Annotated in this window: 33 protein-coding genes and 1 pseudogene; 12 read left to right on the top strand and 22 right to left on the bottom strand. The window is 70.6% G+C overall.

Annotation, left to right across the window (positions count from 1 at the left end; genetic code table 11):
- Positions 1-1,834 precede the first annotated feature (1,834 nt).
- Entirely contained in the window at positions 1,835-2,560 is a 726-nt protein-coding gene (locus tag AB0D48_RS33205; protein ID WP_362405560.1) for a peptidylprolyl isomerase, read from the bottom strand.
- 759 nt (positions 2,561-3,319) lie between these two features.
- On the opposite strand from AB0D48_RS33205, the gene AB0D48_RS33200 reads away from it, so the two are divergent.
- From AB0D48_RS33200 to AB0D48_RS33185, 4 genes are all read left to right on the top strand, one after another.
- Positions 3,320-4,192, top strand: coding sequence for a hypothetical protein (locus tag AB0D48_RS33200; RefSeq protein WP_362405557.1), 873 nt, complete (start codon positions 3,320-3,322; stop codon positions 4,190-4,192).
- Between the two features lie 2,807 nt (positions 4,193-6,999).
- Positions 7,000-7,890 (top strand): hypothetical protein, encoded by an 891-nt coding sequence (locus AB0D48_RS33195; RefSeq protein WP_362405554.1) that lies wholly within the window; start codon positions 7,000-7,002, stop codon positions 7,888-7,890.
- Between the two features lie 683 nt (positions 7,891-8,573).
- Positions 8,574-8,831 (top strand): hypothetical protein, encoded by a 258-nt coding sequence (locus AB0D48_RS33190; protein ID WP_362405552.1) that lies wholly within the window; start codon positions 8,574-8,576, stop codon positions 8,829-8,831.
- A gap of 722 nt (positions 8,832-9,553) precedes the next feature.
- On the top strand, positions 9,554-9,781 hold the full coding sequence (locus AB0D48_RS33185) for a helix-turn-helix transcriptional regulator (RefSeq protein ID WP_362405549.1): 228 nt from the start codon (positions 9,554-9,556) through the stop codon (positions 9,779-9,781).
- 173 nt (positions 9,782-9,954) lie between these two features.
- Here the strand turns inward: AB0D48_RS33185 and AB0D48_RS33180 are convergent, their stop codons facing one another.
- The 7 genes from AB0D48_RS33180 to AB0D48_RS33150 form a co-directional block, all read right to left on the bottom strand.
- Positions 9,955-10,641: a hypothetical protein gene (locus AB0D48_RS33180; RefSeq protein WP_362405546.1), complete on the bottom strand. Its 687-nt coding sequence runs from the start codon at positions 10,639-10,641 to the stop codon at positions 9,955-9,957.
- 152 nt (positions 10,642-10,793) lie between these two features.
- Complete coding sequence (locus AB0D48_RS33175; protein WP_362405543.1) at positions 10,794-11,855, bottom strand: helix-turn-helix transcriptional regulator; 1,062 nt, start codon at positions 11,853-11,855, stop codon at positions 10,794-10,796.
- Between the two features lie 167 nt (positions 11,856-12,022).
- Entirely contained in the window at positions 12,023-12,886 is an 864-nt protein-coding gene (locus AB0D48_RS33170) for a cupin domain-containing protein (RefSeq protein WP_362405539.1), read from the bottom strand.
- A gap of 17 nt (positions 12,887-12,903) precedes the next feature.
- On the bottom strand, positions 12,904-13,773 hold the full coding sequence (locus AB0D48_RS33165) for a cupin domain-containing protein (protein ID WP_362405535.1): 870 nt from the start codon (positions 13,771-13,773) through the stop codon (positions 12,904-12,906).
- 87 nt (positions 13,774-13,860) lie between these two features.
- The gene (locus AB0D48_RS33160; RefSeq protein WP_362405532.1) at positions 13,861-14,055 is read right to left on the bottom strand and encodes a hypothetical protein; all 195 of its coding nucleotides are present in this window, start codon (positions 14,053-14,055) and stop codon (positions 13,861-13,863) included.
- 165 nt (positions 14,056-14,220) lie between these two features.
- Positions 14,221-14,433, bottom strand: a complete 213-nt coding sequence (locus AB0D48_RS33155; protein WP_362405529.1) for a hypothetical protein — start codon at positions 14,431-14,433, stop codon at positions 14,221-14,223.
- A 110-nt stretch (positions 14,434-14,543) separates the two neighbouring features.
- Positions 14,544-15,017, bottom strand: coding sequence for a carboxymuconolactone decarboxylase family protein (locus tag AB0D48_RS33150; protein WP_362405527.1), 474 nt, complete (start codon positions 15,015-15,017; stop codon positions 14,544-14,546).
- A gap of 379 nt (positions 15,018-15,396) precedes the next feature.
- Here AB0D48_RS33150 and AB0D48_RS33145 point away from each other — a divergent pair, with 379 nt between their 5' ends.
- Positions 15,397-16,437, top strand: a complete 1,041-nt coding sequence (locus AB0D48_RS33145; RefSeq protein WP_362405524.1) for a vWA domain-containing protein — start codon at positions 15,397-15,399, stop codon at positions 16,435-16,437.
- 185 nt (positions 16,438-16,622) lie between these two features.
- On the opposite strand, the gene AB0D48_RS33140 is transcribed toward AB0D48_RS33145, so the two are convergent.
- From AB0D48_RS33140 to AB0D48_RS33130, 3 genes are all read right to left on the bottom strand, one after another.
- Complete coding sequence (locus AB0D48_RS33140) at positions 16,623-17,402, bottom strand: class I SAM-dependent methyltransferase (RefSeq protein WP_362405521.1); 780 nt, start codon at positions 17,400-17,402, stop codon at positions 16,623-16,625.
- Between the two features lie 75 nt (positions 17,403-17,477).
- The gene (locus AB0D48_RS33135; protein WP_362405518.1) at positions 17,478-17,855 is read right to left on the bottom strand and encodes a hypothetical protein; all 378 of its coding nucleotides are present in this window, start codon (positions 17,853-17,855) and stop codon (positions 17,478-17,480) included.
- A gap of 295 nt (positions 17,856-18,150) precedes the next feature.
- Positions 18,151-19,056: an MBL fold metallo-hydrolase gene (locus tag AB0D48_RS33130; RefSeq protein WP_362405515.1), complete on the bottom strand. Its 906-nt coding sequence runs from the start codon at positions 19,054-19,056 to the stop codon at positions 18,151-18,153.
- A gap of 86 nt (positions 19,057-19,142) precedes the next feature.
- On the opposite strand from AB0D48_RS33130, the gene AB0D48_RS33125 reads away from it, so the two are divergent.
- Positions 19,143-20,084: an AraC family transcriptional regulator gene (locus AB0D48_RS33125; RefSeq protein ID WP_362405512.1), complete on the top strand. Its 942-nt coding sequence runs from the start codon at positions 19,143-19,145 to the stop codon at positions 20,082-20,084.
- A gap of 26 nt (positions 20,085-20,110) precedes the next feature.
- A pseudogene (locus AB0D48_RS33120) lies at positions 20,111-20,602 on the top strand (ATP-binding cassette domain-containing protein); the annotation flags it as partial.
- Between the two features lie 299 nt (positions 20,603-20,901).
- Here AB0D48_RS33120 and AB0D48_RS33115 read toward each other — a convergent pair.
- Entirely contained in the window at positions 20,902-22,443 is a 1,542-nt protein-coding gene (locus AB0D48_RS33115) for a tryptophan 7-halogenase (RefSeq protein WP_362405509.1), read from the bottom strand.
- A gap of 146 nt (positions 22,444-22,589) precedes the next feature.
- Between AB0D48_RS33115 and AB0D48_RS33110 the strand changes: the two genes are divergently transcribed.
- Positions 22,590-22,817 carry a DUF6269 family protein gene (locus tag AB0D48_RS33110; RefSeq protein ID WP_362405506.1) on the top strand — a complete coding sequence of 76 codons (228 nt, stop codon included), beginning with the start codon at positions 22,590-22,592 and terminating at the stop codon, positions 22,815-22,817.
- A gap of 60 nt (positions 22,818-22,877) precedes the next feature.
- Here the strand turns inward: AB0D48_RS33110 and AB0D48_RS33105 are convergent, their stop codons facing one another.
- A complete protein-coding gene (locus AB0D48_RS33105; protein ID WP_362405503.1) occupies positions 22,878-24,875 on the bottom strand; it encodes a BTAD domain-containing putative transcriptional regulator in 1,998 nt (665 codons plus the stop codon).
- A 206-nt stretch (positions 24,876-25,081) separates the two neighbouring features.
- On the opposite strand from AB0D48_RS33105, the gene AB0D48_RS33100 reads away from it, so the two are divergent.
- The gene (locus AB0D48_RS33100) at positions 25,082-25,285 is read left to right on the top strand and encodes a hypothetical protein (RefSeq protein WP_362405500.1); all 204 of its coding nucleotides are present in this window, start codon (positions 25,082-25,084) and stop codon (positions 25,283-25,285) included.
- Positions 25,286-25,309: 24 nt separating this feature from the next.
- Here AB0D48_RS33100 and AB0D48_RS33095 read toward each other — a convergent pair whose 3' ends face one another.
- The 4 genes from AB0D48_RS33095 to AB0D48_RS33080 form a co-directional block, all read right to left on the bottom strand.
- On the bottom strand, positions 25,310-28,297 hold the full coding sequence (locus tag AB0D48_RS33095) for a BTAD domain-containing putative transcriptional regulator (RefSeq protein ID WP_362405497.1): 2,988 nt from the start codon (positions 28,295-28,297) through the stop codon (positions 25,310-25,312).
- Between the two features lie 122 nt (positions 28,298-28,419).
- Positions 28,420-28,638: an acyl-CoA carboxylase subunit epsilon gene (locus tag AB0D48_RS33090; RefSeq protein WP_362405494.1), complete on the bottom strand. Its 219-nt coding sequence runs from the start codon at positions 28,636-28,638 to the stop codon at positions 28,420-28,422.
- Between the two features lie 12 nt (positions 28,639-28,650).
- A complete protein-coding gene (locus AB0D48_RS33085; RefSeq protein ID WP_362405566.1) occupies positions 28,651-30,192 on the bottom strand; it encodes an acyl-CoA carboxylase subunit beta in 1,542 nt (513 codons plus the stop codon).
- A 43-nt stretch (positions 30,193-30,235) separates the two neighbouring features.
- On the bottom strand, positions 30,236-31,291 hold the full coding sequence (locus AB0D48_RS33080; protein WP_362405491.1) for a polyprenyl synthetase family protein: 1,056 nt from the start codon (positions 31,289-31,291) through the stop codon (positions 30,236-30,238).
- 232 nt (positions 31,292-31,523) lie between these two features.
- On the opposite strand from AB0D48_RS33080, the gene AB0D48_RS33075 reads away from it, so the two are divergent.
- Positions 31,524-32,225, top strand: a complete 702-nt coding sequence (locus AB0D48_RS33075; protein WP_362405488.1) for a hypothetical protein — start codon at positions 31,524-31,526, stop codon at positions 32,223-32,225.
- Positions 32,226-32,558: 333 nt separating this feature from the next.
- Positions 32,559-34,721 carry an MMPL family transporter gene (locus AB0D48_RS33070; protein WP_362405485.1) on the top strand — a complete coding sequence of 721 codons (2,163 nt, stop codon included), beginning with the start codon at positions 32,559-32,561 and terminating at the stop codon, positions 34,719-34,721.
- On the opposite strand, the gene AB0D48_RS33065 is transcribed toward AB0D48_RS33070, so the two are convergent.
- Positions 34,678-35,130, bottom strand: a complete 453-nt coding sequence (locus tag AB0D48_RS33065; protein ID WP_362405563.1) for a polyprenyl synthetase family protein — start codon at positions 35,128-35,130, stop codon at positions 34,678-34,680. The two genes, AB0D48_RS33070 and AB0D48_RS33065, sit on opposite strands and share 44 nt — an antisense overlap.
- 241 nt (positions 35,131-35,371) lie before the next feature.
- Entirely contained in the window at positions 35,372-35,791 is a 420-nt protein-coding gene (locus AB0D48_RS33060) for a hypothetical protein (protein WP_362405482.1), read from the bottom strand.
- A gap of 408 nt (positions 35,792-36,199) precedes the next feature.
- Here AB0D48_RS33060 and AB0D48_RS33055 point away from each other — a divergent pair, with 408 nt between their 5' ends.
- A complete protein-coding gene (locus AB0D48_RS33055; RefSeq protein WP_362405479.1) occupies positions 36,200-38,131 on the top strand; it encodes an AarF/UbiB family protein in 1,932 nt (643 codons plus the stop codon).
- Positions 38,132-38,228: 97 nt separating this feature from the next.
- Here the strand turns inward: AB0D48_RS33055 and AB0D48_RS33050 are convergent, their stop codons facing one another.
- The 3 genes from AB0D48_RS33050 to AB0D48_RS33040 form a co-directional block, all read right to left on the bottom strand.
- Positions 38,229-39,023, bottom strand: a complete 795-nt coding sequence (locus tag AB0D48_RS33050; RefSeq protein ID WP_362405476.1) for an ABC transporter permease — start codon at positions 39,021-39,023, stop codon at positions 38,229-38,231.
- Entirely contained in the window at positions 39,020-40,024 is a 1,005-nt protein-coding gene (locus AB0D48_RS33045; protein WP_362405473.1) for an ATP-binding cassette domain-containing protein, read from the bottom strand. Before AB0D48_RS33045 ends, AB0D48_RS33050 begins: the two co-directional genes overlap by 4 nt.
- 114 nt (positions 40,025-40,138) lie before the next feature.
- On the bottom strand, positions 40,139-43,548 hold a 3,410-nt coding region (locus tag AB0D48_RS33040), incomplete at its 5' end, for an amino acid adenylation domain-containing protein (protein WP_362405470.1).

Here is a 43,548-nt window from a genome sequence, read left to right as displayed (position 1 = left end):
CACCCGGCCCCGCCCGAGCATCGACCACGTCCTGCACTGGTCACACTGGCGCCGCAGACGACAACACCAAGCCCGCACCAGCCACTACAAACGACGCGGCCACACACCACCAGAAGCCAACAAACCATCACAGCAAAAACCGTTGCAGTACTAACACGCCCGCGGCCCGTGCCACGCCAGGCACGGACGTGAAGGGGGATACGTCGTCGTGCGCAAGGTGAGGTGGGCGGCCGCGGCCGCCGGTGCGGTGCTGTTGATCGCGGGGTGCGGCAGTGAAGGCGATTCGGCTCAGGTACATGGCGGTGACGCACCGTCGGCCGGTGGCTCCGCCACGGCGAAGGCGGGTTCGGGCGGCAGCCTGAACGTCGAGGCGGTGAGGAAGGAAATAGACGCCGCCGCCACAACGGCCGGGTTCACCGCGAGGCAGCCCGCGGACGACGTCCCGCCGGGCCTCAAGTCCTGCACGGTCAGGTGGCAGGCGGACGGCGTAAAATTCGCCGACTCGAGGAAGTCCTACGATGCCACGGTCGCCACGCTGGTCAAGGGGGGCTGGAAGGAGAGAGGGAGAGCCGACGAAAAGCAGTCGGTCACCATGGCGATGGACAAGCGGCTGGACCATCATGGCGTGGCACCGCCCCCAGGGCCGGGTGGACGGGACGGACTGGATCAGCTTCATCGCCAACGACACCGGGCCCGCGTGCGAGAAGCCCTTCCAGGAAGACCTGGCCGACAAAACTACGAACAAGAAGTAGTTCCGGCCGCGAACCCGCGGCCGGCCGGGGCTCGCGGGCGTGGGCCGTTGCTCCCGGCGGCTGCTGGCGATCAACCACATTTCACTTCACGTACGCGACCTTGAGCTGCGGCCGGTGCCCTTCCCCAACGCCTCGGCATACCCGTAGCAGCCGAGGGAGGCGTTGTCGGGGCCGAGTGCCACTCCCCCTCCAGCTCGTCGAGTCGAAGATGGAGGTGATGCCGATCCACTTCCCGACGTTCTTGCCCCACGCGATCGTCTGGGACTCGCTGTCGCAGCTGAAAGTGCTGAGGCGGGATGCGGGGCTGTGTACCTTGATGACGGCCTTGCCACCCGAGTCGTAGTACCAGTGCGCGTAGCAGAGGTAGAACTCGCTCCGCGGCGGCCGTCGCGGAAGGCACGGCAGTGCACGGCCAGGCCAGCCACACCGCCCTGGACACGCACCACATACCAACGACCAGTGAAACTGCGCAGTACTCAACCAACCTGGACAACCAGGCCCCAAAGCAAACAACTCCGCAGGTCAGACGGCTCGACGACCCTGCGCTCTGCGCAGAATCAGTGAGCCAACCCAGCCACCAACCCGCTCACTCAACCTGCACAGCTCCAGGTCACAAGCGTGACGACTACGCAGATTCACTGCCCCACGACATGTCGGCGATCAGTGAAACTGCGCAGTGCTTGCGGATGTGAGCAGGCGGATCCACGCCGTTGCCGTGTCTCATGCGACACCGCGTCTCGCTGTCCAGCTCAACTCATCCGGGTGACACCACCGACACCGCACCAGACCGTCCCCGCGAGCCGCCCCTCGCTGGCCTGACCAGCCCAAAACCGAACACCGCCCGGAAGGACACCGGCTGCGGCTTGCTGGACAACCACCCACGATGTCGCAATGGGTGCGATGTCCATGGGCAGCACCGTATGGAGTCCACTGGTTGCGCTTGGGCGCTTCGCGTAGTCCGGGGCACAAGGTCCGGAGCCCTCCGCTTCCGCACCCAGAGCTTCACCCGGCCGGCGTAGTCCGCCTGGCGCGGCCACAGGCTCCAGGCACGCTCATCGAGCACGTGGCCACGCCGCGGTGCGTCAATGCTGGCAGGACGGCCGGACGCGGAGCAGTTCGGTCCGCAGCACGGGTGTGCCGTCGACCGGTGCCGGGTCCTCCGCGGTCGCCTCGATGCCTCCGGCGGCGACTTTGTCGAGTGTCGTCAGGCCGTCGGCGCCGACCGTGCCGAACACCGTGTAGTTCGGTCGCAGCGCGGAGTCGCCGTAAACGACGAAGAACTGTGAACCATTCGTGTCCGGACCGGCGTTGGCCATCGCCAGCAGGCCGCGCCCATAGAGGCGGCGCGCGCCGGTCGGATCGGTCGGTGCCGGCGGCAGGTCCACCGGCAGCTCGTCCTTGTACTTGTACCCGGGCCCGCCCTCACCGGTACCGGTCGGGTCGCCGCACTGCAGGACCTTCAGCGTCGGGTACGCCGTCAGACGGTGGCACACCGTACGGTCGTAGAACCCATGCCGTGCCAGGTGCAGGAAACTCTGGACCGTGCACGGCGCCTTGGCCCGGTCCAAGTGCAGCGGGAGCGGGCCCTGGCTAGACGGAACAGCCATATCAACCGTGCCACGACTGGGGGTGCGCCGCGGGTCGGGCGGCAGCGGAACAGAGCGCGCCGACGGCTCGTCCGGGGTCTGTGTGTACTGGCAAGGGCCGTGCGTCGTGCGCGGCGGAGCACCGTCGGAAGCGGTGGCGACACTCCCCCCGGACACGACTAACGCCACGGCCGCGAATGCGCTGATCAGTGCCCGTTTCATCTCGCACGCCCTCACGATGATCGCCAAGTCCCTGGAGCGGTCGCAGTCTAGGGCGTGGGTTTGGTCCGCGGGAATAGTTAACGGCAGGAGGCTGGCCCGGCCGACCCCGAGGTCCTCGCCCTCCAGCTGACGTCCCTGCTCGACGGAGCCACTGGCGCTGTAGACGTCGGCCGCACCACAGGCTCCAGACGACCCTCACGCGGCTCCGCCAGCCACCGCCACACCGTCCGAACCGTCACACCGGCAGCCTCCGCCATCACCCGCACATACAGCGACGACACCGACCCCGGCCCCTGATCCATCGCCAACAACCGACGCACCACCACCTCCTGCGGAGGCCAGCACGCAGACCCTCAAAAGCCTGCGGGCTGGTCACCTCGTGCAGCAGGTGCGGATCGACGTACAGAAGATCTGGCTCCCCCTCCACGCCCCGGACGAGGTGATCGTCCCAGACCTTCTCCGCGAGCGTCCTACCCATCGCTGTCCTCTCTGTCAGGCCGAGATCTGCCGACCTCTGCCGGTCGGGCGTCCTTGGAGCGTCCCCGCTCCGTCCTTGCGGGATCCGGGACGCCGGGACGGACCGGGACGCCGGGAGGCGGGCGGACCGGGAAACGGGGAGACTGAGGGAGAGCGTGACGCCTGACCGCTCCGGCCCGGACGGTCCGCGGCGGACGGTCCCGCGCAGGGGCCGGACCATCGACCTACGTCCGCGCGCGCCCCGGGGGGTGGGTGCCACGGCCCTGTCCAGGAGTCCCCATCGTGACTTTGACCCCACAGCGATCCGAACGCCCTCGGCGCACGGTCCGACGGGCCGCGCTCCTGCTCGCCGCCGCGGCGCTGCCGGCGGCCCTGGTAGTGTCCGCGGCGCCCGCCGCAGCGGCGCCCGTGACCAAGACCTTCACCGCCGGCGCCAACCAGCGGTTCGTCGTCCCGGCCGGCGTCACCCGACTGACCGTCACCGCCACCGGCGAGCCGGGACGGTCCGCCATCGAGGGTGGAGCGGGCGGGACCGGCGCCACCGTCACCGGCACCCTCACCGTGGTGCCCGGAACCACCTACTACGTCAACGTCGACACGGGCGGCGGAGCCGTCACCGGTCAACGCCCCGGCGGCAGCGGCGGCGGTGCCAGTGACGTCCGCACCTGCAGCTCGGCGCGCGCGAGCTGTGCCCTGACCGGTGTTCCCGGCACCGACCCCCGCCTCATCGTCGCCGCCGGCGGCGGGGGCGGCGGAGGCGGCTCCAGCTTCACCGGACACCCCGTCAGCGAGGCCACCGGCGGAGACGCGGGCGACACCGGGAAGCCCGGCGGCGAGCGACCGGACAGCGGCGGCGGGGGTGGCGGCGGAACCCAGACCCTCGGCGGCAAGGGCGGAGCCGCCTGCCCCGAAGGCTTCAGGGCCGGCACCGACGGCACGCCCGGTACCGGCGGCACTGGCGGTGGCGGATTCGGCGGGGGCGGTGGTGGCGGCGGCTGGCACGGCGGAGGCGGAGGCGGCGGCTGCTTCCTGGTCAACGCCGACGGCACCGCCGGGCCCGGCGGCGGCGGAGGCGGGTCGAACCTCGTCCCGGCGGGCGGCACTTCCGGCCCCGCCACCGGATCGGCGCAGGTGTCCATCACCCACGGTTCCTGAACCGTCGTCCGTGGGGTGCAGAGTACCGGTTTCGTAGCAGCGCCCGACAAGGCCAAACGCCACCCCGTGTCGGTACAGCAAGGCCGGGCACCGCCTTCGTGTCAGCGAGCGCGAGACCCCTGAGCGCCGTGGTAGCGGGCATCTGACCCGCTGTCCCCCGCACCGCCACTGCACGAACGCGGCCCCCGGCTCGGCACCTTCATGCCCTCGCGCAGACATGGAGCAGCAGGGCATCGGTGCCGTACCGCCGCCCGATCACCTCCGCCGAGGCCCTCCCCCGCGCCAACTGATAATCCTCGACAGCTGCGGCGAACTCCTCGGGAGACAGCTGCGGCGAACTCCTCGGGAATCTCCCGCCGGTCCACCACACCCGCCACCGCAACCTGCGGGAAGGAACCACCGAACGTCTGCAGCCTCGACCACCCCAACGACCGGCCGAACTTCCGCAGCACCGAACGAATCAGATCGACCCCGCCCAACTCCTCCGCCTCTTCAACCCCGAGGCGGAGCTCGTACGACCGCCGAAGCCACCCCCGCCCGGCGGACACGAACGAGGCAACAACGGCACCAAGACAGCGACAAGACGCTCATGACCCGGATCACCCGCAAACGACGGCATCCACCGAGCGTAGCCAGACACGACACGCCCCCACCCAGCGTTCCGCCACACCCACCCACAGGGGCGACAGACACCCCACCCACCAAACGACAACGGCCTTCACCGACCGAACGACACGCCAAGACCGCCGCACCCCAGCCCAGCACCAGTGAAAACCGATGACGCACACCCAGTGCACATACACGACGCCCATCACACACCACCAGCGGAAATCAGCCTCCTGACGGAGCGTCATTGGTGACAAACCAGCGCATCGTGGTCCGTTCAGTGCTCGGGGTGGTCGAGGGTGTCGGGGGTTCCGAGGGAAAGGCACCACGGACATCCGTGGGGGTCGCTCGCGGCGCTCGCTTGGTGAGGCAAGGGCAGGGGGAAGCCCGCCCTGTATTCGTCCTGGAGTACCCGTATCGATCCCCCCTTCTTCCCGGGCGGAGTGATCGCGCCGGCCATGCCTGCTTCAGCGAGGCGGCGTGTCACCCGCAGCAGCGCCGCCCGCGCCTTGCTCGCCACCCGTGCTGCCGCCGGCCGGACACGGCGCCGGGCAGTCGACCATGAGTCGGAATCGGATAGGTCACCAGGGCCATGCTCGTGTCCCTTCACGAAACGAGTTACTCCTTGGTCGACCAAACAGAAATGAGTAGATGATATTTTTTTTGATTGTGGCACTGCTTGCCAATTCCACCAACGCTTAGCACGTAGGTGCGTCGAACGGGAATTACACAGACCGCCAGCCGATTCAGGGCGGGGGCTATAGCGGCGAGATCCGGCAATGTGCAGATTGCCGGGGTTTTTGCATGACCGGTGATGTATGGATTGCCGGGGTTTTTAAGGGATTCAGCGATATCGGCCACCCTTTCGGTCGGGTGCGCGAACTACCGGTGTGAAGAATTGCGGGATTCCGGCCTAGATCATCGGCGCATCGCTATATGGCAGTAGCATCGGGGCGGCATCGCGAGCCTGGGCCTTCGTTACTCCGGCACCGGCATCACCCGTCTTGCCGCGGAGCCCGGGGGCGGGGCGTCGGAGGTGCTCATTCGGGGAGCGGAGTCGGCCGGAGGCGTGAGGGGGCACTGTCGTAGAGGTCTCGGGTGAAGGGTGGCCAGCACGGCTCGTGGACGACCTGGAGCGGCTCCGCACCTGTGCAGGCCGAGATGCCAACGGGGTTCTCCACCGGTGCCTCGGCTTGCCGGCGAGACAGTCGGATGGCGTCTACATGGCAGGCCAGGACGTGCTTGAAGCGTTGCTGGCGCCTCAGTTCAAGAGTGTCCACGTACCACAGCCGGCCAGTCCCTGATGAGGTCAACGCAGTGCAACCTGTGCCCAGTACGGCGGAGATCAGCACGATCCACAGGAGGAGGTGTCCCACAGCTGGTCCTTTCGAAGGCGGATGCTCAAGGGGGCACACACGACCGTGGCCCCGTCGATCCTCCGGCATAACGCAGAGGCATATGCAGAGTTGCGCTCTCCCCTCTGATTGCAGCCATGCGCAGCAATCCGCAGCCTTGGCGTCTCAGTCTTTTTACTGATGATCAGTCAACGGGGAGGGGCCCGAGCGCGAGGATCAGCGTGCTCATGTGGGGCGGTATGGCCGTCTGAGAAGCGGCATGACGGGGATGAAAATATGGAGAGTCGGCTACATGTGCACGTATCCGGTCATGCGGGGGCGCCGTCAGACGGCGCGCGGCGCGCAGCAGAGCCGTCGTGGCCTGCATCGGCCCGACGCCCATCGTCTCCCTGAGCTGCGGTTCGGCGCCGCGGCAGGAGTTGCTGACGCTCTCTTGTTGTGTTTGCAGAACCGACAAGAGGAAGGGTCAACGTTTATTCATCCGCCACCATCACCCGGATGGCGCATACCCTGACCAACATCGACAGCGTTTATGGAATATGACAACAGCAAAGCCCCCCTTCTTCTTCCGCAGGACTCCAGAAGAAGACGGACGGGGAGATGGTTTTCGCACCGGGGCCACCCGGGTCGGAAAGTGGACTTTCACTCCAGGATCAACCGGCTGTGGCGAGGTCAGGAACGCAACGCTGGTAGACGAGAGCCTGGAAATCGATCTGAGTTACTCGTCCTCGGTCTTTGAGGACTTCCTCCGTACGATGAGGATGATCCAGGTCGAGTTCGACCTGAGGTCGGGGAGCACCGCACCGTCCCCGACGTCTGTCGACGAGCGCTCGGGCGGCAGTTCCCGTGTATGAGCCGTACGGATACGCGGACATCCACGGCCCCCAGCCCCAGCCGGACACCACCGTGTTCTGGCGCCGGCCAGACCCCGTGGAACCGCTCGGAGGGTCCGGTGAGGAGCATCGGTCGTGGGATCCGGTGGAAGAGCTCGCGAGCCTGCTCCAGGAGGGCCCCGCACCCGGTCCGCCGGAGGCGTTCACCCACGTCGGCTACGACGACACCGGTGACCCGGTCAGCGCCATCGGCCTCGTCGCAGGGCTGAAGCAGACCCCTGCCGAGCGGCCGCCCAAACAAGCCTCCAGCGGGCACCGCCGGAGCGTGTCGAGGACGCCGGTGACGACCCTGCTGCAAACGGGCAGCCTGTTCACCGCCGTGCTGGTCGCCGTCATCGCGGCCCTGGTGAGCATCCTCAGTGGGCTGGTCATCTGCGACGCCCTGCGACACAGCGCCGGACTCCACACGGCCCGAGAAGTGGTGAGCTGGTGGCCCCTGCTGATCTACGGACCTTGGATGGTCGCCTCCCTGTCCATCCTCAGGTCCGCGCTGCACCAGCGCCGCGCGCTTCATTCCTGGTCGATCGTTCTGCTGTTCTCCACCCTGGCGACGCTTCTGTGCGTAGCCCAGGCACCCAGAACGCTCGCCGGCGCGACGTCGTCCGCGCTTCCCGCCGTCGCGGCGTTGGCCTGCTTCCAGCAGCTGGTCCGCCAGATCACACTCACGCGGCCGCCCCGCCAAGCCGCTCCACGGCACCGGAACCCGCCCGCCTCCGCGCTCGGGGCTGGGCAGCCGGCCACGGCCCGGCGCAGCCCGGACGGTGTCCGGCCCGGCTACTCGATGACAGACAGAAGGGCTGACCGCTCTCCGTCCAGCGGTCGCAGATTCGAGTACGGCGCATGACGGTCGTAAGCGTGCGGCGGTGTCTCTTACGCAGGCCGGAGCTACGGCTCTCGGCTCGGGCTTCGGAACGACGATCGGTGTCGTGCCGGCGGCTGGGGGGCAACCGCGGCGTTCTTCATTCGTCTGCCCGGCAAGAGTCGGTGAGCTGGCGCGGGAGGGCCGGGCGCTCAAGTCCGTACCGTCAGTGGAGTCTGACCGGCCGGCAGTCTCGGTGCCGGCGAGATGAGGTGTTGACGCTGGATGCCGGACCACGACGTCGGAGGGTCGAGCGTCCCGTACGCGGCGACCGCGAAGGTCGGAGGCGGTGACGGCCGCTGACTTCCTGGACAACCCGGTCCTTCCCACGCGTCAAAAGGGTGCTCGCCTGCACCTTTGAAACGAAGATCGAAACCGATAGTCACGGGCCGTGCGCAGACTCAGTCCGACGGTCTATGCCCAGGTCTGGAGCGTTCAGCGGGCTGTAGCTCAGGCCGTACCCCGCACCCCGGGCATCCGGTTGCCGCGGCACGTCCGAGCACGCGTCGTTCGGCATGGCCATGCCCCGTCGGCATTTGCGGCGAACCTGCCGGCCAAGTGATCAGCGCCGCGGCGCCCATGGGAGCCGCGCGCCCAGGGGCGACCGAGCGAATCCCCGACGCGCTCCGGCGCCTCATCTCCCACGTCTACCACGAAAGGCAAGAAGCATGGCGTACGAATTGACCCACGCCGAGCGGATCCGGTACAAGCGGCGCCAGGACGCCGCCTACCAGGACGGCGAAGAAGCCGTCACCAATCTCCAGGCGGCGCTCGCGCTCGCCGGCATGACCCTTCCCTCCCTGTGCAACGACGGGCCGGTGGCCGGCCACGGTTTCGTCCGGCTCGGAGGATGCAACGCGGCGTTCGCCAACCGGCTCGCCGAAGTCATCGCCGCAGGTGCCGACGCGCTGCAGTATCAACGGTGAACCGGCAGACGGCTCCTTGAGCCGGGGCGGAGTGCTACCGGGACCCGGTCGGGCCGGACTCGGAGCTGAGCAGGCCGGGGGCGACCAAGGAGTAGGTGCCCCTGGCCATGTGGTCGGCCGGTTTCCCGAGCCGCCCACTGATCGCTGCGGGCCCCGAGGCATCCTGCTCCCCCCAGCCCGTACATGCACAAGGGGCCCGGCCGAGCCGTACCGCCTGCGCACCCGCCACCGGACGAGCGCGGTGATCGCTTTCGGGCGCTCCTTCGCATCGACGGTGGCCATGCGCACGGCGGGCTCGGTCCATGAGGGTGTGGAACGTGGTGTGCAGGGTCGTCTCGGAAGTTGGTGGGCCGTGCCCTTCTTTCCTGCGCGGCCTGCGACCGGTGTCCGGCCCGGACGGCGGGTCCGGCATGGCGGCCTGCTGACGGCGCCCGTTCACGCGCCGTGTTCACGCTGGGCGTGGGCTTCATGCCGAAGGAGAAGCCACCTCTTGCGTCCCGGCCTCCGGACGTCCTCCGAAAGGGAAGCGACCGGGCCGTCGCCCGTGCTGGAGCAGCTGTTCGCTCCTGTCCGGTTTGTCGACTCCTCGCTTTGCTGCCACGCAGTTTGCTGAGGTGTTCCCCCGTCGCCGCGCACCCCCGGCCTGCCCCAGGGTGAGAGGTGTCCCGGACGGGCCCGACGGCTCGCCTCCGGGGCCCCGTCGACGAGGAGGAGCCAGCCACATGCCGGACACCCTGAAGGCCGCCGTCTGCGAGCCCACCCTGACCCCCCGAGAGCGCCAGGTCCTGGCCCTGCTCGCGGGTGGTGAGACGTACTGCGGCATCGGCCGGAGGCTGGGCATCAGCCCGCACACCGTCGACACGCACCTGCGCCGACTGCGCGACAAGACCGGCACGGCCAACCGCACCCAGCTCGTGGTCCTCGCCCTCCAGCGCGGTTACGTCTCCTGAGCCCCACCAGACCCTTCAGCTTGCCCGGCTCTGCTGGCATTTACGACAATCTGAGCACCCTTCATTTTGCGGTCACGCACGTTGGTGAAGGGCCCGCTCCCGCACGTACGCCACCGGGCTGCGCCAGTGTTGTCCACGCACCGCACCCGCACTGCACACCGCACCGGGCCCGCTCAGCGGGCGGGCCCCGTCATGTCCCTGGGGAAACCATGCCGAAGCGCCTCGCCCTGCTCCTCACCGCCGTCGCCACCGCCGCCCTGCTGGCCTTCCAGCCCGCTTCCCCCGCGTACGCCGATGACATCGACTGCGGCGGCATCGTGCTCCAGTCGACCGGCACGTCCCTCACCGGGACGGACTTCGAGGTGGGCGGCGACAGCCGGGTGGACCCGTGCGACACCTCCTGGGGCGGCTGATCCCCGCTGCGAAAGCTGGACCGGCGCCAGATCGGTGAGCACGTACTGTCCCCCGGGCGTCAGCTCCACCGACCAGGACCAACGGGCCGGGATGTACAGCACCTCCCCCGAGCGCAACCGGCACTGGAAGCCGTCCGCGCCCGCGCCGTCCCGGTCATCGGACAGGCGCCACGTCCCCGCCCCCTCGACCTGATGGACCACCCGGTGTGCGGCGGGATTCCCCGTCCCGCCGCTCCGGGCCACCAGGCCCGCACCTGGGCCGAGTTCGAGGGCCAGCCCGTCGAGCACCTGCGACCACTCCGGAGCGCCCAGGGCCGGATGCTCGTACTCGGGCCACAGCACGCCCGGCGCCCGGTCCAGATGGACCGACAGGAACAGCACCAGCTCCGTGAGATGGACCGCGCGCTCCGCCGCCGCCCAGGGCGCCATGGTCCCGCCGCCGTCCATGCCCCGCCCTCCGTACCTCGTTCGAAACGCCGCCCGTCAGACGTCCTGCCCGGGCCGTACGACCAGCATCGGGCACCTGGCACCCCCCGACCAGCCGCGAAAGTCCGCTCCCGAGAACACGCGACGGCCATACGAGCAGCCGACGGCGATCCTCAGCCCGTGTGCGCTCCGGACGGCGGCTGCCCCTCGGAGCCGCCGCCTGCCGCCAGCAGCCCCTGGGCAGCCGCGTGGGCACCCGCCTGGAAGCGGCTGGCGGCGCCCAGCTCCTCCATGATGTCGGCGATGTGACGGCGTGCCGTACGCAGCGACATCCCGAGCCGCCGGGCGATGGACTCGTCCTTGAGCCCGGCCGCGAGCAGCCGGACGATCGTCTCGTGGATCTCCCGGGAGACCTCTTCGAGCCCCTGGTCGGCGGCGTCGGCGAACGGCGTGGCCCGGTCCCAGGTCTGCTCGAAGATCTCACAGAGGTAGGCGACCGTGGACGGCTCCCGTATGACGACGGCACCCCAGCTGTCGTCCCTGACCGGGATGAAAGCCACCTCGCGGTCGAACACGATGAGCCGGCCGAACAGCTCGTGCGCGGTGCGGTACTGGCCGCCCAGCGCCGACGCGGCGGCCACGTACGCCTGGCTGGGCCCGTTGAAGCGGGCCGTGTGGTGGTAGAGCGTACGCAGCCGGATCCCGCGTTCCAGCATCGCCCGGTCCCGCACCAGTGCCTCCTGCATCGCCTCCGGGACCCGCGCCCCGCCCCCGGGCTGGCTGGTCAGGACCTCCCTGCGGCAGCGGTCCGAGGCCTGGTTGAGGGTGTTGCGGACGTCCTGCACGTTTTCCAGGAGCTCCAACCCCTCGCCGCGCGCCTGACGCTGGTGGTAGCGGGCGAGGAACGGGCCGAGGTCCTCGCGCATCCCGGCGAGCCCGGCCTGTTGCTCCCGAATCCGCGCCTCCACGGGCGCGGCGAGCTGCGCCAGGGCCGTCTCGGGCGCCACCGCGAACACCGCCTGCGACCCGCCGGGACCGGTCTGCGCGTGCAGCAGCCGGGCCCGCCGCAGCCGCTCCAGGCTCGCCCCGGCCTCCCCGGCGGTGATCCCGACACCCTCGGCAACGGCCTCCGCCCCGCCCGTCCGCTGCTCCAGCACCCAGCCGTACACGGCCAGGTCGGTCTCCCCCAGCCCCCCAGCCGCGTCGAACGGTCCCGATTCCCCCTGCACTGCCACACCTTGCCCCTTCGCCGCCGGCCCGGCAGGTCGTGCCGGCCGCCGGCGCATTGGATGCCCGGGCCAGGATAGGCAGAAGAGATCACCGGACGGCAGGCGGACAGCCCCCGAGCACGAGGCATCGGGGGCTGTCCGCATCCATCTACAGGTAGGGGTACGAGGAGACGTCACACACCACGCATGGCGTCACGGGCGAGAGCGACCAGCGTCCGGGGAGTCAGGGCGTCCACCGCGCGGCGCTGGTGCTCGATCAGCGTCGCGGCGGCCTCGGTCAGCTCCCGGTCGTCCAGCGGTCGCCCCGGGATGGGCGCCCCGTCGGCGAGGATCGCCTGCAACAGGGCGTACAGGTTCGCGGTGCCCGCCTCGCGCACGGTCAGCGACAGGTGCACGGACGGCGCGTCCCCCACGGCATCGGCGCGGTGCGCGAACCCCCGCGGTACGTACAGCACCTCGCCCGGCCGCAGCACGGTCTCCAGGAGTACGTCACCCGGGTCGCCGTCCTCCCGGGCCGGCTCCCAGTTGCCGTCGCGCGGTCCGGCGTAAATGTGCCAGCGCTTCTCGCCGCTGATCTGGATCGCGAGGACGTCGGCGTCGTCGCGGTGCAGGGGGCGGCCCTGGGTGCCTGCCGGGGTGCGGAAGAAGAACGCCTCCACCTGGCGGCCGAGTTGCTCGCCCAGTCCCGCGGTCAGCGCCCGCACGCCCTGGTGCCACTGGTCGACGTACCGCAGGAGCAGGGTGGCCCGCTCCTCGTCGACCAGGCGCCGTACGAGGTCGCCGTCCGCGTAGCCCTCGACGAGCTCACCGAGCACCACCCGCGGGGTGCAGAACCGCTCGACGGGCACGTGGCTGTCCGCATGGACCAGCCCGATGTACGGAACCTTGAGCAGTCCCGCATCCAGAAGAGCATCCGGCTCGGCGGTGCCGATCACGTCCACCGGGGGGCACTCGGGACGCAGCACGGCCGGTGCGCGGCGCCAGTACGCGGCGAAGAACTCCTGCTCGTCGCCCACGCATCGGGTCAGCCAGTCCATCGTCGTCTCACTCTCGCTCAGGCCGTGGGGCGGCTGCTGTAGGCGTGCAGGCGGGCGCTGTGCACGAGGGAAGGGGCATCGGCGGCGTCGAGCCGGTCGCGTACGTGGGCCAGCAGGGCGGCGGCCGTCGCCGTCAGGTCCTCGTCGCCGAGGGGACGGGCGGGCAGGGCGAGGCCCTCGGCGAGGAAGGACCGCAGCTCCGCCCGCAGGTGGTCGGCCCCGGCCTCGCGCAGCACGATCGTCAGGTGCAGCGAGGGTCCGTCCGCCGTGGCCTGGGCGGTATGGGCGTACCCGTTGGGCACGTACAACACCTCGCCGGGCCGTACGACGGTGTCCAGCAACACCTCACCCGGGTCGTCCTCCCGCACGGGCTGCCAGTGCCCGTCCGCCGGACCCCCGTAGACCTTCCAGTGCTTGGCACCACTCAGCTGGAGCACCAGGATGTCGCCGTCGTCGCGGTGCACCGCACCGAAGCGCCCGGGTTGCGAATAGAAGAGGAATGCTTCGACGAGCCGGTCGAGCTCCCGTGCCAGTCCCGCGGTGAGCTCCCGCACCGGCGGATACCAGTGGTTGACGTAGCGCAGCTGCAAGGTGGCCTGCTCATCCCGGATCAGGGCACGCACCCGCTCCGCGTCGAGCCACCCCTCCAGGTACCGGCCGGCCACCACCCGGGGCGGACAGTAGGCCGCCTCAGGCACCGCGCCCGCCATGGTGAAGAGCCCGGCGTACGGCACCCTCAAGGTGCCCGAATCCAGCAGCTCGTCCAGAGCCGCGAGCCCGAGAACCTCGGTCGGCGGATCGGCCGGCCGCAGCAGGGCGGGCCCTCGACGCCACTGCGTGCGCAGGAAGCGGTCCGCGTCGGTCACACAGCGTTCGAGCCAGTCCACGGCTCACTCTCCTTGCTCTGGCCCGGCTGCGGGGCCCGCCGCCCATACGGTGGGCGGGCCCCAGCAGCAGACGGTCGGTCGGCGGGATCAGATGACGTCGGGGTAGCACTCCGCGCACCCGGCCACAACGGCGCTGCCGGACGGCGCGGCGTCGGCGGCGAAGGCGCTCGGCGCGAAGAGCGCCCCGCTGACGACCGCGGCCGCCGCCACACCCAGTGCGGCCTTGCGGGAGAGGCTCAGACCGGTCTTGGCGGGAGCGTCGGTGTTCTGCGAGAAGTCCATGTCATCTCCGGTGAGTTCGTGTCCCGGGGCGTTTCCCCTTGACTGATCTCATCCTGTCCGCCCCATCTCCTCACCGACAGTGACATTTTTCCGCTCCCGCACCCCCGTGTCCCGCATCCCCGTGACCCCGCTCCCCGCCCCGAACGCCCCACCCGTCAACGGCAATCAGACCCGGGCCGCAGCAGCCGAGGCCGACCGAGCACCGCTCCTCCGGGCGCGGCCGTCGCGCCGCACGGCCCGGGTCGGCGAGCCGGAGCCGGCTCCCACGTTGATCACGGTGGCGGCGTCGCCGAGGGATTGATGGATCCTGGCGGTGAGGCGGGGGTCGGACCGCCGGGTGTGGGCGCAGGTCCGGCCGATGCTGTTGCAGGTCGCCATGCCGGGCAGTGTGCCGTTCGATCTGACGAGGGCAGTCAGGGGGCGACGGCCGTGGGGGTGGTCTGTCGAACGGGTCCCGGGGGACCCGTTCGCCGCAGACCTACGTGTGGTTACGCGAACTGGCCGGGCCGGTACTCGCCGGCCGGGGTCTGGAGCATGACGTTCGCGCGGTTGAAGGCGTTGATGACGGTGATGACGCCTACCAGGGCGCCGAGCTGGTCCTCGTCGTAGTACTTGGCGGCGTTCGCCCACACCGCGTCCGGGACGCCGCCGGCTGCATCCGCGATGCGGGTGGCTTCCTCTGCCAGCTCCAGCGCGGCGCGCTCGGCGTCGGTGAACACCGTGGCCTCGCGCCAGGCCGCGACCAGGTTGAGGCGCTCCGCGGACTCGCCGGCCTGTACGGCGTCCTTGAAGTGCATGTCGGTGCAGAAGCCGCAGCCGTTGATCTGGCTCGCGCGAAGCTTCACCAGCTCCTGGGTGGCGGCCGGCAGGGTCGACCCTTCGAGGGCCTTGCCGGCGGCCACGACGTGCTTGAGAACCTTGCCCAGTACGGGATTAGTGAAGGGATTGAGGCGTGCTTCCATGATGCGCTCCATTGCCGTGTCTGACGTTTACACCCCTTTGACACCGCGGGCCGGTGAGTTGTGACGTGGACGCGTTGTGACGTGGGTCTCTCCCCCCGTCGCCCTGACGGCTGGCCGTCGGAAGAATTCGGGTGCCTTCGCGCGTGGTGTCTGCGGATCGCTGTCGCATCACGCTCATCTGCGGACATGACGAGTACATCTGCGTCGTGGCGGCTGAGGGCGAGCGCGTCGTCGGGGGAGGTGAGGAGGAACGGCCTCCCAACCCGGCCCCGGCGCGGCCCCCGGGGGCGGCGCCGGACGTGGGCGCCGGTTCAAGATCGATTGTCAGTGGTGGGTGGGAAGATCAGAGCATCGCATCGGGAAAACGTGGGGAGACGTCATGTCCGGGAACCAGAACTACATCAATCACGTGGCTCTCGTATTGGACGCCAGTTCGTCCATGTCTCACCTGAGCCGTAAGGTCGTCGAAGTCGCCGACCAGCAGATTGCATATCTGGCCCGTCGGTCGCAGGAACTGGACCAGGAAACCCGTGTCACGGTGTACGTCTTCGCGGACAAGGTGGAATGCGTCATCTACGACAAGGACGTGCTGCGAATGCCGTCCCTGCAGCAGCTGTACCGGGCCGGTGGAATGACGGCTCTGCTGGCGGCCACGCTGAAGTCGCAGCGGGAGCTGGCGCAGACGGCTCAGCTTTACGGCGACCACAGCTTCCTGACGTTCGTACTGACGGACGGGCAGGAGAACGCGAGTCACCGCAGCCCGGATGCCCCCACCAGGGACCCCCGTGAACTCGTGCAGGCCGTGGCCACGATGATCGAGACGCAGCAGGACAACTGGACGCTGGCCGTCCTTGTGCCGGACCAGATGGGCAAGCGCGAGGCCATGCAGTGCGGCTTCCCGAAGGACAACATCGCCATCTGGGACGCCACGAGCACACAGGGTCTGGAGGAAGCCGGGCAGGTCATCCTGAAGGCCACCGAGAATTTCATGGTGGGCCGGACCAAGGGCATCCGGGGATCGCGGGCAGTGTTCTCCACGGGTGCAGAGGCGGTCAACAAAGACACCATCGAGGCAGCCGGTCTCACCCCGGTCGATCCTTCGCAGTACCGGCTGATTCCGGTGGCTCGCGAAACGGCGATCCGGGAGTGGGTCATCGAGTGCGGGCACAGTTATCGAACCGGTGGTGCGTTCTACCAGCTGAGCAAGTCGGAAAAGATCCAGGGGCGGAAGCAGATCGCGGTACTGGAGAAGAAGACGGACCAGGTCTACACGGGTCCGGCGGCCCGGGCCCTGCTCGGCCTGCCGAGCACGGAAGTCCGGGTCAAGCCGGACCACAACGCCGACTTCACGATCTTCGTGCAGAGCACCAGCGTGAACCGGAAACTGGTACCGAGCACGCGGCTGCTGCTGATGGCCTGACGCCTTGGAAGCCCCTCCGGTCCAACTGGCGGGGCTTGCGTCGTGTTCGTCTGCGTTCGTCTGCGCCGCGGGACCGTACAAGGAACCGCTGATGTCCCGGCACGGCCGTTCCGGGATACCAGCCGTGCGCTGAGTCCCGTAGCCGGCCGGGTGGCTGGGGACGGGCGGCAGTCCCGGTGAATCACCTACTCGCCGGAGCGGGCGACGAGCAGCGGCTGGAAGAAGCCCGTCTCCTGCGGCATCCGCCAGCCGGGGTCGACGAACCCGGCCTCGGCTGCGAGGGCGGTCAGCCGGTCCTGGCGGAGTGCCCAGTAGGTGGTCCGGCGGACCTCGACGCGCCATTCTCGGCCCGTCGGAAGAAGTTGGAAGTGCTCCAAGTCGTAGTGCTCGCCGTCGTCGTGCCAGTGCCAGATCTGGAAGGTGACTGTCCGTTCTCCGTCGTCAGCGGCGCAGTCGGCGTTCCGGTGGACTTGTGGAGGCGTCGAAGCGGGGCGGTCGCGCAGCAGATCGTCGTAGGGGCGTGTGCTGACCAGCAGCAGGCCACCGGGACGCAACACGCGGCGCACCTCGGCGAGGGCGGCGTGCACCTCCTGTTCTGTCAGCAGGTGAGGCAGCGAGTTGTCGGCGCAGACGACGGCATCGAACCGGCCATCGGGAAACGGGAGGTGCCGCATGTCGGCGGCGGCCGTGTGCAGGCTCAGGCTCCGGCGGGCGGCCTCACGGGCAGCGCGGGCGGCGGCGCGCGGGCTGAGGTCGGTCCCGGTGACGCGGTGCCCGTGCAGCGCCAGGCCGATGGCCTGCGTGCCGATGCCGCAAGAACAGTCGAGTACCGCCGCGCGATCCTGGCCGATCAGGGTGTCGAGAGCGTCCCCCTGCCGACGGATGCTCGCGTCCCAGTCCGGGTAGATCAGATGGTAGCCGTCGGCCAGTTCGTCGTAGAAGTGCGTTACGGATGTCTCGGGCATGGCCCGAGAATATGGCGACGCCCTCAGCCGCGAGCGTGGTCCCCCGGCGGGCCGCGAAGTGGCAACGGCGCGGCTTCAGCCCCGTACGGCAACCGCCGCCTCGAGGAAGGTCCAACCGTCGACCTTCGCTTCCCGCCTCTCCCCCGGTTCCCACCCGCGGGCCAGGGCCGTGTCGAGCAAGAACCGTACGGTGCCGGGCTCATGCAGATTCAGGGCACCGACGCCGACCGCCCCCACCTCCCCCGACCCCGTGGTGAAACCCGCGACGTACCGTCCGGGGCCCTCGTCGAAGACGAAGCGCAGCAGGCCGCCCGTGCCCGACGGGTGAGAGCGCAGGGTGAGGGTCTTGCGGCAGCCGCCGTTTTCCAGCACGCAGTGACCGTGACGGACCGTCCACATGTAGGTACGCCCGTCGGCGACGAGCCGGCGGGGCTTCTTCGAAGAGCGGGGCACAAGGGCGAGCGTACGCGGCCGGGCAGGCCCTCGCTGGGTCGGTCTCAGCGTCACCCCGGTGGCTGGCGCAGCCTGGGCTGCGGGCCTGCGCGAGAAGCAGGGGACGGCGAGTCCGAACGAGATGTGCGACGCGCCGTGCAGCGGGTCGTGGGCGGTTGCCGGGGGGCCCGGCCCAGGGGGGTGCGGGCCGGGCGGGTCCCAGGGGGTGCGGGGCGGGCGGGTCCGCTCGGGGCGACGCCGTCGGATCACGGTCTCTTCCCGCCGGTGGACCCGGAGGTCGCGGGCTCACGTCGGCTCACCACCGGCCGGGGCGGGTGAGGGCGAAGGCGTCCCCGTCCCGGCGGACCTCCACCACGCCCGGACCGCCGAAGTGGGCCGGGACCACCAACTCGTGCGTGTCCGCCGCCCGTTCGAGGATCCGGCGGCGGCTGGTCACCGCCTGGTCCGGGTCCAGGCAGAAGCAGCTGTTGCAGGTGGGGCGCAGGATCTGTACGGGGCTGTGCAGGAGGTCGCCGACGAAGACCGCCCGGTCGTCGCCGGAGGCGAGGCGCAGGACGCTGGAGCCAGGGGTGTGGCCGGGTGCGGACTCCAGGGTGAGGTGTTCGTCGATGCGGTGCGCGCCGTCCCAGAGGACGGCCTGGCCGGAGCGGTGGACGGGCGCGACGCTGTCCTCGTAGATCAGCCGGTCGTCGTGGCGCAGGCCCTTCCCGTACGCGTTGCCGGGTCCGAAGTGGAAGTCGTCGGCCGCCGGGATGAGGTACTCGGCGTTGGGGAAGGTCGGCGCCCACTCCCCGTTGACGTCGCGCGTGTTCCAGCCGACGTGGTCGCCGTGGATGTGGGTGTTGACGACGGTGTCGACGTCCTGCGGGCGGATTCCGGCCCGGGCCAGGCGTTCGAGGAAGTCGCCCTGCCAGTGGTGGAAGCGCGGCGAGCCGGGACGTTCGCGCCCGTTGCCGACTCCGGTGTCGACGAGGACGGTGCGGCCGGCGCTGCGCAGGACCCAGGTCTGCAGAGCCACCACCGCCAGGTCCTGGTCCGGTTGCCAGTGGTCCGGGGCCAGCCAGTCCTCGTTGTCCCTCCAGATGTCCGTGCCGGACTGCGGGACGAGGTCGCGGGCCGGGGCGAACGGTCCTGCCCACTCGGTGATCCGGATGACCTCTACGTCTCCCAGCACGATGCGCCGGGCGTTCTCGCTCTTCATGTCCCCGACCCTAGGAGGGGCTGTTGAGCCCCTCAATGCCTGTTCGGCTCATCGGGATACGGGAGCGTCTCATCTAGTCTGGCCCGATGGACGTGGTGAGCGACGCGATCTCGGCCGTGCGGATCGGGCAGCCCTCCTCGGACCGGGTGCGGGTGGGCGGCCGCTGGTGCACGCGCCTGGCCCCGTACGACGGCGCCGGTTTCCATGTCGTGCTGGAGGGCAGCTGCTGGCTGCTGGCCGACGGGGGCTCGTCCGTGGTGCTGGGTCCCGGTGACGCGGTGCTGCTGCCGCACGGGACGGGGCATGTGATCGCCGACGGTCCCTCGGACGCGGCGGCCGTGGAACGGGCCGTGCCGTTGGAGGCGTTGGCCGGCGGGACGGCGGCTCGGCCGCCGGAGGACGGCTCCGGGGCGGTGGAGATGCTGTGCGGCAAGTACCGGCTCGACCGCAGCCGGGTGCACCCGCTGATGGCGGAGCTGCCGGAGGTGGTGCACCTGCCGAACCGGCCGGGAGCCCATCCCGAACTCCGCGCCGCCATCGGGCTGCTGGGCCGGGAGCTCGACGGGCGGCGGCCGGGCGCCTGTATCGCGGTGCCCAGCCTGCTCGACCTCCTGCTCGTCTACATGGTCCGGTCCTGGATGGACGAGGCCAGCACCGGGGCGTGGCCGGCCGTACTGGGGGACCCGGTGGCGGCCGCCGCCCTGCGGGCACTGCACTCGGACCCGGCCGCAGCGTGGACCAACGAGCGCCTGGCGGCCGAGGCGGGGGTGTCCCGCCCGACTCTGGCGCGGCGGTTCACCGCGCTGGTCGGGCGCCCGCCGATGGCGTACCTCACGTGGTGGCGGCTGAACCTCGCCGCCACCTTGCTCCGGGACACCGCGGACCCGCTGTCGGCGGTGGCCCGCCGGGTTGGGTACGGCACCCCGTACGCGCTGTCGCACGCCTTCAGCCGCGAGTTCGGGACGACTCCGGGGCGGTACCGGGCGCGGGCGGACAGGCCCACCGGGGTGGGTGTCGAACCGGCTTGAACGAAGCGGCGGTCCATCCCGGCAGTACGAGATCACTTGACGTGGGGCTGCCGCTGCGGCTGGCCGGCCGCCGGCCGGACCCCGCCGAGGTACGGGCGGCGCTCGCGCAGGTCGGGCTCGGCGAGCACGGCGGGCACCTGCCCTCCCAGCTGTCCGGCGGCCAGCAGTAGCGCGTGGCCGTCGCACGGGCCCTGATCAGCCGTCCGAAGGTGCTGTTCGCCGACGAGCCGACCGGGGCGCTGGACAGCAGTTCCAGCCGGACCGTGCTGAGGCTGCTGCGCGGTCCGGTCGACGAGCAGGGACAGACCACGATCATGGTCACGCACGACCCGGTGGCCGCCTCGTACGCGGACCGCGTCATCTTCCTCGTCGACGGCCGGGTCACCGACGGGATGCTGGGGCCGACGGCGCAGCGGGTGGCCGAGCACATGGCGCAGCTGGAGGCCGAGCCGGAACCGGCCGCGGAACCCGCCGCGGACACGACCGCGGAGCCCGTCCGGATCGTCGGTGGGCGGTGATCGCCGGGTCACCGAGGAACAGACGGCCGCGATGGCCTCGGCTCGGGCAGGGCGGGGGCGTAGAGCACGGGGGCGCCGGCGGCCTCGTACGCCTGGAGGCGGCGGATGGGCGCCCGCTCGCGGAACCCGTGGAACGGGTGGCCGCCGAGGGCATCGATTCCCCGTTCACCGTCACCGCCCGCGCCGAAAACTTCTTCCAGGGCCGGCCCGACCTCGACGACGACCGGGTCCTCGTCGCGTCCGGAGGAATCTCGGTCCGGCCGGCCGGTGCGTCGCCTCCTCGGCGTGGACTTCTCGCGTCAGATCGCCGCGAACGACTCGTCCCCCTGGGGGATCCGGCCGTGGAGGCGGTCCAGGTAGGTGTGGGCCGGCGGAAGGGTTTCCAGGAGGATCCTCTGCTGCCGCTTGATCCGGGTGAAGTGGTCTTCGGCCCTGAGGAGGGCGTGGGGGTGGTGGGAGAGGGCCGGGGGCGGGCACGCGGTGTGCGGGGTGAGGGCGGTCAGGAGGGCGCGCAGCGGAGCCTCCTCGGGAGTGACGGACAGGCCGGCCCGGTGGGCTTCCACGGTGGCGTGCAGGGTGTCGGAGAGGGGCATGGTGCGCTGCTGGGTCCAGAACGGGCCGTCCGTGCGCGGTGAAGCCGCGTAGCGGAGCTGGGCGAGGCCGAGGGCGTCGCGGTAGTGGGCGGCGGCCGCCCGGTTGAAGCGAGGCGCGGGGACGTCACGGGTGCCGAGGGACGGGAGGTCCCGGATCAGGCGGTCGAGCAGGTCGAGCGTGGCGCCGTGGTCGTCGGCCAGGGGGTCGGTGAACCAGGCGGCCGCACCGAGGGCCACGCAGTTCTTGACCCAGGCGCGCCTGGTGCGGCCGGCGCGGAGGGGGGTGTGGGTCAGTTCCGCGGAGTCGCGGGGCAGGCCCAGTGTCCTGCGCAGGCTCCGGGCGGCCTCGTCCGGGGTGGTCAGGGTGCTCGCGTAGACGAGGCCGGCGCCGCAGCGGCCGCGCAGGGGGCGGCGCCAGGTCCAGCCGTGCGCGAGGGCGGTGGCCGTCGTGTACGGCTCGACCCCGTGCGAGCCGCTGCCCTGCGGGACGGTGAGGGACAGCATGCTGTCGGGGAGGAGGCGGTCGGCCGCGCTGAGGAAGGGTTCGCCGAGGATGCCGGCCAGGAGCCGGCTCTCGTGGCCGGTGCAGTCCAGGAAGAAGTCGGCCGTCAGGTCTCCGCGGGTGGTGCGCAGGGCCGTCAGCATGCCGCTCCCGTCGGTGCGGGCGCCGAGGAGCTCGCCGGTCACCATGCGCACGCCGCACGTCTCCATCGTCTTTCTGCGCAGGAAATGGGTCAGCATGATGGTGTCCGCGTGCCAGCCGTACGGAATCGCCGCTCGGCCGTCCAGCCAGCGGGGGGATTTCCGGGCGTCCATGAGCGGCGGCTCACGGAAGCAGGCGTAGTCGGAGGGTTCGACCGTCCGGCCGGTCCGGCGACGGAGAAGCCAGAAATCGGAGAGAGGGAACCCTTCACAGTCCGGCGGTGTCCCGTCCTGCGGAATGTAGAAATGCTGTTCCCGGCCACCCCAGTTCACATATTTGACGGCTGCGCAGAAGGACGCCGAACTCGCGTGCGTCCATTCGTTCTCGGGAATTCCGAGGCGGTCGAAGAGATCGCTCTGCACCGTCGGCCCGAGGGCCGTGACCCTGCTCGCGGGGCGGTGAGGGGTTTCGAGAACCGTGACACGAACCGTCCCGCGGCAGGCGGAGGCCAGCCGGGCGGCGGCGATCCAGGCGGTGAGGGTGCCGCCTGCGATCACCGCGTCCCTGATGTCGGTGGGTGCGGCCGCGGCCGGGTTCGTGTCCATGGGCGCAATTCCATGTGAATCCTCTGTACGGGATCTGTACGACGCCTGTATCGAGGACGCCGAGTGGACCGGAGAACGAATACAGGGGGTGAGCCGAATCTGTTGGTGCGGGACCTGAACGGGGCCCGACACAAACAGGAGGAATGATGTTCGAGAAGCCCCAGGTCCAGCACCCCCTGGAAATTCTGACGGAGATCGAACGCAGTGCGGCAGTGGACCAGGAACTGCTTCTGCGGGACAGCGGAACGCCGTGGTCGGAGGTTCTCGCGGATTATGTCGACGCGTTGAACGAACTGGCCGCGAAGAGCACCGCGAACGACGGGTACATCGCCACCTACGGCCTGGACGAGGGGCACGCCGGCGGCTGCGGGTGAGTCCGCACACGGGTAAGCGGCCCGGTGGCGGGGACCACCGGGCCGCAGGGGAGCGGGACTTCAGGCCGCCGTGAGGACGCGGGTCCGGCTGAACAGTCTGACCAGCGGCATCAGGCTGTACTGCGGGACGAGGCTGTCGGCGGGCCGGGGTTCCAGGAGGCGGGCGTCGGCCAGCTGGTCCAGGACGTCCTCGGCCTCGTGGACCGGCAGGTCGAGGAGGGCGGCCGCGTCCGGAGGCGTGAAGAGGCGGAGGTCCGTGGCGGTGAGGGCGGCGAACGCCGCGGCGGTGGACGGGTCGAGGGCGGTCAGGGCGTGCCGCAGGCCGGTGGTGACGTCGAGGCTGCCGATGCGCAGTTCGCCGAGCCGGCGGTCCTCGGCGGCGAGGCGGGCGGCGAGGCGGGCGGGCGGCCGGTCGGGACGGGCGGCGAGGCGGGCCGCGGCGATGCGCAGGGCGAGCGGGAGGCGGTCGCAGTATTCGGCGATGCGGGCGACCGCTTCGGGGTCGGCGGCCAGCCGGTCGGGGCCCGCGATCCGGGCGAGGAGACGGGTCGCCTCGGCGGGGGTCATCGAGCCCAGGCGGACCAGGCGGGTGCCTTCGAGGGAGGCGAGGGCCGGGCGTACGCCGGTCACGAGGGTGCGGGTGGCGCCGCCGCCGGGCAGCAGGGGGCGTACCTGGGCGTCGTCGTCCGCGTTGTCGAGGACGATCAGCATGCGGCGGCCTGCGAGGAGCGTGCGGTAGAGCTGGGCGCGCTCGTCGAGGTCGTCGGGGATCCGGCCGGGGGCGGTGCCCAGGGCCAGCAGGAACCAGCCGAGGACCTGGGCGGGGGTGCGGAAAATGCCGTCGGGGGTGCGCAGGTCGGCGTAGAGCTGGCCGTCGGGGAAGGCGGGGCGGGCGTCTTCGGCGGCCCTGAGGGCCAGCGCGGACTTTCCGGTGCCGTGGGCTCCGGTGATGACGACGTCGCGGTGGCTGCCGAGGGCGTCCAGGACCTCGCGGCTCTGGGCCTCCCGGCCCGTGAAGTCGCCCGGCGCGGCCGGCAGCAGAGCCGGGACCGGGCGGGCAGCGCGGCCGGGAACGGCGGAGGCCTCACCGACGGGAGTCCGACCGGCGACGGTCGGACCGACCGGCGCCTGACCGACCGGCGCCTGACCGACCGGCGCCTGACCGACCGGGGCCGGACCCACCGGGGCCGGACCCACCGGCGCCTGACCGACCGGGGCCGGACCCACCGGGGCCGGACCCACCGGGGCCGGACCCACCGGGGCCGGACGCGGCGCGGGCGGCTCGGCCGCGAGGGTGCTCGTCCGGTGTTCGGGGGCGGCGGGGCCCGGCAGGCTGCCGGTGAGGATCTCCTGGTGCAGGGCGCGCAGTTCGGGGCCCGGATCGATGCCGAGTTCGTCGGCGAGGATGCGGCGGCCCTCCTCGTACAGGGAGAGGGCGTCGGCCTGCCGGCCGCAGCGGAACAGTGCGGTCATCAGCTGACCGCGCAGGCGCTCGCGCACGGGGTGCAGGGTGACCTGCCGGGTGAGGCCCGGGACGAGTTCGCCGTGGCGGCCCAGGGCGAGGGCGGCCTCCGTGTGGTGTTCGGTCGCGGCGAGGTGTGCCTCGGTCAGGCGTGGGCCCTCGGCCGCGGCGAGCTGTTCGGTGACGTCGCTGAGGGCGGGGCCGCTCCAGAGGGCGAGCGCCTGGCCGAGGCGGCGTTCGGCGTCGGCGTAGCGGCCCGCGAGGAGGTCGGCGCGGCCGGTCGCGGCGAGTTCGCGGAAGCGGTCCCAGTCGAGGGCGCCGGGGGTGATGTCCATGCGGTAGCCGGCGCCGAGGCGTTCCAGGCCGTGGCCCGGGCCCAGCCGGGTGCGCAGCCGCGATACGTAGGTGTAGAGCTGGCGGGTGCTCGTGGCGGGCGGCTGCCAGCCCCAGAGCAGGGTGGTGAGCCGCTCGTCGGTGATGACCTGTCCCTGGGCGAGGAGCAGGGCGGCGAGCGCGGTGCGCTGTTTGGATCCGTCGAGGGGAACCGGGCGGCCGTCGAGCACGGCGGACACGGGCCCGAGGATCTTGAAGTCCATGGAGTCCCCTCCGTTTCGCGAGCCCGCGCCTGCTCGCGGGCCAACCACCGCGAAACACTAATGACCTGGGGTTTTCTCTCCCTCTCGGATCGATTTCGGTGATCCGAAAGGATTTTGAAAGCGCACGAAAACGGGGGCTCCGTAGCGTTCACGGCGTACCGCAGGGCACCGGCCCACGGCGGACGACGAGGGTCCAGGAGGACACCATGAACCGCGCCGTTCTCTCCACTCGCAAGACCGCCCACACCGCGACGGCCGCTCCGCTGGGCCGGCTGGTGGGGACGGCGGCCCTGCTGCTCGCGGCGGTCGGAGGGGTCGCCGCGAACCAGGGTGTGACGCCATTCGCCGACAGCGCGGCCCCGGGCCTCTCCGCTTCCCCGGCCGTCACGGCCGACGACCCGTGGGTGTGACCCCGGTCCGCGGGGGGACCGCCGTCAGGGCTGGCCGCTCGCGAACAGCCGTCGCAAGCCGTCCGGTTCGCCTTCCGCGAGCGCCACCAGGAACTGCTCCACTCGCTCCCGCCACGCCCGTGCGCCGACCTCGGTGAAGAGGACCGCAGCGCTCTTGAACGTACCCGCGGCGCCGCTCACATCCGAGCGCAGTGCCTGCGCACATCCGAGGACGACCGCTGCCCGGGCCCGGAGGTAGGCGTCGCTGACCTTCTCCGCGGCGTGTACGGCACTGCGGGCGACCGCCTCGGCCTCCTCGACCTTTCCCTGGCGCCACAGCGCCTCCCCCAGGGCGCGCAGCACATGCGTCTCGCCCCTGTGGTCACCACTGCCGAGGACCAGCTCCAGCGCACGCCGGCAGGCCTCCTCGGCGCGCGCCCCGTCGCCCTGGTGGAGCAGCGCCTTCGCCAGCCGGAGCATGCTCTGCGCCTCGCCCCGCACCGACCCGAGTCCTCTGCTTCTGGCCACGGCCTCCGAAGACAGCACCAGGCTCGCCTGGGCGTCCCCCCGTTCCAGTTCGATCTGCGCCAGCAGACCCAGTACATGGGCCTCGGCGTAGGGATCGCCGACCGCGCGGAAGATCTCCAGCGAACGGCGGCCCGTCTCCACCGCCCGGCCCGTGTCTCCGCGATGGCGCTCACACATCGCCAGGTTGCGCAGCACCAGGGCACGCCCCTGGTCCTGGCCCTGCTCCTCGAACAGGGCCAGGGCCAGGCCGAGGCGCTCGTACGCGCTGTCGTGCTCGTACTGGATGATCTCCAAGGTACCGAGCGACTGGAGCATGGCCGCCTCGCCCAGCCGGTCACCGCTGCGGCGGGCGGCCTCCAGGGCCGCTTCGCCGCATTCCCGCCAGTCCTCCAGGTAGTTGCGGTTCTGGAAGAGGGTGACGCTGGTCATCGTCAGCTCCCACGCGTAGCCGGACTCGCCCTCACGGGCAGCCTGCTGCACGAGGCCCGTGATGGATGAGCGCTCGGCCTCGAACCACTCCATGGGGTTCTCCACGAGGGAGTCCACCAGGTGGGCGGGGAGGTCCCGCAGCGGAGCGTCGCCGGGGACAACGGTGTAGTCACCGCCGTAGAGCCGCCGGTGCGCCACCTTGGCGAGCCCGAGCCACACCCCGCAGGCGCGCCGCAGGGCGGCCCGCAGTTCTCCTTCTCCGTCCTCGGCAAGCGCGCATTCGCGAGCGAAGAGGCGGAGAAGGTCCTGGAACCGGTAACGGACGTGGCCGGCGCTGGCGCTGAGGGGTTCGAGGAGCTGGGCGTCGACGAGCTGTTCGATGAGGTCCTCGGCGTCGACCGGGCCGATGTCGAGCAGGGCGGCGCCGGCCCACGCGGAGAACTCGGTGACGTTCAGCGAACCGAGCAGCCGGAACATGCGGGCGGTGTCGGCCGGCAGGTCGCGGTAGCTCAGACGCAGACCGGCCCGTACCCCGCGCGCATCCAGGCTCAGTTCGTCGAGCCTGCGGTGCTGGTCCTCGAGGCGGGAGACGAGCGTGCGGACGGTCCAGTGCGGTTTCGCCGCGAGCCGGGCGGCCGCGATGCGCAGCGCGAGGGGAAGGCGGTCGCACAGTTCGCTCAGCCGGGCGGCGGCCACCGGGTCGCCGGCCAGCCGGTCGTCGCCGGCCACCCGGGAGAGCAGGGTGATCGACTCGTCCTGTGCGAGGGAGCCGAGGTTCAGCGGTACGAGGGCGTAGTCGCCGGCGAGCCGGCTGCTCATGCTGTCGCGGCTGGTGACCAGGACGCAGCAGCCGGACGTGCCGGGCAGGAGGGGGCGTATCTGCTGGAAAGAGCGGGCGTTGTCGAGGACGATCAGGACCCGGCGGCCGTCCAGGACGCTGCGGAAGAGGGCGGTCCGTTCGACCTGGTCGGCGGGGATCTGCGGGCCGGGCACGCCGAGGGCGCGCAGGAAGCGGTCGAGGACGGCGCTGGGCCTGCGCGGTTCCTCCTCCTCGTCGTAGCCGCGCAGGTCGGCGAAGAGCTGCCCGTCGGGAAAGCGGGAGGCGACCTGGTGGGACCAGTGGACGGCGAGCGCGGTCTTGCCGACACCGCCGGGGCCGGTGATGGAGCCGACGGGCGGGGACGAACCGTCGAGCAGGTCCAGCAGCCGGTCGAGGGTGGCGAGGTCCTGGTTGCGGCCGGTGAAGGACGCCGCGGCCGGGGGGAGGTGGGCGGGCACGGTGGTGACGGGGGCGTGCAGGGGGGTGCCGGCGGGAAGGGTGAGCTTCGGGGAGTCGGCGAGGATGTCCTCGTGCAGTTCCTGGACCGCGGGCCCGGGGTCGATGCCGAGCTCCTCGGAGAGCAGGCGTGCGCCGTCGCGGTACGCCTCCAGGGCCTCGGCGCGGCGGCCGGAGCGGTAGTGGGCCAGCATCAGCTGGGCGAGGGCTTGTTCGCGCAGCGGGTTCGTCCGTACGAAGGCGGTGAGCTCCCCGATCAGTTCGCGGTGCCGGCCGAGATCCAGGCGCAGGGCGGTGAGCTGTTCGTACACGTCGAGGCGGAGCTCGGTCAGGCGCTCGGCCTCCGCTTCGACCCGTTCGGCGGTGATGCCGGCGAGGGCGGGGCCGCGCCACATCGCCAGGGCTTCCTCGAAGTGGGTACAGGCCTCCTCGGTACGGCCGCGGCGGGCGGCCTCGCGTCCTTCGGCTGCCCGTTCCTCGAACTCGACGGCGTCGATGCGGTGTTCGCCGGGGTGCAGCAGGTAGCCGGGGTGGCTGGTGACCAGCAGGTCGTCGATGCCGGTCGCGTTCTTGAGGGTCTTGCGCAGGGCGGAGACGCAGATGGCGATCTGGTTGCGCGCGGTGGCGGGCGGGTTGCCGTGCCAGACGGCGTCGGCGAGGGTGTCGACGGAGACGACCCGGCCCGGCGCGAGCAGCAGCATGGACATGAGGGTGCGCTGCCGGGCGCCCTGGAGGGCGACCGGGCGCCCGTCGGCGCTGATGTCCAGTGGCCCCAGGATCCGGAACACCACCTGAAGCACGGCTGCCCTCCCTTACTCAGGCCACGGTCGTACCCGAACGCCCGGTTCGCCTTCACTCTGGGTTACAGGCCGGGGTGGGGCCCCGCAACGACGGCGGCAGCAAACTGCCAGCGGGCCGCTGATCAGTTACCTGCCGCCCACGAGGAGGGGGGCAGCAGCTCGCTGCGGTCCCAGCGGGCGGCCGGCGGCTCGGGCGGGACCGGCTCGGGTGAGCGGGTGGTGAGGACCGTCAGGAGGGCCGCGACGGCGGCGAGTTCCTCCGGGGTGGGACTGCCGTTGATGATCTCGAACAGGGCGGGCGCCAGGGGTCCCTCTAGGGCGGGTGCGGTGGTGCCGGACATGGCTCTCACTCCTTACATCGGGGGGTTTCCGTGCTTGCGCACGGGTGTCACGGCGTGCTTGGTGCGGAGCATGGCGAGGGCGCTGATCAGGGTGGCGCGGGTGTCGGCGGGGTCGATGACGTCGTCGACGAGGCCGCGTTCGGCGGCGTAGTAGGGGTGCATCAGCTCGGCCTTGTACTCCTTGACGAGCTGCTGCCGGGTGGCCGCGGGGTCCTCGGAGGCGGCGATCTGGCGGCGGAAGACCACGTTGGCCGCGCCCTCGGCGCCCATGACGGCGATCTCGTTGGCCGGCCAGGCGAAGGTGAGGTCGGCGCCGATGGACTGGGAGTCCATGACGATGTAGGCGCCGCCGTAGGCCTTGCGCAGGATGAGGGAGATCCTCGGGACGGTGGCGTTGCAGTAGGCGTAGAGGAGTTTGGCGCCGTGCCGGATGATGCCGCCGTGTTCCTGGTCCACGCCCGGCAGGAAGCCGGGTACGTCGACGAGGGTGACGAGCGGGATGGAGAACGCGTCGCAGAGCTGGACGAAGCGTGCCGCCTTCTCCGAGGAGTGGATGTCCAGGACGCCGGCCAGGGACTGGGGCTGGCTGGCGACGATGCCGACGACCTGGCCGCCGAGCCGGGCGAGGGTGGTGATGACGCTGGTGGCCCAGCGCTCGTGGACCTCCATGTGCTCGCCGTCGTCGACGATCTCCGTGATGACCTCGCGCATGTCGTACGGGCGGCTGCCGTCGAGGGGGACGAGGCCGAGGAGGCGCTCGCAGCGGCGGTCGGCGGGGTCGTCGCAGGGGACGGCGGGCGGGGTGGCACGGTTGTTGGCGGGCAGCATCGACAGCAGGTAGCGGACCTCGGCGATGCAGGTCTCCTCGTCGTCGTACGCGAAGTGCGCGACGCCGGAACTCTCGGCGTGCACGTCCGCGCCGCCGAGCCCGTTCTGGGTGATCTCCTCGCCGGTCACCGCACGGACCACGTCCGGCCCGGTGATGAACATCTGCGAGGTCTCGCGGACCATGAACACGAAGTCCGTCAGCGCCGGCGAGTAGGCGGCGCCGCCCGCGCAGGGCCCGAGCATCACCGATATCTGCGGGATGACGCCGGAAGCCTTGGTGTTGCGCTGGAAGATGCCCCCGTACCCGGCGAGCGCCGAGACGCCCTCCTGGATCCGGGCACCCGCACCGTCGTTCAGCGACACCAGCGGAGCACCCGCCGCGATGGCCATGTCCATGATCTTGTGGATCTTCGCCGCGTGGGCCTCGCCCAGCGCCCCGCCGAAGATCCGGAAGTCGTGCGCGTAGACGAAGACCGTCCGCCCCTCGACCGTGCCCCACCCGGTGATCACACCGTCCGTGTACGGCTTCTTCGCCTCCAGGCCGAAGCCGACGGCCCGGTGCCGGCGCAGCTGCTCGACCTCCTTGAAGGAACCCTCGTCCAGCAGGAGCGCGATGCGCTCACGGGCGGTCAGCTTGCCCTTGGCGTGCTGCGCCTCAGTGGCGGCGGGGACGCCGTCGAGGACGTCCTGCCGGATGCGGACGAGTTCGGCGACCCGTTCGGCCATGGTCATGGGGGCTCCCTTGCCGGTTCTGCCGGTCGTGGCGGTATCAGCTGGTGCGGAGGGCGACGTAGTCGCAGAGGGCGAGCAGGGCGCGGCGGGCCGGCAGCGGGGGCAGGCCGGCGAGGGCCGCGCGGGCCCGGTCGAGGCGGCGGTGCATCACGGCCTCGGTCTCGTCGAGCGCGGTGGAGCGCTCGAAGAGCTCCAGGGCGCGTGGCACGCCGGCGGCCGGGACGGGGCCGGCGGCGAGGAGGCCGCGCAGTTCGGCGTCGGCGGGATCGCCGCCTTCGCGGGCGAGCAGGACCGGCAGGCTCTGGACGCCGGCGAGCAGGTCCTTGCCGCGTTCCTTGCCGGTGACCTCGGCCGGGGATCGCAGGTCGAGGAGGTCGTCGGCTATCTGGAAGGCGATGCCGAGCTGTTGACCGCACTCGGTGAGCGCGGCCACGTCGCCCGCGGAGGCCGCGGCCTGGACGGCCCCGATGCCCAGGGACATCGAGAGCAGGGCGGCCGTCTTGCCCTCGGCCACCTTGAAGTAGTGGGTGACCGGGTCCTCGTCGGGGCCGGGGCCGGTCAGTTCGCGCAGCTGGCCCGCGACCAGGCGGCCTGCCGCCTGTGCGTTGAGGTGCACGGCGGCGGAGCCGAGTCCGGCGGCGAGCTGGGCGGCGCGGGCGAGCAGCCAGTCCCCGCCGAGGACGGCGGCGCGCTCGCCCCAGCGGGAGTGGACGCTGGGGACGCCGTGCCGGGTGGCGGCGCCGTCCATCACGTCGTCGTGGTAGAGCGAGGCGATGTGCACGAGTTCGGCGATGGCGGCGGCCTGCGTGATGCCGTGGGCCCAGGGGTCGCCGAATTCGGCGCCGAGCAGGACGAGGAGGGGGCGCAGGCGTTTGCCGCCGGCGTCGGCGAGGTGGCCGGTGAGCGCGGCGACCCGCGGGTCGAGTGCTTCGTGGGCGGTGGCCTGGAGCCATTTCTCGGCGCCGGAAAGGGCTTCGCGCATTCGGGCCTCGAACTCCGGCTCTTCCAGCGCGAGTCGGGTGAGCAGCCGGGCTGCGGGCAGATCGGGCGACACGGGTGCCGCCCCGGCTCCGTACGTTTGTCCAGCCCCCATGGGGAATCCCTCCGCAACACGGCGAACTCTCTGGTTTTCACCTATTCGCACGACAGCTTTCAGCCCGGGCGGACTTCCCTACAACAGCGCTGACATGAAGGTGCCACTACGACCTCGACGCACGGCCGACCAGGGGATCGTCAGCTTCCTGCCAAGTTTTCGGCGGTCCGGTCGGCGCGGAATGGCCGCCGTTACGCTCCCTCACGAAAACTCCGAGGGAAGGCCAGAGGAATTGCGAAACCGAATCACGCTCGCCGCTGTACTCGCCGTCGTCGCCCTGTCCCTGACGGCCGTTCCGGCCGCGGCGGCCGGGACCAGTGCGACGCCTGCCTCACCGGATGCGCGGGCCTGCGGTGAGGTGCGGCTGACCGGATCGCTGCCCGCGCCGCCGGCCGGTATGGCCGTACAGCAGCAGATCACGATCGGGACGGACTGCAAGCCTCGGCTCGGGGAAACGCGGCTGGTACCGGTGGCGTCCGAGGGCGTGTCGAAGACCGCCGGGAGCGCGTCCGTCGCGTCGGCGGCCGACGCCGGCACCGTTCGCCAGTTCAAGAGCTGGAACGAGATGTACGACTGCTGCAACATCCGGATGACCGGCCTCTACACGACGTCGCAGTGGACGACGGACAGCGGCCGGATCACGACGGCGGCCACCGACGCGACGCAGGCGTGGAACCGGGAGCCCTGGAATGCCGGCTGGTCGCTGAAGTCCGCCACGAAGAACACCGACTGCTCCGGCGACTGCGGTGTCTCGCGGACCGAGGCGCACGCCGACTTCACGTACAAGGGAATCTTCGACATTTCCGGGAACGTGTACGCGAACACGCACCACTCCTCCGTGGACCTGAACGCGGACGGCACCGCGACCTGTCGTTTCGACGTGTCGCTGCGGAACACCTTCATCGGATGGAACTGGCAGCGCGGCTGCGCGTGAGCGGCACACGCACGTAAACACCGGGAGGCCGGGCCCAGTCGGGGCCCGGCCTCTTCCCGGTCCGCAGCGCAACGTCGAAATGAGAGTGCGAGGCGGACAACGGCACTGCCGGCTTCATGCCACGGGGACCATCGAGTGGGCAGGCTACTGACAACGGCCCCGCCAATTATCTGCTCCTGACAGCTTGTGGCCAACCGCGGGGGTGCGGTGTGACGTGCGGCGCCACGTCAAGAGCGATCGCTGTCAACAAGCTGTCACCGGAAGGAATTTCGGCGTCCGGGTTTTCTAAACTCGCCGGGATTCCCCCATCCGAGTCCGCTGAAGGAGTCTGCAATGTTACGAGGGATTGGGCGGCTTGCCGTACGCCGCCCATGGCTCACCATCGCCGCCTGGATCGTCGCCACACTGGCCACGATGATGCTGGCTCCGCAACTACCGTCGACTACAGATCAGGCCGAGTTCCTACCGTCGCATTACGAGACGGTGCAGGTCATGAAGGTGGAGGAGCGCGCTTTCCCGCGTGAGGAGCAGCCGGCCGCCACCATTGTCTTCAAGCGTACCGATGGCGGAAATCTTACGGCGGAGGATCAGGCCACCGTATCGAAAGTGGCGGCTGATCTGACGGGAAAGAAATACAGCGAGATCAAGGAGGTCGTGACCGGTCCGCAGATGCTCTCGCCGAACGGCACGATCATGCTGGCCTCGGTCAGTACTTCGGCGGAGAGCGTCTACACCGAGGGCGTGTACGAGTCCGTCAAGCAGATGCGCGTCGACGCCAAGGAGCAGCTCTCCGGCGGAGCGCTGTCGATGGGCATCACCGGCCAGGCGGCCTCGGCGGTGGACTCGATGGAATCGGCCGGTGACACCGACTCCATGATCATGCTGGCCACGCTGGGGCTCATCGTCGTGCTGCTCCTGATCATCTTCCGCAGCCCGCTGATCGCCCTCATGCCGGTGCTCATCATCTCCCTGGTCTTCGCCGTGGCCACCGGGCTGATCGCCACCGCGAGCAAGATCGGCGGGCTGAAGGCCGACGCCTCCGTCTCCTCGATCCTCATCGTGGTGCTGTTCGGCGTCGGCACCGACTACATCCTGTTCCTTCTCTTCCGCTACCGGGAGCAGCTGCGCACCGGCGTGCCGGCGCGGCAGGCCATGGCGCAGGCCGTGGAACGGGTCGGCGAGACCATCGCCTCAGCGGCGGGTGCGGTGATCGTGGCCTTCCTCGCGCTGCTGCTCTCGTCCATGGGCATGCTGCGGACCATGGGCCCGGCGCTCGCCATCTCCGTGGGCGTCACCGCGGTCGCCTCCCTCACCCTCGTGCCCGCGGTGTTCGCCCTGCTGGGCACCAAGGCGTTCTGGCCGTCCAAGGCGTGGCAGCGCGAGCCGAAGAACGCCCTGTCGCACCGCACCGCCCGGCTCGTCTCCCAGCGTCCCGGCGTGGTCGCGGCGGTGTCCGGCGGCATCCTGATCGCCCTGACCGTCGGCCTGTTCGGCTTCCGGGCCGAGTACGACTCCAACAGCTCGCTGCCCAAGCACCTGGAGTCCGTGCAGGCCCAGGACGACCTCGCGCGCGGGTTCGCCGCGGGTGCCACCGAGCCGACGCTGGTCTACGTGGAGGACCGGGCCGGCAAGGCGATCCCCGAGGCGGCGCTGAAGACCTTCGGTGAGCGGATCGGGCAGGTCCAGGGCGTCGGGCCGGTCTCCCCGCCCCGGGTGAGCCCGGACGGCTCGGTGGCCCAGTTCAGCGTGGTGCTCGACCACAAGCCGGCCGCGGACGAGGCGCTCGCCCTGGTCGAGGGGCCGCTGCGGGACGCCGTCCACAGCGCGGCGCCCGAGGGCACCAGGGGTCTGGTCGGCGGCTCGACCGCGCTGCTCGCCGACATCAGGGACGCCGTCAACCGCGACTACTCCGTGGTGTTCCCGGCGGCGGGCATCGCCATCATGATCATCCTGGGTCTGCTGCTGCGCAGCGTCGTGGCGCCCTGGTACCTGATGGCCGCGGTCGGCCTCGGGTTCAGCGCCACCCTCGGTGCGACGGTGGTGCTCTTCCAGAACGTGCGGGGCCAGCACGGCCTGCTGTTCATGCTGCCGGTGATGGTCTACCTGTTCGTGGTGGCCATCGGCACCGACTACAACATCCTGATGGTCGCCCGGCTGCGGGAGGAGGCCGCCCGGGGCCGGGAGCCGAAGGAGGCGACCCGGCTCGCGGTCGCCCACTCGATGCCGACCGTCGCCACGGCCGGCCTCATCCTGGCCGGCACCTTCGGCGTGCTGATGCTGGCGCAGAACTCGATGCTGCAGCAGATGGGCTTCGCCGTGTCCTTCGGCATCCTGCTCACGGCCTTCGTGATGGCGGTGCTGCTGGTGCCGGCGGTGACCACGCTGCTGGGTCACCGGGCCTGGCTGCCGGGCCGCCCGAAGAGCGGCCGCGGGGAGCCGGCCGCCGACGGCATCACCGTGCAGGAGCCGGAGCGCGAGCCGGCCAGCCGCAGGTAGACACCCCTCTCGCGCGGCCGGCGGCCGCGCGATGGGCAGTACGGGAGTCCGGGCGCCGCGCCCGGGCTCCCGTTTCCTTCGTCGGCGTGTCGTCGTCGGTACGCCGGCACCGGCCGGCCCGCAGCCCGTGCGTTGAGGTGGTCGGGGCGCGCTCGCCCCAGCCGGCGTGGACGTCAGGAACGGCGTGCCGGGTGGCGGCGCCGTCCCTCACGTCGTCGTGGTGGAGCGAGGCGATGTGCGCGAGTTCGGCGATGGCGGCGGCCTGCGCGACGCCGTGGGCCCACCAGGAGGCCGGCCGGTTACCACCGGCCGACCGTCCCGTCGTGTCCGGAGGCGTGCGCCACGGACGACAGGCCGGGCGGGTCCTCGCGCAGGTGCCGGGCCACGGCGGACGCCGCCTCGTTGTCAGGGAGTACGGAGAAGAACGGTGCGCCGTGAGCTCCTGCGGAGAGAACCGGTATTACAGCCAGCCGCGAATGCCCTTCCAGTCCCGGTAGCCGGTCGGGAGGCCCATTCCGGTGTCGGCACGGAAAGAGCCGGCGGCGGCGAAAACGAGGGTCTCGCATATCTTTTCGAACATGGCTTGTTTCCAGCAGGACGACAAGCCTGCCGGGAAAGGGCGTGCGCGCTCCCCGGCCGGCCGGATTTCGTTACAGCAGATGACGGTGGCGGCGGCGGTAGGAGTAGGTGACGAGCCCCAGCAACGGCCCCCAGAGGAACGCCGGCAGGTAGCACAGGACCATCACCGTGGAGGAAGTACCGCTGAGGTGCCCGTCGTCCTTGACCCCGATGAGGACCTGGAGCATCACCACCGCGATGATCGCGGTCAGTGCCACCGTCCCGAAGGTCGCCGGGATCAGTGCGGCCCGGGGTGGGACGTCCCGTCCGCCGAAGAACGGCACCCATCGCGGCATCCGCTCGCCCCAGGGCCTGACCAGACCGATCGTGAGCAGGGCCAGGCACTCGATGAGGAGGGCGAGACCGATGACGTACGCCATTCCCCAGCCGGGAATGGCGTACTCCTCGCGCAGAACCTCTTTCGAGTAACCCACCGGGATACCAAGGGCCATGGCGACCCTCCAGAGACCGGACGGCAGCGTTGACAGTGGCGCCGCGTGAGCCGCCCACACCGCCCACCGGGGCGGCGGCGGAACCGAACGGACCCTGGAATCAGGGGAATTCATCTCGACAGTCACATGGCCATTCTCCCAAGCGATCACGAGTTCCGCATCAGCCCCTGGACGCAGCGGCCTCCTCCGGCAGGATGAGCGGCCGCACTCCGAAACGTCCGGTGGCATAAAGCTGCCGACCTTTCGGACGCACGGCCGGCTGCCGAGCGGAGTCGACTTCCTCATGTGTCAGCAAGTTGCCCGGCGGCCCGGGCGAAACCGTCTCGCGGCCGTTACCGAAGACACCGGATGAGACTATGACCACACCGATACGTGGGGACCCGAATGAAAACGGCTGTTCTTCTGCCCTTGGCAGTACTCACCATCTCCATGGTTCTGATCGGAGTCACCGTCGGAGCCAGACGCCTTCTCGGCATCCGGCTCGGCAAGGCCCGCGCGATGCTGACGGCCGCGGTGGGACTGCTCGCCGCCACTGTCATAGGTATGGCGATGAAGGACCAGCAGCACTACGCAGCGCTGGCCACCGTCCAGTTCGGGTCCGCGCTGCTGGTCGCCATGGGCTTCCTCGCCTTCACCGAAGTGGTTTTCCCCCGCGGCACATGGGCAGGGGTGGCCCGGTGGCCCACGGCCCTGCGCCGCCGCGCAGCCCGCAGCCGCCGATACGCCCAGCTCAGCCGGATCGCCGTGCGGCACGGACTGGGGCAGTTCCTGCGCGGCCGGGCCAGGCGCGGTCCGGCCGCGGAGGAGGAACGCAGGCGGCTCGCACCCTCGCTCCGCAAGGCGCTCGAGGACGCCGGGGTCACGTTCGTCAAAATGGGCCAGGTGCTGTCGACGCGGTACGACCTGCTGCCGCCCGAGTTCATCGCCGAGCTGAGCAAACTGCAACACCAGGCGACACCGGACCCCTGGGAGGACGTGCGCCTACTGCTCCAGGAGGAACTGGGCGCCGATCCGTACGAGGTGTTCGCCGAGTTCGAGCAGCAACCGCTGGCAGCCGGCTCCATCGCCCAGGTGCACCGCGCCCGCCTGAAGGACGGCACGCAGGTGGTCGTGAAGATCCAGCGGCCGAGCAGTCACTCCGTCGTCGTCGACGACCTCGACATCCTGCTGCGGTTCGCCGACAAGATGCAGCAGCGCACCGAGTGGGGCCGGAGCGTGGGCGCCCTCACGCTCGCCGAGGGGTTCGCCGCCTCGCTCCAGGAAGAGCTGGACTTCCGCATCGAGGCACAGAACATGACCAGCGTGGCCACGTCCATCGCACAGGCGGGGGCGGACCGGGCCGTGCGGCTGCCCACCATCTACGAATCGCTGACCACCGAGCGCATTCTGGTCAGCGAATGGCTCGACGGCATCCCCTTGAACAGTGCGCGCGCAGCGGTCGCGGAGCAAGGTCTCGACCCGGAACAGCTGGCCGGACAGATGCTGGGGTGTCTGCTGGATCAGATCATGGTCGGTGGGGTGTTCCACGCGGATCCGCACCCGGGGAACATCCTGCTCCTGCGGGACGGCCGGCTGGGACTGCTCGACTTCGGCTCGGTGGGACGTATCGACCGGGCTTTCCGCTCGACACTGCGCAACATGCTCATCGCCCTGCACCGCAACGATCCGGCGGCGCTGTGCGACGCGCTGCTGGAGCTGGTCTCGTACCCCGACGACCTCGACGAGCGCAAGCTGGAGCGGGCCCTGGGGCAGTTCCTCGCCCGGCACTTCGCGCCGGGCCTGCGCCCGGACCGGGAGATGTTCACGGACCTGTTCCTCATGGTGTCGCGGCACGGGCTGCGCATACCACCGGAGATCGCGGCGGTTTTCCGCGCCCTGGCCACCATGGAGGGATCTCTGGAGCGGCTCGTCCCGCAGTTCGACATCATCGCCGGAGCACGGACCTATGCCGTGGCCCTGCACACGGAGAAGCTCCGGCCCGACGCGATGGTCAGAACGTTCGTGGACGAAGTGATCGGTCTGGCGCCCATACTGCGCAGGATTCCCCGGCGGATCGAGCGCATCGGCACCGCGATCGAGAACGGCCAGCTGGGTGTGAAGGTCCGGCTGCTCGCCGATCCGCGGGACCGGAAGTTCGTCCGCACCCTCGTGCACGAGACACTGCTGACCGTGTTGTCATGCGCCATCGGACTGATGGCCGTGCTGCTGGTGCGCACGTCCGGCGGGCCGCACATCAGCCCCACCCTCGGTCTGTTCCAGCTGATCGGCTACAACATGATGGTGGTGAGCGCCGTGTTGGTGCTGCGCACCCTGTTCACCATCTTCAGATCGCAACGCTGACCGGTTCCCGCTCCTGCCGGCACCGCGGAAACGACGCGTCCTGGCCCCCTCGTGGGAGGGTGCCAGGACGCGTCGCGCGGAAGGGGGAGGGGAAGGGTCAGCGGGAGGCTGCCGCCCGCTGGTACGCGCGGTTCGCGAGCGGGATCACGGCGGCCAGGAGGACGGCGGTGACCAGCAGCGCGGCGGGGAGGGGGTGCTGGGCGGGCAGTGCGTCGCTCGCCGGGCCCGCAGTGTTGCCGAACAGCTCCCGGGAGGCGGAGACGATCGTGCTGATCGGATTCCACTCGGCGATGGTGCTCAGCCAGCCCGGCAGCCCCTGGAGCGGGATGAACGCATTGGAGAGGAACGCGAGCGGCATGATGATGATGCTGGACAGGGCGCTCACGGTCTCGGGGCTGCGCAGGACCAGCCCCAGCAGCGCGCCGAGCCACGACAGTGCGAAGCCCGTCAGGATGAGCAGCGCGAAGGCGGCAAGGGCCTTGAGTGCGCCTTCGTGCACGCGCCAGCCGATGGCGTACCCGACACCGGCCATCACCGCACACGTCCAGGTGGCCAGTACTGCGTCCGAGACGGTCCGGCCGAGCAGGACCGAGGAACGGGAGATCGGCAGGGAACGGAAGCGGTCCACGATCCCGTTGTTGAGGTCCCCCGCGACGCCGAGCGCGGTGGTGGAGATGTTGCTGAGCATCACCTGCGCGAAGATGCCGGCCATGATGTATTCCTGGTAACTCTGGTTCCCGGGAACTTCCATCGCGCTGCCGAAGAGGTAGCCGAACACCACGACGAATGCCACCGGCAGAATCGTGATGCCGATCAACTGCTCCGGCATCCTCCTGATGTGCCGCATGTGCCGGCCCACCAAGGCGAAGGAGTCACTGATCGTCTCGGTCATGCCGGCTGCACTTCCTTCTGCTTCTCGGCCTGCTCCTCGGACGGGGCGCCGGGGCCGGGCGTGATGGTGGGCTGCCCGGTGAGGGCCAGGAACACGTCGTCGAGAGAGGAGCGGCGTACCGCGAAGTCCACCGGCTCGACTCCGGCGGCCTCGAGCTCCGCGGAGACGGTGGCGATGACCTTGATGCCGCCGGTCAGCGCGACGGACACGGTCCTGCTCTCCTCGTCCACCACTGGTCGCTCCACGCCGGTCGCTGCCAGCGCGCGGGTGACGGCGGGCAGGTCGGCGGTGTCGGCGACGGACACCTCGATCCGGTCGCCGCCCACCTTCCGCTTGAGCTCGTCCGGTGTGCCGTCCGCGATCAGACGGCCCTTGTCGATCACCGCGACGCGGTGGGCGAGCTGGTCGGCCTCTTCCAGGTACTGGGTGGTGAGCAGCACCGTCACGCCGCTGTCCACCTGCTCCCTGACCATGCGCCACAGGGTGAGCCGACTGGTCAGGTCGAGACCGGTGGTCGGCTCGTCGAGGAACAACACGGGTGGGCGGCCGACCAGGCTCGCCGCGAGGTCCAGTCGCCTGCGCATACCCCCGGAGTAGTTCTTGGCCGGCTTGTCCGCGGCGTCGGTGAGCTCGAACTGTTCCAGGAGCTCGGCCGCGCGGGTCCGGGCCGTGCGGCGGCCCTGGTGCAGCAGCACGCCGATGAGTTCGAGGTTCTCCCGGCCGGTGAGCCGTTCGTCCACCGCCGCGTACTGGCCCGTGAGGCCGATGCGCTTGCGCACCTCTCCGGGCTTGGCCACCACGTCGAAGCCCGCCACGGTGGCCCGGCCCGTGTCGGGGGTGAGCAGGGTGGACAGGATGCGTACGGTCGTCGTCTTGCCCGCACCGTTCGGACCGAGCACGCCGAGGACCGTGCCTTGCGGCACGGAAAGGCTGACGTCGTCCAGCGCCTGGAAATCACCGTATTTCTTCGACAGTCCTTCAGCTGTAACAGCTGCTTCCATGAAGTCACTTCCGTTCGGACCGAGGGGTATGCGTTGCCCAGAATTGCAAGTGGACTGCGTGGCCCAGGCAGCCCACAAGGCCGGTTGCAGCAAGCTGTCAACCGGCCTTGCGACTCAATTCAGTTCGAGGAGCTTCTGCTGAATGATCCGCGCGATCGTGGCAGCCGGTTCGGGCTGCAGCAGATTCTGGTGATCGGCTCCGACCGGGTGCGCATCGATGGGCCCGGTGACGTACGCGCGCATTCCTGCGACGGAATGCGCGATCCGCTCGTCGGTCTTCTCCGGCTCGGTGACCGCGACGAACAGCAGCAGATCGCCGTCGAACCTGTCCGGTCGGAACTGGTCGGCGAGCTTGTGGTTGCCGACGGCCACGTTCACGAACGCGGAGACGTGGTGTTCCTCCAGGCTGCCCAGTGCGCTGTTGCGGCTGCGGATCTCCGCCATCGCCTCGGCATGGCCGACGGGCCGGTCGCCGAGCTGGTCGATGTCGTAGCCGACGAAGTCCAGCAGGGTGCGCAGGACGTCGTTCTCGGTGGGCGGCACATACCCCTGCTTCCAGTCGCCGAGCAGCGGCGGCTGGTCGATGTTGACGAGCAGCGCCACCTCTTCGCCCGCGCTCTGGAGCTGGGTCGCCATCACATGGGCGACCAGGGCGCCGAAGGACCAGCCCACCAGATGGTAGGGGCCGGACGGCTGAACCCGGCGGATCTGCTCGACGTAGTCGGCGGCGATCGCCTCCATGGACTCGGGTATGTGGCCGGGCTCGCTGAATCCGCGGGCCTGAAGGGCGTAGATGGGGTGATCGGCTCGGATGTTCTTGAGGAACTCGGAGAACGGCCAGCCGAGGCCGCCGGCACCGTGCACGCAGAACAGCGGAGGCTTGTCGCCGCCCGCCCGGATGGGCAGCAACACCTCGAAGCCGTCACCGGTGTCGGTGCCGAGCTGCTCCACGAGGGCCGCCACCGTCGGCGTCTCGAAGATCGCACGGTTGCTGATCTTCTCGCCGAGCACCGAGCGAATACGGCCGACGAGCTGGATGGAGATGATGCTGTCGCCGCCGAGTTCGAAGAAGTTGTCGTCGATGCCGACCCTTTCGACCTTGAGGAGCTCGGCGAACAGACCGCAGAGCACCTCCTCGCGAGGGTTGCGGGCCGAGCGGCTGTCGCCGGCGGTGCCGTATTCGGGGGCGGGCAGCGCCCGGCGGTCCAGTTTGGCGTTGACGGTGACAGGCAGGGCCTCCAGCGTGACGAAGGCCGCCGGAATCATGTAGGCGGGCAGCTTGGCCCCGATGTGGGCACGCAGCTCCGCCGTGTCCAGGGAGCCGGCCCTGGCGACGGGCACTACGTAGGCGACGAGCCGCTTGTCACCGGCCCGGTCCTCGCGCACGACGACCGCGCTGACGACGACGTCCGGGTGGGCGGTCAGGACCGCCTCGATCTCACCGAGTTCGATCCGGAAGCCGCGCAGTTGCACCTGGTGGTCGGCGCGGCCCAGGTACTCCAGCATCCCGTCGGTGGTCCAGCGGACCAGGTCGCCGGTGCGGTACATCCGGCTGCCCGGCGTCCCGTACGGGTCGGCGACGAACCGCTCCGCGGTCAGGGCCGGCCGCTTGCGGTAGCCGCGGGTCAGGCCGGTGCCCGCCAGGTACAGCTCGCCCGGGACGCCGGGCGGCACCGGCCGCAGGCCGGCGTCCAGGACCAGGGCCCGAGTGCCCGGGTTGGGCGTTCCGATGGGCGGGTTGGCCTGGCCGCCGGTCAGATGGCTGGTGGTGGAGATGACGGTGGTCTCGGTGGGACCGTAGACGTTGACGAGGCGCCGGCCCGAGGCCCAGCGGTCGGCGAGTTCGGCCGAGGTGGCCTCGCCGCCCACGATCAGGGTGCGCAGGTCCGGGTACTCGCCCGTCGGAACGCTGGCGAGGGCGGCCGGCGGGATCATGGTGTGCGAGATCCGCTGGGACACCAGGACCTCGCCGAGGGCTTCCCCGGCCAGCGGGCCGGGCGGAGGCACCACGAGCGCGCCGCCCGAGCGGTAGGCCATGACGAGCTCCAGCACGGAGGCGTCGAAGCTGGGCGAGGCGAAGAGCAGCACCCGGGCCTCGGCATCGGGTGCCAGCCGCTCCATCTCGGCCTCGGCGAGAGCCGCCAGGCCCTGGTGGGTGACCACCACGCCCTTGGGACGGCCGGTGGACCCGGAGGTGTAGATGACGTACGCAGCGTTCGCGACGTCGACCGGGGCGAGCCGGTCGGTATCGGTCAGCTTCGAGGCGTCGGCATCCTCCGGCAGGCTCCGCTCCAGTGAGTCGTCCCTGATCACCACGACGGGGTCGGCGTCCTCGAGCATGTACGCGATCCGATCGGCCGGGTAGTCCGGGTCGACCGGCAGGTAGGCGCCGCCCGCCTTCAGCACCGCCAGCTGCGACACCACGATGTCCACCGAACGCGGCAGCACCAGTGCCACGATCTTCTCCGGGCCCACGCCCCGCTCGACCAGCGCCCTGGCCAGCCGGTTGGAGCGTGCGTCGAGCTCCGCGTACGTGAGTTCCACGTCCGGGGAGACGACGGCCACGGCGTCCGGTGTGCGGGCCGCCTGGGTCTCGAAGAGTTCCGCGAACGTCACCGGGGCGACGCCGGCCGGTGCTCCGGTCCACTCCTTGGTGACCTGCCACCGCTCCGCCTCGGTCAGCAGGTCGACTGCGGTGATCGGAAGGTCCGGATCGGCGGCGACCGCCTCCAGCAGACGGACGAACCGCCCTGCGATGCGCTCTGCCGTCGACCGGTCGAAGAGGTCGACCGCGTATTCCAGCCCGGCGGCGACACCGGCCGGGCTGCCGTCCTCGGCGAACTGCTCGCTCAGCTGGAAGGAGAGGTCGAACTTCGCCGCGTCCAGCCCCACGTTCGACGGGGTGATGCGCAGGCCGTCCAGGTCGAGGGCGGCGGCGGCGTTGTTCTGGAAGGCGAGCATCACCTGGAACAGGGGGTGGCGGGCGAGGGACCGGGCGGGGTTGAGGACCTCCACGAGCCGCTCGAACGGCACGTCCTGGTTGGCGTATGCAGCCAGGTCCGTCTCCCGTACCCGGGCCACCAGCTCGCGGAAGGTGGGGTCACCCGACACATCCGTACGCAGCACCAGTGTGTTGACGAAGAACCCGACCAGGTCGTCCAGCGCCTCGTCCGTACGGCCGGCGATCACACTGCCGAGGGGAATGTCCTCCCCGGCACCGAGCCGCGACAACAGCGTGGCGAGCGCCGCCTGCACCACCATGAACACACTCGCCCGGCTCTCCCGGGCCAGGTCGACCAGACGACCGTGGGCCTCCGCGGACAGCGAGAACTCGAGGTCCTCTCCGCGGTGGCTCATCTCCGCCGGGCGGGGCCGGTCGGTGGGCAGGGTCAGCTCCTCGGGCAGCCCGGCCAGGGTGTGCCGCCAGTGGTCGACCTGGCGGGCCAGCTCGCTGCCGGCGTCGTTCTCGTCGCCCAGGACCTCCTGCTGCCAGAGGGTGTAGTCGGCGTACTGCACCGGCAGCG

Origin of the sequence: Streptomyces sp. NPDC048269 (assembly GCF_040652395.1) — a bacterium.
Taxonomy (GTDB): domain Bacteria; phylum Actinomycetota; class Actinomycetes; order Streptomycetales; family Streptomycetaceae; genus Streptomyces.
Note: the sequence above shows the minus strand (reverse complement) of the source record. Positions and strands in the feature narration are given on the sequence as shown.

What these genes read in the sequence shown, in the direction of transcription:
- AB0D48_RS33130 (WP_362405515.1), bottom strand. Translation starts at nt 19,056, where the DNA reads ATGAAGAGCGAGAACGCCCGGCGCATCGTGCTGGGAGACGTAGAGGTC.
- AB0D48_RS33170 (WP_362405539.1), bottom strand. Translation starts at nt 12,886, where the DNA reads ATGGACTGGCTGACCCGATGCGTGGGCGACGAGCAGGAGTTCTTCGCC.
- AB0D48_RS33070 (WP_362405485.1), top strand. Translation starts at nt 32,559, where the DNA reads ATGTTACGAGGGATTGGGCGGCTTGCCGTACGCCGCCCATGGCTCACC.
- AB0D48_RS33115 (WP_362405509.1), bottom strand. Translation starts at nt 22,443, where the DNA reads ATGGACACGAACCCGGCCGCGGCCGCACCCACCGACATCAGGGACGCG.
- AB0D48_RS33160 (WP_362405532.1), bottom strand. Translation starts at nt 14,055, where the DNA reads ATGGACTTCTCGCAGAACACCGACGCTCCCGCCAAGACCGGTCTGAGC.
- AB0D48_RS33155 (WP_362405529.1), bottom strand. Translation starts at nt 14,433, where the DNA reads ATGGCGACCTGCAACAGCATCGGCCGGACCTGCGCCCACACCCGGCGG.
- AB0D48_RS33085 (WP_362405566.1), bottom strand. Translation starts at nt 30,192, where the DNA reads ATGGCCGAACGGGTCGCCGAACTCGTCCGCATCCGGCAGGACGTCCTC.
- AB0D48_RS33150 (WP_362405527.1), bottom strand. Translation starts at nt 15,017, where the DNA reads ATGGAAGCACGCCTCAATCCCTTCACTAATCCCGTACTGGGCAAGGTT.
- AB0D48_RS33190 (WP_362405552.1), top strand. Translation starts at nt 8,574, where the DNA reads ATGGCGTACGAATTGACCCACGCCGAGCGGATCCGGTACAAGCGGCGC.
- AB0D48_RS33125 (WP_362405512.1), top strand. Translation starts at nt 19,143, where the DNA reads ATGGACGTGGTGAGCGACGCGATCTCGGCCGTGCGGATCGGGCAGCCC.
- AB0D48_RS33180 (WP_362405546.1), bottom strand. Translation starts at nt 10,641, where the DNA reads ATGGACGGCGGCGGGACCATGGCGCCCTGGGCGGCGGCGGAGCGCGCG.
- AB0D48_RS33060 (WP_362405482.1), bottom strand. Translation starts at nt 35,791, where the DNA reads ATGGCCCTTGGTATCCCGGTGGGTTACTCGAAAGAGGTTCTGCGCGAG.
- AB0D48_RS33110 (WP_362405506.1), top strand. Translation starts at nt 22,590, where the DNA reads ATGTTCGAGAAGCCCCAGGTCCAGCACCCCCTGGAAATTCTGACGGAG.
- AB0D48_RS33090 (WP_362405494.1), bottom strand. Translation starts at nt 28,638, where the DNA reads ATGTCCGGCACCACCGCACCCGCCCTAGAGGGACCCCTGGCGCCCGCC.
- AB0D48_RS33100 (WP_362405500.1), top strand. Translation starts at nt 25,082, where the DNA reads ATGAACCGCGCCGTTCTCTCCACTCGCAAGACCGCCCACACCGCGACG.
- AB0D48_RS33050 (WP_362405476.1), bottom strand. Translation starts at nt 39,023, where the DNA reads ATGACCGAGACGATCAGTGACTCCTTCGCCTTGGTGGGCCGGCACATG.
- AB0D48_RS33205 (WP_362405560.1), bottom strand. Translation starts at nt 2,560, where the DNA reads ATGAAACGGGCACTGATCAGCGCATTCGCGGCCGTGGCGTTAGTCGTG.
- AB0D48_RS33105 (WP_362405503.1), bottom strand. Translation starts at nt 24,875, where the DNA reads ATGGACTTCAAGATCCTCGGGCCCGTGTCCGCCGTGCTCGACGGCCGC.
- AB0D48_RS33045 (WP_362405473.1), bottom strand. Translation starts at nt 40,024, where the DNA reads ATGGAAGCAGCTGTTACAGCTGAAGGACTGTCGAAGAAATACGGTGAT.
- AB0D48_RS33080 (WP_362405491.1), bottom strand. Translation starts at nt 31,291, where the DNA reads ATGGGGGCTGGACAAACGTACGGAGCCGGGGCGGCACCCGTGTCGCCC.
- AB0D48_RS33140 (WP_362405521.1), bottom strand. Translation starts at nt 17,402, where the DNA reads ATGCCCGAGACATCCGTAACGCACTTCTACGACGAACTGGCCGACGGC.
- AB0D48_RS33185 (WP_362405549.1), top strand. Translation starts at nt 9,554, where the DNA reads ATGCCGGACACCCTGAAGGCCGCCGTCTGCGAGCCCACCCTGACCCCC.
- AB0D48_RS33145 (WP_362405524.1), top strand. Translation starts at nt 15,397, where the DNA reads ATGTCCGGGAACCAGAACTACATCAATCACGTGGCTCTCGTATTGGAC.